We start from the raw sequence: 57671 nt of genomic DNA, 5'->3' as shown, positions 1-57671 counted from the left end.
TTAACCGGTCCATACTCGCCGGTAACCTCAGCCTTGGAAGGGAAGTGCGATGGCGCGCCTCGCCCAGACCGCGGGTCTCACGGACATCCAGGAAGAAATCCTCGCGACCGTGCGCACGTTCGTGGACAAGGAGATCATTCCGCACGCCCAGACGCTGGAGCACGGGGACACGTACCCCGCCGACATCGTCGACGGCATGAAGGAGATGGGCCTCTTCGGCCTGACGATCCCCGAGGAGTACGGCGGCCTCGGCGAGTCCCTGCTGACGTACGCGCTGGTGGTCGAGCAGATCGCGCGCGGCTGGATGAGCGTCTCCGGCGTCATCAACACGCACTTCATCGTGGCGCACATGCTCAAGCAGCACGGCACGCCCGAGCAGAAGGAGAAGTACCTGCCGCGGATGGCCGCGGGCGAGGTGCGCGGGTCCTTCTCCATGTCCGAGCCCGAGCTCGGTTCCGATGTCGCCGCGATCCGCACGCGCGCCGTGAAGGGCGAGTCCGGTTACACCATCAACGGCCAGAAGATGTGGCTGACGAACGGCGGCACGTCGAACCTGACCGCCGTGCTGGTGAAGACCGACGAGGGCGCCGAGAAGCCGCACCAGAACCTCACGACGTTCCTGGTCGAGAAGCCCGAGGGCTACGGCGAGGTCCTGCCGGGCCTCACCATCCCCGGCAAGATCGACAAGATGGGCTACAAGGGCGTCGACACCACCGAGATGGTGTTCGACGGCTTCGAGATCGCGGCGGACCAGGTGCTCGGCGGCGTGACGGGCCAGGGCTTCCGCCACATGATGGACGGCGTCGAGGTGGGCCGCGTGAACGTGGCCGCGCGCGCGTGCGGCATCGCGATCCGCGCCTTCGAGCTCGCGATCGAGTACTCGCAGCAGCGGAAGACGTTCGGCAAGGCCATCGCCGAGCACCAGGCCATCGCCTTCAAGCTCGCCGAGATGGCGACGAAGGTCGAGGCCGCGCACCTGATGATGGTGAACGCGGCGCGCCTGAAGGACTCCGGTCAGCGCAACGACGTCGAGGCCGGCATGGCGAAGCTCATCGCCTCCGAGTACTGCGCCGAGGTCACGCAGGAGTCGTTCCGCATCCACGGCGGCTACGGCTACTCCAAGGAGTACGAGATCGAGCGCCTGATGCGCGAGGCCCCGTTCCTGCTGATCGGCGAGGGCACGTCCGAGATCCAGAAGACGATCATCAGCCGAGGCCTGCTCCGCGACTACCAGTCTCGTGGTTAGACGAAGTTCTCGGTTAACCCGTTAGGGGCCAATCTTTCACGGGACTGGCCTCTAACGGTTTTTGGTTGAGGGTCATAGGGTTCGCTCACTTTGAGCACAGATCTGACGCTTCCGAGACCTGTGTCGCCGCCGCACGTCGTCCGCCTGGAGCTGGACACGTTCTCCGGTGTCGACCGCCCCGCGCTGGCCGGCTGGTTCGGCACGCTGTTCACCGACCTGCTCGCGCCGCTCTGCCCGGCCTCGATCGACGAGCTCGTGGCGGTGGCGCGCGACTACCACCCGTCCGACACAACGCCCTGGGGCCCGCCGGGATACGCCCGGCTGAGGCTCTCCACGGGCGAGTTCACCCGATCGTCGTGGACGGCGGCCCTGGACGACCTGCCGTCGTTCCTGCGCGTGCAGCTCGTCCAACTCGACTCGCAGGGCCTGCCGCTGCCCGACGACGGCTGGTGCGCCGAGATCCTGCTGAAGGACGACCCGGAGTTCCCGCACCAGGTCGTCGTCACGGCCTCGCGCAGGCTGTTCGGCGGCTGGATCTCCCATGCGGTGCAGGGCGAGTGGCTGTCGGCGTTCCGCACCGGCGCGTCCCTGGTCCAGGCCTCGGGCGGCTGGATCACGCTCGACCGGGTGGGCGTGCGGACCGCGCACGAGGTGTCCGTCGGCGTGGGCCTCGACGAGTCGTTGTTCATGGCGGCGGAGCTGGCGCGCGGGCCGCACTGGGCGACGTTGCTGGGACCACGTCAAGTCGCCGCTTTGGGTGGTGTGCAGGAGGTCTGCGCGACGGCGCCCTGCTACTCCGTTGAGCATCTCGGCGGCGGCCGCATACTTTTGCAGCTCACCGAGCACCTGGACGAGGTGCCGTCGGACGTGCTCGGGAAGTTCGCCGAGTTCCTGGCGCCGGTCCTGCACTGAACGGCGCTGCCAGGCGGGATGCGCGTTCGTTTGGGACCCTGTCGTTCGTGAGGCCTTCACCGAAAACCGACGTGCTCATCGCCGTGGACACCGCCCTGCGCCCGACCGGCTTCGTCCGCCGAGGCCACGCCTGGCTCCAGGAACGCGGCGACGGCGTGGCGGGCTGGCTCGGGTTCGGCGTCTCCGGCGCGCTCGACCTCACCCCGCTGGTCGGCGTCTGCTTCCGCCGCTACGACGAGGTGTGCCGCACGCTCGGCGTCGGAATCCCCGTCACACCAATGGTTTCGACGCCGCTCGGCGCGTTGATGGGGGAGAAGCCGGTGTGGCACTGGAACTTCTCGCCCGGCGGCGACCACGGGCCGGTCGCTTCCTCTTTGGTGGCAGCGTTTCTGAAGTTCGGCAAGCCGTACGTGGACAAGTACGCGAAGTGGGAGACGGTGGCGCGCGAGCTCGTCGCGAAGCCGGAGTCGTTGCTCGACTTCGAACGGGCGCGCAAGCTCGCGATCATCCACGTGCTGAACGGCAACGCCGGCGCGGCGGGCGAGGTGCTGAAGAAGGAACGCGAGCGGGTGGCTGACAGCAGGGACGTCTACGCGCGCTCGTATCGTGCGTTCGCGCACCGGTTCGAGCTGGTGTTCACGTCCTAGAACATCGAGCATGCGTTCGATGTAACGCGGATCTGCCGGTGTCAAACGACCTGTTCAGGTGTGGAATGTCCGGACTCACACTTCGCTCACACGTGACCACCGTCACCCATTCGGACTATAGGTATTCGGGCTGCCTTTTGTGACGATTCCGCCCGTTGATGTTTAGTCCGCGTGTTGTCGGGGGACATGCGCGCGACCCTGGGGGATCCACTTGTCCGACCGCCGAGAGGCGGCCAGGCTGTCATGCCTGCGCGCGCCCAGAAGCATTGCCGGGGCGTTGCTGGCGGTGACGATCGCGGCCACCGCCGTCGTCGTCACCGCGAGCGCGCCGAAGGCTCCGACCGTCGCCGCCCCGATCACCGAGGCCCCGGACACCGGCACGGCCCTCGTGGCCGCTCGCGCCCAGGGCACCGAGGTCGAGGCGCTGAACATGCGCACCTCGACGCGTGAGGTGTTCGCGCAGCCCAACGGTCAGCTGAAGGCCCTTCTCTCGACGGTTCCCACGCGCGTGCAGCGCGACGGCGAGTGGACGTCGATCGACACCGCACTCGAGCCCGCCGACGGCAGGGTTCAGCCCAAGGCCACCGAGGTCGGCCTCGCCTTCTCGGACGGCGGCGTGAACGAGCCGCTGGTCAAGCTCAGCAAGGCGGGCAAGACGTTCGAACTGAGCTGGCCCGGCACGTTGCCGAAGCCCTCGCTCGAAGGTTCGTCCGCCCTCTACTCCGAGGTCCTGCCCGGCGTCGACCTGCGGATGGTCGCCCGCAACGACGGCTACCAGCAGCTCCTCGTCGTGAAGAACAGCGACGCCGCCAAGGAGGTCGCGCGCGTCAAGTTCGGCGTGAAGACCGACGGCCTCACCCTCAAGGCCGGGGAGAACGGCGCGTTCGACATGGTCGACACCGCCGGCGCCAAGGTGTTCGAGGTCCCCGCGTCGCTGATGTGGGACTCGAAGAAGCCGGTGCACCCGGACGTCCCGCGCACCGACCAGCAGGTCGTGGGCGTGGAACTCGCGGACGGCTCGCTCACCCTCGTGCCGCCGCTCGCGATGTTCAGCGACCCCGCGACCGTCTACCCGGTGTACGTCGACCCCGCGCCGCACACCGGCACGAACGACGGCTGGACCACGGTCTACGACGACGGCACCGCCGCGATGCGCAACGGCACGCACTGGAACGGCTGGGACACCCAGGCCGAGGACACGAACGCCTGGTGGATCGGCATCAACCCCACCGCGAGGTCCGGCCAGGCCTACGGCTGGAACCTGAAGACCAGGACGTACTTCCAGTACAACACCAGCTTCCTCGCGAACAAGGACATCTCGTCCGCACGCCTCGACGTCGCCGTCGTGCACTCGCCGACGTGCAACGTGACGCACACGCACAGCCTGTTCCAGTCCCAGTGGGACGTCGGCTCCGGCACGAACTGGGCCAACCAGCCCGCCGACTGGGGCGTGATCAGCAACCTCGGCATCCCCGCCGTCTACAGCAACTGCTCCGGCCACAAGTACCTGTCGTTCACCTCGAACAACTTCCCCGCCCAGATCGACAAGGGCGGCAACTCGACGTTCTCGATCCGCGCGGGCAACGAGGGCGACCAGAACTACTGGCGCAAGTTCAACCCCAACGAGTCCAAGCTCGTCATCTACTACAACGGCACCCCGAACACGCCGGACAACCCGTTCACCGAGCCGGACCCGGTCGCCTGCGCCAACTGCGGCGGCATGCCCTGGGTGGGCAGCTCCACGATCACCCTCAAGGCCACCCTGTCCGATCCGGACGGTGACCAGGTCAACGGCGTCTGGGACGTCTACGACGACGTGGTTCCAGGCGACCCGGCGAAGCAGAACAAGCGCGTGCTCTCCTCCGGTCCGCACGGCTCGGGCTCGATCGGAGCGCGGGAGGTCTCGCTCGCGAACGTCGAGAACGACCGCCTGGTCACGTGGTACGTGGCGGCCTCCGACGGCCAGAAGCAGGGCGGTTACCGGCTCGGCAACAAGCAGTTCCGGATCGACCGCGTCGCGCCCGTGAACGCGGCGGACGTCTCGAGCCTCACCTACCCCGAGGACGGGCGCTGGCACGGCGGCACGACGGTGGCGGGCAAGTTCACCTTCACCGCCAAGGACGCTGACATCGACAGGTTCGACTACGGCTGGGACCCGCAGATGACCAAGTCGGTCAACGCGGACCGGCTGGGCGGCACGGCGACCGTCACGCTCACGCCGGAAGGCGACGGACCGCGCGACCTGTTCGTGCGCCCGAGGGACAAGGCGGGCAACCCCGGTCCGGTCCGGACCTACCACATCTACGTGCGCGCGGGCAGCGGCGCGATCGCCCAGTACGCGTTGGACGGCAACGTCAACGACAGCGCCTACCTCGGTGACCGGCACGGCACCACGCACGGCACCGCGACCTACACCTCGGGCCCGGTGGGATCGGCGTTGAGCCTCGACGGCTCGGGCGCGCACGCCACCGCGCCCAACGTGGTGCGCACCGACACGAGTTTCTCGGTGTCCGCCTGGCTGAAGGTGGACCGCGTCGACGGGTCCTGGGGAACTGCCGTCTCCCAGGACGGCACCACCACCTGCGGGTTCTGCCTGCGCTACGAGGGCGGCAGCAAGCGTTGGGTGTTCCTGATGCCACATCAGGACAACGGTCCCGGCACCGGCGTGGTCTTCGTGAGGTCCGTCGAAGAACCCACCGAAGGCGCGTGGACCCACCTGACCGGCGTCTACGACTCCGACAACCGCCAGGTCAAGCTGTACGTCAACGGCGAGCTCCAGGGCACCTCGGCGGCGAGCACCACGCCGTGGAACGCGGCGGGCGTCCTGCGCATCGGTCAGGGCAAGGCCGGCACCGGCAGCGACACCTGGTGGCGCGGCGGCATCGACGAGGTCCGGATGTACGACCGCCCGTTGACCGAGGCCGAGGTGCGGGCCGAGGTCCGGCGCGACAACGTCCAGGCCGCGCACTGGCGGTTCGAGGACGACCCCTCCACCGCGGTCGCCCGCAACTCGACGACCAACGGCGAGTCCGCCACCCTATCCGGCGGTGTCTCGTTCTTCGAGCAGCGCCCGCAGCCGAAGAACCAGGCCGTGCGGTTCGACGGCTCCGGCCAGATCCGCACCACGGGCCCGGTCGTGCGCACGGACAAGAGTTTCACCGTGTCGGCGTCCGTCACGCTCGCCGACACCAACGGCCCGATGACCTTGCTGTCGCAGGACGGCCCGGACTCCAGTGGTTTCGTGCTCCAGCAACGGGACGGGCGCTGGCAGTTCGGCATGACCGAGGGCAACGGCCAGACCGGGTGGAACGTGCTGGCGCAGACCGCGCCCGGTAGTGCCGTCGCAAACACCCCGACGCACCTGACCGCGACGTTCGACTCGGGCACCAAGAAGGCGACCCTGTACGTCAACGGCGGCCCGCCCGCGGTGAGCGCGGCGGCCACCAAGCCGTTCTGGGACTCGGCCGGCCCGTTCGTCATGGGCAACGACCAGCAGGGCAACGCGCTGCGCGGTGACCTCGACGACGTCCGCGTCCACAGCAGGGTGCTCGCCGCCGACGAGGTCGCGGACATCGTGAAGCTCGACGCCGACCCGGTCCGCCAGTGGCGGCTCGACGGCGACGGCGTGGACTCGTCCGGCAACAACGGCGGCCTGACGCTGGGCAACCCCGTCGAGTGGGTGAGCGGGCAGAGCGAGAACTCCGACCCGAAGGACCTCGCCGTCCGCCTGACCGGCGTTCCGGGCGCGTCCCTGAACGCGGGCCACGCGGTCGACACCTCGCGCAACTTCACCATCAGCGCGTGGGCCCGCCTCGACAAGGTCGTCACCGACCGCTACCCGGCCGTGCTGTCGCAGGACGGCAACGCGGTCAGCGCGTTCCAGCTCCAGGCCACGCCGGACGGCCGCTGGGCGTTCGCGATGTTCAGCAAGGACCAGACGAACGGCGGCAGCACCTGGCCGCGCGCCATCGGTTCGGTCGCACAGCTCGGCACGTGGACCCACCTGACGGCCACCTACGACGCCGGCCGCGACCGGATGACGTTGTACGTCAACGGAGTCGAGTCCGCGTCCGCCACGAACCCGGACGCGTGGGACAGGCCGGACGGCCGGTTCCAGATCGGCCGCGCGCAGTGGAACGGCGCCGACGTGGACCGGTTCCCGGGCGCGATCGACGACGTCGAGGTGCACAACCGCGTGCTGTTCGGGGACGAGATCGCCACCAAGGCCGGCCGTGACCTGAACCTCGCGCACAAGTGGCAGTTCGACGAGAGCGCGGGCACCAACGCCGCGGACTCCGTGGGAGGCAAGGCGGGCACGCTGACCAACGCCGCGTTCGGCGTCGGCCGGCTCGGCAACGCCGCGACGTTCAACGGCACCAACGCCGACATCTCGACCGGCGCTGTCGCCCGCACCGACCAGAACTTCACCGTGTCGGCCTGGGTCCGGATGCCGGAGGAGTGCACCGCGAACTGCAAGCGGGTCGCGGTGAGCCAGGACGGCGAGCACAACAGCAAGTTCCGGCTCGGGTTCATCAAGGACCGCGACCACATGGGCAACTGGGTCTTCGAGATGACCGAGGACGACACCGACGCCACCAGGGTCACGGTGGCCGCGGTGTCGGCGCAGGTCGACGACTTCACCGAGTGGGTGCACCTCGTCGGCGTGTACGACCGCGCCTCGAAGCAGGTGCTGCTCTACGTGCAGGGCAACCGCGTCGGCGACGGCGTGGTCAACTCGACCTGGCAGGCGAACGGCGGCCTGCAGATCGGCCGGGCGAAGCTCCGCAGCGCTCCCGCCGAACGCTGGAAGGGCTCGATCGACGACGTCCGCTTCTACACCGGCGCGCTGGACAACGAGGGCGTGTTCGGCCTCTTCCGGTCCTACCCGGAGAAGGACCAGCCGGCAGCGACGCTGCCCGTCGCCGACGCCGGTCACTGGAAGCTGAAGGAGAGGGCGGGCACCACGGCGGCGGACAGCAGCGGCCGGAACAACACGGTCACGTTCAGCCCCGGCTCCGGCTGGGTCGGCGGACCGACGGGTGGTGGCACGTGGCTCAACGGGTCGAACCAGGCGGGCGAGACCACCGGGCCGATCATCGACACCTCGCGCAGCTACAGCGCCTCCGCCTGGGTCTACGCGGAGAGCGGCATCACCGGCAACCGGTCGATCCTGGCGCAGGACGGCACGTTCGACAGCTCGTTCGTCCTGTCCTACAACGGGGACTCGGGCCGATGGGCGGTCGTCGCGCCGCAGAAGGACGAGCAGGGCGGCTCGGCCACCGTGCTCGTCTCGTCCGAGCCCGCGCAGTTCGCCCGCTGGACCCACCTCGCCGTCGTCTACGAGGCCAACCCTCAGAGTTCTGCCCTGAACAGGTTGAGCCTGTACGTCAACGGCGTGCTGTCGGCCGTGCAGATCGGCGTGGTCGGCTGGAACGCCACCGGTCCGTTCACGATCGGCCGCAGCAAGTGGGACGGTGTCAAGGGGAGCTGGTGGTTCCGGGGCGTCGACGACGTCCGGGTGTTCAGCCGTGCGCTGACCGCGGGTGAGGTCGGCAAGGTGCACGACGACATGCCGCCCAACGAGTTCGGCTTCTACGACTTCAACGGCAACAACGCGAACGACGGTTCGTGGCGGGCGAACCACCTGACTCCGTCGAGCGGGACGTCGTACGTGCCGGGTGTCTTCGGCTCGGCGATCAAGTTCGACGGGAACGCCTCCGCTCCGGCCCAGGCGTTCGGCGTGAACTCGCGCGACAGCTTCACCGTGCAGGCGTGGGCCCGACTCGACGACGACAAGCGGACCTACACGGTGCTCAGCCAGGACGGCAACCGCGTGAGCGGCTTCGCCCTGCAGTACCGCGCCGAGTCGAAGCGGTGGTCGTTCGGGACGCACGTCCAGGACGCCGACGCGGCGCCGATGACGAAGGCGCTCTCGGCGTCCGAGGCGGTGCCGGGCCGATGGACCCACCTGGCCGGCGTGTACGACCACGTGGCGGGACAGCTGCGCCTCTACGTCGACGGAAAGCTCGCCGGTACCGAGAAGGCCCAGACGTGGAACTCCGAGGGCCGGCTCGTGGTGGGCAGGGCCAAGGCGCAGGGCGCGGACGCCGACCACTTCGCCGGTCTGATCGACGAGGTGCGCGTGCAGAAGGGCATGGCTCCTGAGGCCCGCATCCTCGCCAACGCCTCACGCCCGTTGCCGGCGGCGGGCCAGCTCGGCCGCTTCCTCAACGACAAGGGCGAGCACTACACCGGTCCGACCGACGTGCCCGCACTGCCCGGCTACCGCTTCGAGACGCCGCGGGGCATGACCGTGCCGCCGACGGACCCGAACACCGTCCGCCTCTACTCCTGCAAGCAGGGCGAGGACCACTTCACCGCGGTCCAGGCGGACTGCGAGGGAGCGACGCTGCTGAGCGAGATCGGCGCGATCTACTCGGTCAAGCCGACCAACATCCCGGTCATCGGCCTCTACCGCTGCTCCAACGGCGTCCAGAGGTTCGACTCGACGGCGGAGAACTGCGAGGGCTCGACCGTCCAGAAGCAGCTGGGCTGGGTCCGCGCCTACACGGTGCTGAGCCGTCACATCAACGGCCAGTGGCCGACCGACCACTGGAGCTCGCCGCACACCACCGCGCCGGGCTACTACCGCGAAGGACCGCTCGGCATCACGTTGCTTGTCGACATCCCCGGCCAGACGGCGAACCTCAACATCTGCCAGGACGGCTCGGACGTCTACACCTCGCTCGACGCCAACTGCGACGGCAAGACCCGCATCTCGGGCGGCGGCCGCGTCTACACCTCACCGCCCGCGGGCCTGGCGTCCAAGCCCCTCGACCGCTGCAAGCAGACGGGCATCCCCAACCTCAACCGCTTCGACTCGGTGACGGGCTGCGGCACCCACGAGCTCCAGCAGCGCCTGGGCTACGTCCTCGAGTCCGCGCCCACCGTCGTTCCGACCTTCTGACCTGGGGGAGAAGCACCACCATGAAACTGAAGCGCGCCCTCATCAGAGGGCTGGCGGTCTGCCTGGCCCTGTCGACGGTCTCCGTGGCCGTCGAACAGCAGGCGATCGCCGCCCCGGGCCCGTCCGTCAACGCCCCGGACGTCTCGTCCGTGGCCACCACCAACGGCTCCCTCGCGTCCCGAGGCCCGGACGAGGCCACCTCCCGGGCGTTGTCGGGAAACCAGCCGGCCGCGAGCAACACCCCGGGCGGCGGCTCCTTCGCCGCCACCCCGTTCTCGGCCTCCTCCTCGTGGGAGGTCTCCAAGCAGAGCGGCGACTTCTCCTGGTCCTACCCGCTCCGCGTCCCCCCGGCCCCTGGCGGCTTCGTGCCGTCGCTGGGCCTGTCCTACCGCTCGTCCGCAGTGGACGGCCTGACCTCGGCCACCAACAACCAGCCGTCCTGGATCGGCGACGGCTGGGACCTGTCCGCCGGGTACGTCGAACGCGCCTACGGCCCGTGTGCCACGGACACCGAGGGCGGCACGACCCCGCCCAAGACCGGTGACCTCTGCTGGCGCAGCGACAACGCCACGGCGTCGTTCGGCAGCAAGGGCGGCATGCTGGTCAAGGACGACCAGACCGGTGCGTGGCGCCTGAAGCAGGACGACAGGTCGCGCATCGAGCGCACCACAACGCCCGGCAACGGCGACCACTTCAACGAGTCGTGGAAGATCACCACCGCCGACGGCACGCAGTACTTCTTCGGGACCCGCGCCGGCTCGAAGTCGACCTGGACCGTCCCGGTGTTCGGGGACGACGCGGGAGAACCCTGCCACGGCACCACGTTCGACGCCTCGTCGTGCGACCGAGCCTGGCGCTGGATGCTCGACAAGGCCGTCGACCCGCGCGGCAACGTGATCCTCTACAACTACGAGACCGAGACCAACAAGTACGGGAAGAACCTCAAGGACGCCTCTGTCCCGTACGTCCGCGCCGGCACGCTGAAGTCAGTCGAGTACGGCTTGCGCGACGACGTGGCCGCCCCGGCCGCCGGTCGCGTCGAGTTCGGCCTGGCCGACCGTTGCGTGAAGGACAGCGAGTGCACCTTCGCGAAGAAGGAGAACTGGCCGGACGCCGCGGTCACCGACAACTGCGACGCCGCCACCTGCAAGGACAAGTACGCACCGTCGTTCTGGTCCACCAAGCGCCTGTCGACGATCACCACCCAGGTCCGCAGCGGCGACGGCTACCAGAACGTCGACCGCTGGACGTTGCAGCACGAGTTCCCCAAGACCGACGACGCCTACCAGGCGGCCCTGTGGCTGAAGAGCATCCAGCACACCGGTCTCGTCGGCGGTGAGATCCCGCTGCCGGAGGTGAGCTTCGAGGGCGCCAAGAGCCCGAACCGCGTCGACACCCCGACCGGCGTCGGCCCGCTGAACCGCTACCGCGTCACCGGTGTCGTCTCCGAGGCGGGCGGCGTCACGGTCGTGAAGTACGCGAACCCCGACTGCGTGCCGGGCCAGTCGATGCCCGCCAACCCCGAGTCCAACACCCTGCGCTGCTACCCGGTGAAGTGGGCGCCGCCGCAGGGCGCGGAACGCGAGGACTACTTCCACAAGTACGTCGTCGAGTCCATCACGACGTCCGACCGCGTGGCGGCGAGCGCCGAGCAGGTCGTCCGGTACGAGTACCTGGACGGCGCGGCCTGGCGTCGCAACCAGTCCGAGTTCACCAAGGACGACAAGCGGACCTACAACGAGTACCGCGGCTACAGCCGCGTCCGCGTGCGCACCGGTCACGACAGCGACCCCTACGGCCCGGTGACCATGACCGAGGACCGCTTCTACCGTGGTATGCACGGCGACAAGCTGCCGAACAACGGCACGCGCACGGCCAAGGTGACCGACTCCGAAGGCGTCGAGCGCGAGGACGCGGACTGGTTGTCCGGCATCGCGTTCGAGTCGCAGGTGCACGACGGCACGAGCGAGACCGTGCTGACCAAGTCGATCGCCGTGCCCGTGGTGGTGGGGCCGACGGCGACCCGCGGCGACTACAGGTCGTACTGGGTTTCACGCGAGTCGACGACCGCCTACACCGCGCTGCGGTCCGGTGGGTGGCGCAAGACGAAGAACTCGGTCAAGTACGACGACCACGGTCAGATCGTCGAGACCAACGATCTCGGTGACCTCGCCACCGACGCCGACGACCAGTGCACCAGGACGTCCTACGTGCAGGACGAGCCGCGGTGGCGGTGGACCTCTGTCGCGGAGTCCGAGACCGTCGCGGTGCGCTGCGACGTCCCGGCGACGTTCCCCGCACAGGCGTTGAACGCGGTCAAGAACACCTATGACGCCGTCGGCAACCTGACCAAGGCCGAACTGCTCGGCCAGCGGCCCGCCGCCGGTCCGGTGTGGACGACGGCGACCACCGCCACCTACGACGTCTACGGGCGCACGCTCACCGCGACCGACGCGCTCGGCAACACGACGAAGACCGAGTACACCCCCGCCACCGGTCCTGTCACCGGCCTGGTGACGACCAACGCGCTCGGTCACGTCGTCACGTCGACACTCGCACCGGCGTGGGGCACGCAGATCAAGATGGTCGACCCCAACGAGAACGTGACGGAGGCGGCGCTCGACGCACTCGGCAGGACGACGAAGGTCTGGCTCGCCAACCGTCCCCGTGAGGACTGGCCGGACGAGCCGACGCAGTCGATGGAGTACAGCGTCAGTCGCGACGCCCCGAGCGCGGTGACGACCAAGCAGCTCGCCCCGAACGGCAACTACCTCGCCAGCACCGTCGTCTACGACGGCCAGTACCGGCTGCGGCAGACCCAGGCACAGACCGATGGGGGCCGCGTCGTCGTCGACACCAGGTACGACACGCAGGGCCGCACGTCCCGCGTCACCCAGCCGTTCTTCAACAACCAGACGGTCGACAAGAGCCTGCTGGTGTTCTCGGAGACCGACGTCCCGGGCCTCAACAGGACCGAGTTCGACGGCGCGGGTCGCAACCAGCACACGATCTTCCAGGCCGGTGGCCAGGAGAAGTGGCGCACCACCAACGCCTACGGCGGTGATCGCGTCGACGTCACGCCCCCGAAGGGCGGCACGCCGACCACCAAGGTCCTCGACGTCCAGGGCCGCACGATCGAGTTGTGGCAGTACAAGGGTCTGACGGCCAGCGGTGACCACGACACGACCCGGTACACCTACTCGGCCGCGGGCAAGCTCGCGTCCGCGACCGACTCGTCGGGCAACACGTGGCGCTGGGAGTACGACCTGCGTGGCCGTGAGGTACGCAGCGAGGACGTCGACCGCGGTGTCACCACGAAGACGTACGACGAGCTCAACCGCCTGAAGACGTCCACCGACGCGTTGCAGAGCACGCTGACGTACGACTACGACGTGCTGGGCCGTGCCACGACTGTGAAGTCCGGCGCGACCACGCTGAAGGAGTACAAGTACGACACCGCGAGCTACGGCCTCGGCCTGCCCGCGTCGTCGACCAGGTACGTCGACGGCAACGCCTACACCAACCGCGTCAACGCCTACTCGTCGTTGAACAAGCCGTTGTCGGTGCAGACCGAGATCCCCGACGTCGAGGGCGTGCTCAAGGGCACCTACAAGACGAGCTTCGTGTACCGGCCGGACGGCAGCACGTCGTCGCAGGGCCTCAGCGCCGTCGCCAACGCCGACATGCCGGCCGAGACCGTGTCGCACAGCTACGACGACTTCGGCCGTCAGACCAAGACGTTCGGCGGTCTGTCCGGCATGGGCACCGATACGCTCGTCAACAACACCAACTACACCCGGCTCGGTGAGCTCTACCGCCTCGAACTCGGAGCGGGCACCAAGCGGGCGTGGCTTTCGTACTACTACGACGACAGCACGCGTCGCATGAACCGCTACATCGTCGATGCTGAGGTTGCACAACCGAAGCAGGCCGACGTCGTCTACGGCCAGGACGACGCGGGCAACATCCAGTCCATTTCGGACTCCACTGTGCTGGGTGTCGACAAGCAGTGCTTCTCGTACGACTACCTGCGGCGCCTCACCCAGGCGTGGACGGTCAGCGGCAACTGCGGTGACCCGTCGGCGGCGGCGCTGTCCGGCGCGACGCAGTACGGGCACTCCTACGAGTACGACAAGACCGGTAACCGCACCAAGGAGATCCAGCGTGCGGCCACCGGCGGCGACACCACCCGCACCTACGAGTACGCGGGCGCCCACAACCTGAAGTCCGTGACCACTCAGGGCCCCGGCGGCAGCCGCCTGGACCAGTTCACGTACGACGCCGCGGGCAACACCAAGACCCGCAACCTCGCGGGCGCCGTCCAGAACCTCGACTGGGACGTCGAGAGCAAGGTCTCCAAACTCACCGAAGGCGCCAAGGAGACCAAGTACCTCTACACGGCGGAGGGCGGCCGCCTGCTGCGCCGCGATCCCGACGGCACCACGCTCTACCTCGGCATGCAGGAACTTCGCCTCACCAAGGGGGCCACCAAGGCCGTAGCCACGCGCTACTACTCGCAGGGCGGCCAGACCGTCGCCATGCGCGAAGGCAAGACCAAGATCACCTGGCTCGCCTCGGACCACCAGGGCACGTCCCAGATCGCGGTCGACAAGGCCACGCTCCAGGTGACGAAGCGCCGCCAGCTCCCGTTCGGCGGCTATCGCGGTTCCGCCGCGTTCCCCGGCGAGCGAGGGTTCGTCGGCGGCACCAACGACCCGTCGACCGGACTCGTGAACATCGGCGCCCGCCAGTACGACCCGGCTATCGGTCGCTTCCTCTCGGTCGACCCGGTCTTCGACCAGAACGACCCGCAGCAGTGGAACCCGTTCGCGTACTCGAACAACAGCCCGATCACATTCTCGGACCCGACGGGCCTGTGGTGCGACGGGTGCGGCGAGAAGTCGTACCAGGGTTGGCCCGACGTGCACGGCTACCTGCCCGCCGCGAAGAACGCCAACGGCGACATCACGGTGGACGCCAACTACCTCCCCGCACCCGCCAAGCCGTACACGCGCAACGGCTGGAGCCGCATGTTCGACGCCGAAGGGCGCCCGAACAGGGGCTTCGAGGGCATGCTCGACCCGGTGCAGGTGGCCAAGCTGGGCGGGCCGCGTGGCTGCTTCGACGAGAACTGCGCGTTCGGCAGGGGCGTCCTCGTCACCGCGGCATGCGACTACCTGTCCAGGGGCAGGATCGCGATCCTCTGCGCGGCGGCGGGTGGTGCGGCCGCGGCGGCCACGTCGGCGTCGCTCAACGGTGAGGATCCGTGGCAGGCGGCGCTGGACGGCGCGATCGAGAGCGGCTGGGCCGCGGCGATGGATCCGGGGATCCCGAGCAAGATCATCCCCAAGAGCGCGGCCAAGGCGGTGAAGTGCCCCAACAGCTTCTCCGGCGACACACTGGTGTTGATGGCGGACGGTACCGCCAAGCGCATCGATGAGATCCAGGTCGGCGACAAGATCGCCAACAACGACCCTGAGAAGGCCGAGAGCGGGCAGACCGAGCTGCACGACGTTGTGGCCGTCATCGTCACCGATGAGGACAAGGAGTACGTCGACGTCGTCGTCTCGACCCCGACCGGGGACAAGATGATCCGGGCCACGGCCCACCACCCGTTCTACAACGCGAGTGCCGGAACGTGGACGAACGCCGGTGAGCTCGAATCCGGCGACCTGCTCCTGTCGCCTGGCAACGGCCGGACCGAGGTAGCGGACACCCGCACCTACGCGGCGTCGATGCGCACGTACAACCTGACGGTCGACAGCGTCCACACCTACTACGTGGTCGCCGACGAGACCGCGGTGCTCGTGCACAACTGCCCGGAAGAGGGCGGCGCCAACGTCAACAAGAGTGATCGCATCCGCGCGGTCACGGACTTCAGCGCGGCTGACGACGTGTGGAAGCGCCTCGGCTATCCGAACCGCCCCGCTTTCGGACGCGACGTCTGGGGAGTGAAGGTGGCGGGCGCGGAGGAGTTCAAGCGCACCATGACGAAGGAGCGACTGGTCGAGATCGGCCTGACGCACGACGACGTGCGACTCTGGCGCGATGGTTATGCGACGGACTTCGCAGCCAATCCGAAAAACGCGACCGCAGGTGCTCGAAGGGATCTCATGCAGCACTACATGGGCTTGTTGGAGAAGTGAGGGTCGATGGCTGAGCTCGTGAACTACCCCGACCACATCAAGTTCCGGTTGTCGGTGGACGAGGACCACGAAGGCCCGTTCACCTTCATCACCGAGTGGAGCGGACTGGAGATCTCGGTCGAGCCCGGCACCTGGGTCGACGTGGAGGTCGACAACGGAGACGGCACGCCGGCTCAGGTGCACGTGCACCCAGGAGGAGACATCGCCGTGTTCGGGCGGCGGGTTGTCGTCACCGGCGAGGACGGCGAGCTGCGCACGTCCTGACCGCTGTGGATCGGGCCGGCCGGAGACCCGGCCGGCCCGATCCCGGCAAAACACCCGTAGGCATCGCAGCACTCGGTAGCGGGCACTGGCAGGATGGAACGATCAGCGCGTCCGACAGAGGTGGTCCCCGTGACGAGTCCGTTCGCCAACCCGAACCGGCCCGGCGTGCCTCCGCGCCTGCCCACCCCGCCGACGGGCTGGCCGATCGGGTCCTACGCCACGTACGAGGAAGCGCAGCGGGCGGTGGACCACCTGGCCGTCGAGGACTTCCCGGTGCAGGACGTGATGATCGTCGGCGTCGACCTGATGCTGGTCGAGCGGATCACCGGCAAGCTGACCTGGAGTCGCGTGCTGATGACCGGTGCGGCGAGTGGTGCGTGGTTCGGTCTGTTCGTGGGGCTGCTGCTCACGCTGTTCAGCCCTGAGCCTGGCGTGACGGTCGGGCCGGTGCTCACCGGTCTGATCACCGGTGTGTTCTTCGGGCTGGTGTTCGCGGCCGTCGGGTACGGGTCGGCGAAGGGCAAGAGGGACTTCCAGTCCGCGTCCCAACTGGTCGCGAACAGGTATGACGTGCTGTGTCACCCCAAGTCGGCCGAGAAGGGCCGTGACCTGCTCGCGAAGCTCGCGATGCGGCCGGTGAACCCCAGCTCTTAAAGGTTTCATAAGTCCATTGGTTCTGAATCGTTGCTTCCCTTGGTTGCGGCCTGTGATCACCCGGCTTAGGTTCATCTGACCGGTCCGCCCGGTGCGGCCGGTGGCACGAAGGGGTGCCGGGCGCTGCGGTCTGGCTCCTCCGTGCAGTCGGGAAGGAGGCAGGGCCGATGGGTGCGACAAGGCGCTATCGACTCGCGGCCGGAGTGGGAGCCGCGGTACTGGCGGCCGGAACTCTGACGGCGTGCGGGTCTGGCGACCAAGGCATCACCGTGAACGTCTACAAGTACCCGCAGGAGAACTTCCAGGCCATCGTCGACAGCTGCAACGCGAAGGCCGGCGGGCGCTACAACATCGTCTACAACAAGCTGCCGCGTGAGGCGGACGGTCAGCGCGAGCAGATGGTGCGCAGACTCGCTGCGGAAGACGACAGCATGGACGTGCTCGGGCTCGACGTCACGTGGACGGCCGAGCTCGCGAAGGCGGGCTGGATCAAGGAGTTCACCGGCTCGGTGAAATCCCAGGTGTCTGAGGACACGCTGCCGGCGCCGTTGGAGACGGCGACTTACGAGGGCAAGCTGTACGGGGCTCCGGACAACACCAACGTCCAGTTGCTCTGGTACCGCTCCGACCTCGTGGCCAAGCCGCCGACGACGTGGGACGAGATGATCTCCATGGCCGAGGCGCTGGTGGCGGAGGGGAAGCCCGGTCAGATCGTCGCGCAGGGCAAGCAGTACGAGGGGCTCGTCGTGCTGTACAACACCCTCGTCAACTCCAACGGTGGCAAGATCCTCGACGAGAACGGCACCAAGGCCATCGTCGACGACAAGGCCGTGGAAGCGTTGGCGGCGTTGAAGAAGCTGGCCACGTCGAAGGCGATCGACCCGTCGTTCTCCAACGCGGCGGAGGACAACGCGCGCCTCGCCATGGAGAACGGCAACGCGGCGTTCCAGCTCAACTGGCCGTACGTCTACGCGGCGGCGCAGAAGAAGCCTGACTTCGCGAAGAACTTCAAGTGGGCGCCGTACCCGACGCTCAGCGGCAGCCAGGCGAAGGTCACGGTCGGCGGGATCAACTACGCCGTCAGCAACTACTCCACGCACCCGAACGAGTCGTTCGACGCCGTGACGTGCCTGCGCAGTGCGGAGAGCCAGAAGCTCGCCGCGCTCAAGGACGGTGTGCCGCCGACCATCCGGTCCGTCTACGACGAGCCCGAGATGGCCGAGGCGTACCCGATGCGTGACGACATCAAGAAGACGCTGGAGAACGCGAGCGCGCGGCCGAGCACGCCCGCCTACCAGAACGTCTCGACGGTCATCTCCACGATTCTGTCGCCGCCCGCGAGCATCGACCCGCAGGCGACGGGAGACAGGCTGCGCAAGGAACTTCAGGACGCTCTCGACTCGAAGGGAGTGTTGCCGTGAGCCACGCTGTAGCAGAGAAACCAGATACAGCAACAGAAAGCGCGCCCAAGAAGAAGGTGGCGCTGAGCGAGGGCAAGAAGGCCGAGCGCAGGCTCGGCTGGCTGCTCTGCGCCCCCGCCGCGCTCACCATGGTCGCGGTGACGGGCTGGCCGATCCTCTACTCGCTGCTGTTGTCGATGCAGCGGTTCGACCTGAAGTTCCCGGACCGCACCGAGTGGATCTGGTTCGACAACTACGTCACCGTGCTCAGCAGCCCGTACTGGTGGAACGCGGTGTGGGTGACAGTCGTCCTGACCGTCGTCACGGTCGCGATCGAACTGGTGCTGGGCATGTCGCTCGCGCTGATCATGCACCGGGCGCTGGTCGGCCGGGGCATCGTCCGCACGACGACGTTGATCCCGTACGGCATCGTCACGGTCGTGGCCGCGTTCTCCTGGCGCTTCGCCTGGACGCCCGGCACCGGCTACCTCGCCGAAGCCCTGGGTGGCGACCCGGTGCTGACCGAGAAGGTGCCCGCGCTGATCGTCGTGAGCATCGCGGAGATCTGGAAGACCACGCCGTTCATGGCCCTGCTGCTGATGGCGGGCCTGGCGCTGGTGCCGGACGACCTGCTCAAGGCCGCCGCGATGGACGGCGCGAGCGGGTGGCAGCGGTTCATCCGGATCACCGTGCCGATCATGAAGCCGGCGATCCTGGTCGCACTGCTGTTCCGCACGCTCGACGCGTTCCGGATCTTCGACAACCTCTTCGTGCTCACCGCGGGCTCGCAGGGCACGTCGTCGGTGTCGATGCTGACCTACAACAACCTCATCAAGGGCTTGAACCTCGGTATCGGGTCGACCATGTCGGTCCTGATATTCATCATGGTCGCGATCATCGCGTTCGTGTTCATCAAGCTCTTCGGCACGGCTGCCCCCGGCAGTGACGACGGAGGGAAGCGCTGATGGCGGGCATCGGAGGAGCGGAGACCCCGGCCAAGAAGTGGGGCTGGGGCGTGCTCAACACGGTCGTCGTGATCTACGCGCTGTTCCCGGTGCTGTGGATCGTGTCGCTGTCGTTCAAGTCCTCGGCGACGTTGTCGGACGGCAACTTCATCCCGCGCGAGTGGAGTCTGGAGAACTACCAGAACATCTTCTCGACGTCGGAGTTCACCCGCGCGTTGATCAACTCCATCGGCATCGCGATCATCGCCACGGCGATCGCGGTGGTGTTCGGCACGATGGCCGCCTACGCCATCGCGCGGCTCGACTTCCCCGGCAAGAACCTGCTGGTGGGCGTCTCGCTGCTGATCGCGATGTTCCCGCAGGTCTCGCTGGTGTCGCCGTTGTTCGAGATCGAGCGCTCGCTCGGCCTGTTCGACACGTGGCCCGGCCTGATCCTGCCGTACATCACGTTCGCGCTGCCGCTCGCGATCTACACCCTGTCGGCGTTCTTCCGCGAGATCCCCTGGGAGCTCGAGAAGGCGGCGAAGATGGACGGTGCGACGCCGGGGCAGGCGTTCCGTCGCGTCATCGCGCCGCTGGCCGCGCCGGGTGTGTTCACGACGGCGATCCTGGTGTTCATCTTCTGCTGGAACGACTTCCTGTTCGCGATCTCGCTCACCTCGACCGAGCAGTCGCGGACCGTGCCGGTGGCGCTGTCGTTCTTCACCGGCAGCTCGCAGTTCGAGGACCCGGCCGGGTCGATCGCGGCGGCGGCCGTGGTCATCACGATCCCGATCATCCTCTTCGTGTTGTTCTTCCAGCGCCGGATCGTCGCCGGCCTGACCTCCGGCGCCGTCAAGGGGTGAGTTGACCAATGGCAGAGATCGTTCTGGACAAGGTGACCAAGCGGTATCCGGACGGTGCGTTGGCCGTCCAGGAGGTCAACCTGGAGATCGCCGACGGCGAGTTCATCATCCTCGTCGGACCGTCCGGCTGCGGGAAGTCCACCACCCTCAACATGATCGCGGGGCTGGAGGACATCACCGACGGCGAGCTGCGCATCGGCGGGCAGCGCGTCAACGAGAAGGCGCCCAAGGACCGCGACATCGCGATGGTGTTCCAGTCCTACGCGCTGTACCCGCACATGACGGTGAAGGAGAACATGGCCTTCCCGTTGCGGCTGGCCAAGGTCGACAACGCGACGGTCGAGCGCAAGGTGAACGAGGCCGCCGAGATCTTGGACCTCACGCAACACCTCGAGCGCAAGCCGTCCAACCTGTCGGGTGGTCAGCGGCAGCGCGTGGCGATGGGCCGCGCGATCGTGCGCAGCCCCAAGGCGTTCCTCATGGACGAACCGCTGTCCAACCTGGACGCCAAGCTCCGCGTGCAGATGCGCACCTCGGTGTCGCGCCTGCAGAAGCAGCTCGGCACCACGACGGTGTACGTGACGCACGACCAGACCGAGGCCATGACGCTCGGCGACCGGGTCGTCGTCATGCGCGGCGGTGTGGTGCAGCAGATCGGCGCGCCGCAGTTCCTCTACGACCAGCCGGCGAACCTGTTCGTCGCGGGCTTCATCGGCTCCCCGTCGATGAACTTCGTGCCGGCCACGCTGGAGAACGGCGCGCTGCGGTCGGTGATCGGCGACGTGACGCTGACGGACCGGGTCCGCCAGCTCGTCGAGGGTGCCGACGCGCCCCGCGAGGTGATCCTCGGCATCCGCCCGGAGCACTTCGAGGACGCGTCGCTGGTCGAGGCCGCGAAGCTGTCGGCGGGCGGCAAGTTCACGTCGCACGTGGACGTGCTGGAGTCCATGGGTTCGGACAAGTACGCCTACTTCAACCTCACGGGCGAGCAGGCGGCCTCGGCCGAGCTCCAGGAGCTCGCGGCGGACGCGGGATCGGACGACGTGCCGGGTGACGGCATCTCGCTCGTGACGCGCCTGTCGTCGGCGTCCGGCGCGGTCGAGGGCCAGGAGTCGGAGATCTGGTTCGACGCCGACAAGGTGCAGCTCTTCGACCCGTCGAGCGGTAAGAACCTGACGTACACGGAACGGTGAATTCTCGTTTTACCGAGCCGCCTTCCCCTCGCGGGAAGGCGGCTCTTTCTATGTCACTCGATCGGATTAGGACGAAAGACTCGGGTGCGCAAGGGCCGATCAGTCGGGGTCATCTGCCCTGCCGAACTCGGTTCGCCATTGGGCGCTCGGCAGCGACATCTCATCGAAACATGTAGTTCGTTGCTTCGGAACGTCCGCACGCTTGTCGAAGGCGAGAACCAAGGAGCAGCAGGGGGCTTCCGGAGACCGCCGCCCAAGCGAAAGAGAGCGTGCAATGGGGATCCTGGACGGTAAAGCGGTCGTCATCACCGGGGCAGGGCGAGGCCTCGGTGAGGCCTACGCCATGCACGCGGCCCTCGCCGGAGCGTCCGTTGTGGTCAACGACAACGACGGTGATCTGGCGGAACGGGTCGCGGAGCACATCCGCGAGTTCGGCGGCCGCGCGGTCGCGTCGAACCACACCGTCGCCGACCCCAGCGAGGCCGCGAAGATCGTGGACCTGTGCCTGGACGAATTCGGGCGCGTCGACGGCCTGGTGAACAACGCGGGCCTGAACTACGAGACGGCGCCGTGGGAAGACGATCCGGAGACGATCCGGCAGGTCGTCGAGGTGAACGTCCTCGGTGTCATCTACACCGGAATCGCGGCCATGCGGGCGATGCGCGCTTCCGGTGGCGGCTCGATCATCAACATTTCCTCCGGCGCCTCCTTCGGTCAGCGCAAACTCGCCACCTATTCGGCCACCAAGGGCGCGGTCGCGTCGTTGAGCTACTCGTGGGCGCTGGACCTCGAAGCCGAAGGCATCCGCGTGAACGCCGTGTGCCCCGTGGCGCACACGCGGATGGTGTGGAAGTCGGAACGCTCCCTGCGCGCCATCCCGGCGGACCGCACGCCGGGCAAGGTGGCGCCGCTCGTGCTGTTCCTGCTCTCCGACCGCGCGGAGGGCATCACCGGCCAGGTGATCCGCTGCAACGGCAGGCAGTTGCACATCGTCGGCCAGCCGTACTTCAAGCAACCGATCCTGGAGAGCGACAACTGGGACACGGCTTCCGTGGAGCGGGCGTTCACGGGCGTGCTGCAGGCGCACCTCGAACCGTACGGGTTGGAGAAGAGGATGCCTCCCCGGCTCCGTGCGCTGGTGGAGCCTTCGCAGACCGCCTAGAGCGGCCCGCGGCGGTGCGGGATGCGTGGGGGAGCGCGTCCCGCACCGCCTTTTGGTCAACCGTCCTTTGGTCAACTGAGGACTGTCGCGCTTGACGCGGTGCTAGCTTCCGCGCGTGGCTTCCCAGTTCCCCTCGTACGTCGACACCGCCTTCCACGACGAAGAGCTCATGAACGCGGGTCTCGCGCTGAAGTACGGCGATCTCGAGCCCGCACTGGCCCTGCTCGCCGCCACGCGCGACCAGCCGTACCGTCGTGAGCTCGCGGTCGACTTCCTCGGGGCCGTCGGCAACATGGTGCTGCCGGTGCTGCTCAACGCCGAGGAAGAACGCCCGGAGGACGTCAACCTCCTGCTGTTGCTGGGAAGCGCGCAGACCACCGCCGGCTGGCAGTCGCGCGGCGCCGCCTACGCGAAGGACACCAGCGACGAGCAGTTCGGCGGCCTGATCAACTTCACCCAGCGGGCCCGCCGGACGCTGCACCGCGCGGCCGAGATGGACCCGGACGACGTGGCGCCGTGGGCCGCGCTGATGCCCGTGGCCCTGGGAGCGCCCACCCACCGCAGCGAGGCCGCCGAGGTCTACGCGGAGGTCGTGAAGCGCGTGCCGGACCTGGTCAACGCGACGCTGCGCCGCCTGCAGTCCACGGCGGCCAAGTGGTACGGCAGCCACGACGAGATGTTCGCGTTCGCGCGGGCCGGTGTCGCGGGGCTGCCGGACGGACATCCGTTGCTCGCGTTGATCCCGATCGCGCACATCGAGCGGTACCTGTCCCTGCTGTCGGCGGACAGCTTCCTGGTGCGGCTGTGGCGGGTGATCACCTCGCGCTACCTCAGGAAGCAGCGCGCCGAGGTGGACGCCGCGTCCGACCGCCTGCTCGCCGGTCCCGACGGGCAGCCGCACTCGTTGTGGGCGCACCAGATCTTCGCGATGTACTACCACGAGACCAAGACGAAGGACCGGCTCCGGTCGCACCTCGGCCGCAGCGGGCCGCGTGCCGCGTCGTGGCCGTGGGGCTACTTCGGCGACCACGACGAGCGGTTCGAGCAGGCGCACAGGATGGCGGCGTTGGACTAGCTCCAAGCCGGGTATTCGGGGGCGATCTCGGCGTAGCGCTCGCTCCAGGCGGGCAGGGTCTCGTCGGCCAGGAAGGCTTCCGCGCGGTCGAGGAACGCGTGCGTGCCCGGCGCGAAGCCCCTGGCGTTGCGGTCGGACAGCCCGGTGTGGGTGAACGTCAGGATCGTGTGGTCGCCGTCTTGGCGGAGCTCGTAGCGGACCTTGCTGTCCTCGACGATCCGTTGGTGCCACTCGTGTTCGAACACCGCGTGGCCGTCTTCTGGTGGCTGCCAGGTGAGGATGCGGCCGGTGACCCGCTTGGCGTCCATGGGCGCGGGCGGGTCTTCCGGCTCGATCATGACCGTTTGTGCTTGCGGGTCAACGGTTCCCTCGCCGAACCACGCCTTGCGCTCGGCGTCGTCGGTGATCGCGGCCCAGACGCGGTCGATCGAGTGGTGGAGTCTGCGCTGGAACGTGAGCGTCGTGCGGTCGCCTTGTGTGGTGATGGTGCCGAGGTTCATCGGTTCTCCAGGTGCTGTTCGAGTGCGGCCAGGTGGTCGCGCCAGAAGCGGCGGTACGGCGTGATCCAGTCGTCGATGCGTTGCAGGCCGTCGGGCTTCAGCGCGTAGATGCGGCGCTGCCCGTCCGGCCTGACCTCGACCAGCCCGGTCTCCCTGAGGACCCTGAGGTGGCGTGACACGGCGGGCTGGGTGAGCGCCGGCAGGCTGTCGACGAGCTCACCCGCGGTGCGCTCGCGTTCGGCCAGCAGGCTGATCAGGTGCCTGCGGTTGGGTTCTGCCACTGCCTCGAAGACGTCCACGGTGAGTTTTATAGCCTTCAGGTTATATAAGCGCAAGGGTATATGGCGTTCCGGTGACGTTTTCGCACGTCACACGGATGGCCCCGGGAATTGTCGGGGGTGGGTGTCATCATCGAGACATGGCTGAGCGCAAACCCAGAGTCACCGACTGGCGGCTCGTCGTGCAGTCCCGGCTCGACCGGGTCCGCGCGGATCTGGCCGCGCTCGGCCCGTCCGACCCCGTCGATCCCGAGGGCGACGTGTGGCGCCGGACGGCCGTCGAGCAGGCAGCGGTGGTCGAGGCGATGCTCGCGGCGCGGGAGTCGTGGTGGAGGGCGTTGCCGTCGTGGTGGTCGGGGTGGCACATCGAACGCGCCTGGCGGGCGTTGCACGAGGCCGAGGTGGCGACGATCTCCGCCGAGCGCGGGTTCTCGGGGCGGTTACCCGGGTTGCAGGCTCGGGTGGCTCAGTACCTGGACGACGACGATCCTCGGCGTCGTGCGTTGGAGGCGTTGCGGCCTGGGGAGTTCACGCCTGCTGTCGAGCGGGCCATCGTGGTGGACGCTCTGCGGGCTGCTTATGACAACTCGGACTTCGCGCATGCCGGGTCGCGGGCGTTGCGCAACAAGCTGATCGCGGCCTCGTTGGTGTTGTTCGTGATCAACACGGTGTTGGGGGTGGTGGGGATCGTTCGGCCGGGGATCATTCCGTTGTGCGTTGATCCCAAGGAGAACGCCTTGCCCACCGTGTGTCCTGGAGGGTCGGCGCGCGCGTCTGGTGTGGACGTTTGGCTGGTGCAGGTGTTGGGGGCTTTTGGGGCTGTCCTGGCGGCTGTGGTGTTGTTGTTGCGGCGTCGGCCGTCTTTGTCGCCTTATGTGATGATCGGGTATCAGGCGTTGATCAAGATCATGCTTGGGGCGGCGTTGGCCGTGGTGGGGATTCTGGCGTTGGGGGCTGGGGTCACCAGTGGGTTGATCGGGATTCCTTCTGCTGCTGCTTTGTTGTTGTGGGCTGTGATTTTCGGGTATGCGCAGCAGATCGGGACTCGGTTGTTGGACAAGTACACGGATGAGGTGCTGGATCAGGCTCGGCCCCTGCCTGATGCTGAGGGGCCTCGGGTGGCGCCTCGGTGAGGTTGCGTTTGGTGGGTGGTTGCGTTGGGGTGCAAAGACGAACTGCGGACGAGCTTTGGTCACGTCATCGCCGCTGCGCGTCGATAGAGATTGGGGCTTGACTTCGGGGCCCTTGCGAGGCGCTCATCGGCCGTTAAAAGCCGGGCTGAAAAGCGCCCGGCCGATCCGCGAGGCTAGCACCTCGCACCCAAAGTCAAGCCCCAATCTCTTTGCAGCGTGGTTGCGTTGGGGCGGGTACGTCACCGTTACCGCTTGACCGGAGCCAAGAGGTTCGTACGCCTCGCCTTCGGCATTGCGCTTGGGTCTTGGCCGGGCGCTCGGCTGCGCCATCGCGATGCTTGCGCTCGTACGGGCTCGCCTTCGGCCTCGCGTGTCCTGGCGGTTCACTTCGTCCCGCGGGACTCCTCGCGGACCGCGTTGATGACGTCGGCGTCCCAGCGGTGCGTTCGGATCAGGCGGTAGCGCTCTGCCGCCACCCACATGTAGGCCTCGGTCTCGGTTCTGTTGCCGATCATGTCTGCCTGTTTGAGCATCGCCACGACCGGTCGGTACTCGTCGGTGTACCAGCGGCGGGCTACTTCCTGGCGGTCCAGGAACTGGCAGGTGTCCTGCATCAGGCGGAAGCCCCAGGCTTCCACGTGTTCGCCAAGCTGGGCGTAGTGCCAGGGGTCGGAGAGGACCACGGCCGCTCTTGACTCGCCGGTCAGCGGGACTCTGTCCAGGAAGAGGCGGCGGTAGTCCTTCACGATCAGGTCGCCTCGGTAGCGGATGCCCGAGGAGTTGAGGCGGGTGATCACCTGGGTCACGTAGGCGTCGATGGTTTGTTGGCCTAGTGCGTGGGCCACGGAGACTCGGTGGTGGCCGTCGATGATGAAGTGGAGTTCGCCTACTCGGTACACCTCGATCGGGGGGACCGGTTCTCCTCTGCGGGCGGCTTGGGCCAGGCGTTGCCAGCGTTCGCGGACTCTGCCCGAGGTGGGGCGGAAGCGGCGGTCGAAGTCTCGGGTTCGGTCCACGCTGCCGACTATCGAGTCCAGGCGGATGGATTGGAGGCCCAGGCGTTTTTCTGACGCCATGCCGAGGGCTTCCACTACCTCGTGGAACGGCAGCATGATGTTGACGTCGTCTGGTTCTCTGCGCAGCCAGGTGGCCAGGCGGGACATCACCTGGCGGCGGCGGGCTCTGAGGAAGTCGCTTTCGGCGTCGGCTGCCGGGAAGCCGGTGTCCCGTTTCATCGGGTCACCTCCAGGACTTTGAGGGGGACCACGTTCACGACTCGCGTTGTGCCCAGGTGGCGGTCTGGGCGCGGGTGGCCGTGGGGGTGGATGTGGCCGTGCAGCAGCAGTGGGGGTTGCAGGCGCGTCACCAGGGTGTGGAGGCAGGCGAAGCCTTGGTGTGGGGCGTCGGGTTCGTCGCCGCAGTCGAGCGGCGGCGAGTGGGTCAGCAGCACGTCCACGCCACGTCCGTCCCGCAGCTTGCGCCACGCGGCCAGCCGGGTCACCCGGCGGGCTCGGCGGGCCTGCTGCCGTTCCGTCCACTGGTTCGGGCCCTTGTTGTAGCGGATCGAACCACCGAGACCGGCTATGCGCAGCCCGGCCACGTCGATCACGCGTTCGTCCGCGTTCACCGCACCGGCTGGACCTGGCCAGCGGACCGGCACGCCCGACTGCGTCCACAGGCCGCGCACGTTGGAGTAGCCGGACAGGTCGGCGTCGTGGTTGCCCGGGACGAACACCAGCGGCCTGTCCAGCGCGTTGGCCAGGTGTTCCAGGTAGTCGAACGGCAGGTCGCCCGCCGCGAGGATCAGGTCCACGCCATCGTGCGCGTGCACCTGGTCCGTCCACAGCGCCTCCACGACCTCGTCGGCGACCACCAGAACGCGCACCATTCAGCCAGGCTAATGGGGTCTTTCACCACATGACGGCGAGCGACGCTGCCGTTAGCGTGAGCGGCGTGCTTGCCGAGCTGTTCGCCGCGGCCGCCCACGGCTGCCGCGACCGCAGTCCGCTGACCCAGCGTCTCCTCACCGACGCCGCCGACGACCTCGCCCGGGGTGGCGTCACGACCAGGATCATGGCGGGGTCCGAACGCGACCGGGAGGGCAGCGTGCCCGGTCTGCGGTTCGCGGGCGCCGTCCACCGGCTCGTGCTCGAAGGCCGCGCGCCGGCGCTGTCGAAGCACTACCCGTCGGTCGGCGGCTCGCCGCACCTGCCGACGCTGTGGGACGACGCGCTGCCCGCGCTCACCGAGCACGCCGACCTGCTGCGGCACCGCGTGCAGGCCACGGTCGTGCAGACCAACGAACCCGGCCGCAGCGCCCCTCTCTACGGCGGTCTGCTGGTCGCCGCGCAGGAGGCCGCGAAGGCCGCCGGACGGCAGGTGCCGTTCTGCGTGCGGCTGCTGGAGGTCGGCGCGAGCGGTGGCCTCAACCTGCGCCCGCACCACGTCGGCTACCAGCTTCCCGACCGGGTCCTCGGCGACCCGGACAGCCTGCTGGTGCTGAACCCGGAGTGGACCGGCACGCCGCCCGCCGACCTGGACCATCGGCTGCGCGTCGTCGGACGGGCCGGCTGCGACCTCACCCCGGTCGACGTGTCCACAGAGGACGGACGGCTGCACCTCAGCTCGTTCGTCTGGGCGGACCAGCTCGACCGGTGGAACCGGCTCGGCAACGCGCTCGACCTCGCCGCCACCGACCCGGTGAAGGTCGACCGGTCGGCGGGGCCCGAGTGGCTCGCGAAGCAGCTCGCCCGCGCCGAACGCGACGTGCTCACCGTCGTGTGGCATTCCGTGGTGTGGCAGTACGTCTCGCCCGCGGACCGCGCGATGGGACGGGCCGTGCTCGCGGACGCCGCCGCGAAGGCGACCCCCACGACACCGTTGGCGTTGCTGGTCTTCGAGCCTCGCCGCGCGGACGACGACTACCGGTTCGAACTGCTGCTGCGGCTCTGGCCGGCCGGGATCTCGCTCAACCTCGGCCACGGGGCGGGCCACGGCACGCCGTTCACCTGGAACGTCACCCCCTGGGAGTGACCACCGGGTTGATCACGTACCGGCCGTCCTGGAACTCCACGGGCAGCCGGAACTCCGCGCGCGTGCCGTCGTGCGTGTACTCGACGACGACGGCGCCGTCGCGGTACGAGCCGCGCTCCACCTGAGCGGACTGGAACTGGTCGGTCGTCGACTGCGCGACGTCCTCGCCGCCGATCGCGAGCAACGGCTGCAACTTGTGGAAGTCGTGTGCCCGCAAGGCGTTCGTCACCTCGGAGGCGAGCTCGTCCGGTGACGCGGCTCCCGGATCGGGCCAGGCCGCGATGGAGACGAACACCATCGCGATCCAGGCGACCGGGAGCGCCAGCAGCCAGAACCTGATGTTCCTCAGCCGCGCGTACACGTCAGGGCGTTCCGCTGATCAGCACGAACACGGTGGTGATCCAGCAGAGCAGGAACGCGAGGATCCAGAAGCGGATGTTGGTGAGAATTCTGGTCATGACACACCTCATCTACGAACAGAGCGAGCGAAACCGGGACTACAGCCAGCGATTTCGGCGCAGTATTCGGTAGAGCGTGAGGCAGGCGATCAGGATGAGGCTGAGGATCAGCGGGTAGCCGAACCTCCACTTGAGCTCCGGCATGAACTCGAAGTTCATGCCGTACACGCCGACGACCATGGTGGGCACGGAGATGATCGCGACCCACGAGGTGATCTTGCGCATGTCGGTGTTCTGCTGGAGCGTGATCTTCGCGAGCGTCGCGTCGACCAGCGTCGTCAGCAGTTCGTCGAACGCGGTGACGCGCTCGGAGACCTCGGTGAGGTGGTCGTCGACGTCGCGGAAGAACGCGCGCACCTGCTCGGGGATGAGCGGCGTGTAGCCCTCGGCCAAGCGGCGCAACGGGTTCGCGAGCGGCATGACCGCCCGGCGCAGCTCCACGACCTCGCGCTTGAACATGTAGATCTGCTCGGCGCTCACCTCGGTGCGCGGCGCGAAGACCCGTTCCTCCATGCGGTCAATGTCGTCCTCGATGTGGTCGGTCACCTCGAGGTAGTTGTCGACGACCTGGTCGGCGATCGCGTGCATCACCGCGGCCGGGCCGATCTCCAGGCGCTCCGGGTCGGCCTCCAGCACGTGCCGCAGCTTGGAGAGCCCGGAGTGGTTGCCGTGCCGCACGGTGATGACGAAGTCCTTGCCCAGGAACACCATGATCTCGCCGGACTCGACGATCTCGTTGGCGGTGTCGGGGTGTTCGTTCGTCACGTAGCGAACGGTCTTGAAGACCATGAAGAGCGTGTTGTCGTAGCGCTCCAGCTTCGGGCGCTGGTGCGCGTGCACCGCGTCCTCGACCGCGAGCTCGTGCAGCCCGAACGTCTCGGCGATGCCCTCGATCTGCTCGGCGTCCGGCTCGTGCAGGCCGATCCACACGAAACCGTCCTTGCGCTTGCGCACCTCTTTGACGGCGTCGGTGTGCGTCCACCGGCCGGGCAAGCGCTTGCCGTCCACGTACACGGCGCAGTCGACCACGTACGCCGACAACGGCACGGGCACGTGCGGGACTTGTCCCGCAGGGCCGCGCTGGTTCCCGCGTCCGCGGATCGAGGGCAGGCTGGGCATGGTGAGTTTCCTCCAGGTACACACGCCGACGTGAAGTGCAGATGCACGACGGGCGCCCAGACCGGGTGGAAAGAACGATCCAGAAGGGATCTAGAAAGCCACCTCGGAGAGGACGCGCCTGGTACTGGCAGGGTGGGGGTCCTTGCTCATTTAGGGGTCCTCACCTCCTCGGGGCGAAGTCACTGGTGGTGGAAATCCTCACACACCGGTTGCCGAGGGTACTCCCTCCGCGTAAAGACTGTCTCCCCACCTGTGGCAGATCTCGATCACACGTAGTTGGAGGCGCGGTGCAGTTCGGTCGGTACTACGAGGAGTTCGAGGTCGGAGCGGTCTACAAGCACTGGCCTGGCAAGACGGTGACGGAGTACGACGACCACCTGTTCTGCCTGCTCACGATGAATCACCACCCGCTCCACATGGACGTGAACTACGCGGAGAACACGACGGACTTCGGCAAGAACGTCGTCGTCGGCAACTACATCTACTCGTTGCTGCTGGGCATGTCCGTGCCCGACGTCTCCGGCAAGGCGATAGCCAACCTCGAGATCGAGTCGCTGCGGCACGTGAAGCCCACGTTCCACGGTGACACGATCTACGGTGAGACCGAGGTGCTCGACAAGACGCCGTCCAAGTCGAAGGACGACAGGGGCGTCGTCTACGTGGAGACTCGCGGCTACAAGCAGGACGGCACGGTCGTGTGCATCTTCAGGCGCAAGGTCATGGTGCCGAAGCAGTCCTACGGCGAGGCCCGCGGTGGCGAGCAGCCGGGGCGCCCTGAACCCAAGGAGTGAAGTGACTTCTCTGGATCTGGCACAGCAGCGCTTGAGAGCGTTCGCCGAGGAGGCTGCGGCCATCTCGCCGCTCTACGAGCACCTGGCGTCGCGTGCTGCCGCCGATCCGGAGGTCGCCGGCCTGCTGACCGCCGCCGGTGAGGAGAACGCCACGGGCGAGCTCCTGCTGGCGGCGGCGCATCGGCTCGTGCAGGCTGAGCCGTTCCACCAGCTCTCGAACTACTACCCGTCGCTCGGCGGCACCTATGGCGCGGACGAGAGCACCTGGCCGTTATTCCGGGACTTCCTGCTGGAACGTGCCGAACGCGTGCGGGCTCTGGTGAGCACCCAGGTCGTGCAGTCGAACGAGGTGAAGCGCGCGGCGTTGCTCTACCCGGCCGTCGCGGCGGCGGCGAAGCAGGCGGGCGGGCCGATCGGGCTCGTGGAGGTCGCGACGACCGCGGGCCTGCTGCTCGGGCTCGACCAGTACTCGTACCGCTACCAGACCGCGGAGGCGGGCCAGGTCGTCGCCGGCCCGGCCAAGGCCGCGCTGGGGCTGCACTGCGCGCTGGAGCTCGCGCCCGGCGCCGTGCTGCCCAAGCTGCCCAAGACGGTGAAGGTGGCCGCGAAGGCGGGCATCGGGGTTGCGCCGGCCGACCTGGCCGACGAGGACGCCTACGCGTGGCTGGAGGCGTGTGTGTGGGCCGACCAGCCAGAGCGGCTGCGCCTGTTCGGGGTAGCGGCCGGGGTGCTGCGCAAGAACCCGCCGCGGCTCGTGGCCGGGGACCCCGTCGCGGATCTCGCCAAGGCGGTCGAGCCGATCGACGCGCCGCTGGTCGTCATCTCGAGCGGCTCGGGGCTCGACCTCACACCCGCTTTGTCCGCATTGGGAAAGGATGTCTGGTGGGCCGCGCACGAGGACGGTGAGCTGCGCCTCATCCGTGTCGGTGAGTCAGGCGTGCAAGTGAGCACTCTGGCGACGACCGAGGCCCACGGGCAACGTCTCGTTTGGTGCTGAACGCTCGCCCCTAACGCGTGAACCCTGATCAGGCCCTGGGCAGGCAGTTCCACTCGGAGAGCGCTTCCACGAGCCCGTCGGTGGTCGGAAGTGTGTCCAAGGTCGCACCGTCGACCCAAGCGACATCCGATGCGTCGTCGCCCGCTCGGAGCACACCCGACGTGACCTGGCATTCGTAGTCGAAGATCGCGTAAACCCCGTTCGGGGCCGGTCGCTCAACGGAGCCGACGAGGCGGCCGACGGTGACGGAGAGTCCCGTCTCCTCGACTAGTTCCCTAGTCACGGCCGCCTCATCCGTCTCATCTGGCTCCACGCGCCCGCCTGGTATCGACCACATGCCCTCACCAGGCGGGTTGGCGCGTCGCACGAGCAGGAGTCGCCCAAAAGAGTCATAAACGATGGCTCCGACGCAACGGATCGTGCGCTTGCTGCTGGCGGTCACGATCACGAAGCGTAGTCACACTGGAATGGCGGTGCTGTCCGCTACCCCGGCTGCGGTACAAATCTCCCAAGGTGCTGAATCGTGCTGTACAACGGTCACGAACGGCGCCAAACGGGTGCGACGCGGACGGGGTGGACACCGTGAACTTGAAGAAGATTCTCACTTTCGCTGGAATCGCCTTGCTGCTGTTCTTCTTGATCGCGGAGCCCCAGCAGGCGGCCCAACTCGTGCAGAACATCCTCAACTCGCTGCGCACCGCGGCCGAGGCTCTGATCACGTTTGTGCGTTCCGTCTTCTAGTCTGGTACCAGCCACCCCTGAGGTGGCCTGGAGCAGGTCTTGGTACCAGGAAGGGCTGGTAGCGCATGTTCGCACCTCGTGATCCGGACGACTACCTGCTGTCGAGCGAGCGTCGGGTCATCCGGGTGCGCAGGCACTGGTCCTACCTGATCTGGGACGTCCTGGAGGCGGCGGCGCTGCTCGCCGGCTTCATGATGATCTCGTACCTGCTCCCGGCGGACGCCGGACTGCTGCAGAACGTGCTCTGGTACGGGGCGCTGCTCGTGTTGCTGCGCCTCTCGTACTTCATCATCGAGTGGTGGGTGGAGCGCATCGTCGTCACCGACAAGCGCTTCATGCTGACCTCGGGCGTCTTCGAGACCAAGGTCGCGATGATGCCCATCAGCAAGGTCACCGACCTCACCTACGAGCGGACGGTGGGCGGGCGCATGCTCGGCTACGGCACGCTCATCGTGGAGTCGGCGGGTCAGATCCAGGCGCTCAACCGCCTGGAGTTCCTGCCGGACCCCGAAGAGGTCTACGACGCCATCTCGGAGCTGACCTTCGGCGACAAGAAGGCCCAGGCCGAGCGCTTCTCGATGATCAAGGCCCAGCGCGCGGCGCGCGGCAAGAAGATGGTCCCGTAACACGGGTCGTTCATCACGTCGTCCACACTGGACGACGTGGTCATCGATCTGCACACCCATTCGTCCGAGTCCGACGGCACCGACAGCCCTGCCGAACTGGTGAAGGCTGCGGCGCAAGCCGGGCTCGACGCGGTGGCGATCACCGACCACGACACGGCGGCAGGCTGGGTCGAGGCGGTCGCCGCACTGCCTCCTGGCCTGCGGCTCGTGCGTGGCGCCGAGCTGTCGTGCTCCTCCGAGGACGGCTACGGCCACACCATCACCGTGCATCTGCTGGCGTACCTGTACGACCCCACGCACGCCATGTTGATGAAGGAGCAGTCACGCCTGCGTGAGGAACGGCGCTCGCGGCTGCAGAAGATGGCCGAGATGATGCAGGCCGACGGCTTCCCGATCGACCCGGTCGACCTGATGGCGCGCCTGCCGTTCGACGCGCCCGCCGGCCGCCCGCACCTCGCCCAGGCACTGATCCGCGCCGGCGTGGTGTCGTCCGTCGACGAGGCCTTCGCGACGTTCCTGACCGGCGGCCAGTACTACGTGGGGCGCACGGACACGCCCGTCGAGCGGGCGATCGAGATGATCACCGAGGCCGGTGGCGTCACCGTGCTGGCGCACCCGTTCGCCCGGTCCCGCGGTCCCGTGGTGGCGCCTTCGGTGGTGTCGTCGTTGGCTTCGTGTGGACTGGCCGGTGTCGAGGTCGATCATCCGGACCACGACGTGGAGACGCGGCGCTCGTTGCGGACGCTGGCCGACCAGCTGGGACTGATCGTCACCGGGTCGAGTGACTACCACGGGACGAACAAGACGGTGCGGCTCGGCGCGGAGACGACGGCGCCGGAGATGCTGGATGCTCTGGCGGAGAGGGCGACCGGAGCCAAGATCCTCGTCGGGTAGGGCGGTGGTGCGGTGTTCAACGTGCGGCTGTTCATCGAGGCCTCGATCACGCTGCTGGTGATCATGGACCCACCGGGCACCGTCCCGGTGTTCCTGGGGCTGGTCGGCCGGAAGTCGCGGGAGGCGCGCAAGCGGGCCGCGCGGCAGGGCGTGCTGGTGTCGTTCCTGGTGATCACGCTGTTCGCGGTCGCCGGCAACTCGATCCTGGCCTACATGCACATCGGCATTCCCGCCCTGCAAGGTGCGGGCGGCCTGCTGCTGTTGCTGATCGCCCTGGACCTGCTGACCGGCAAGGGCGCGACCAACCACCCCGAGGTGGAGGACGTCAACATCGCTCTGGTGCCGCTGGGGACGCCTTTGCTGGCCGGACCTGGTGCGATCGCCGCGACCATCGTGTTCGTGCGTCAAGCGGACGGCGCGTGGGGCTCGTACCTCGCGCTGGCCGCGGCGATCGTGGCCGTCCACCTCGTGCTGCTGGGGACGCTCCGGTCCGCCGGGTTGCTGATCAAGGTGTTCAAGGAGAGCGGCATCCTGCTGATGGCCAAGATCGCCGGTCTCCTGCTGGCCGCGATCGCCGTGCAGCTGGTCGCGTCGTCCGTGCAGGGCTTCATCGTGTCGGGTGTTTAACGCTCGATGCGCGCCTGGTCTCCGTCGATGATGATCGGGCGTTCGATGAGGCTCGGGTTGGCGACCATGTGCTCGATCCACTTCTGGCGGTCGTGTTCGAGGTCTTTGGGGTACGCGGCTTCCTTCGTGCGTGCGATCTCCCAGGGGTGTTTGTCGAGGAGCTTCAGGACGTGGTCCAGCTCTTCCTCGGTGGGCGGGTCGTCCAGGTAGCGCCGTTCGGTGTAGTCGGCGTTGCTGTCGTCCAGCCGTTGCTTGGCCGCTCGGCTCTTCGAGCAGCGCGGGTTGTGCCAGATCTCCATGCCCCTCATTTTCTGTCAGGGGTGGTGAGTAACTTGGTTGGGGTGGAACAACTCGGCTTCGACTTCGGCACCGCCGCACCGCGCCGGCTGGTGCGCGTCACGCCCGCGAAGCTCTCGACGTGGACGGACTGCCCGCGCCGCTACCGGATGACGTACCTGGACCGGCCGTCGCCTCCGCGTGGTGGTGCTTGGGCGCACAACACGCTTGGTGCGGTCGTGCACAACGCGTTGAAGGCGCTGTTCGACCTGCCTGCCGATCGTCGGACGCCTGATCAGGCGGTCGCGTTGGTGACGCGGCAGTGGAAGTCGGACGGGTTCCGGGACGTGGACCAGGCCGCTGTGTACCGGGAGCGGGCTCAGTCCTGGGTGCACGATTACGTGTCTTCGTTGGATGTCGATTTTGAGCCGCTTGGGGTGGAGCGGTGGGTTTCGTCGCCCACCGAGCGGATCGTGGCCGAGGGTCGGGTCGACCGGATCGATTATCGCGATGGTGAGTTGGTCATCGTTGATTACAAGACCGGGCGGCATGTGCTGACTTCTGATGATGCTCGCGGGTCGCAGGCGTTGGCTTTGTACGCGTTGGCTGCTCGGCGGACTTTGCGGAAGCCTTGCCGGCGGGTGGAGTTGCATCATCTGCCGTCCGGGTCGGTGGCTGTGTGGGAGCACACCGAGGAGTCTTTGGGGCGGCATGTTCGGCGGGCTGAGGAGGCTGCCGATGAGATTGATCTGGCTGTGGAGACTTTGAAGGCCGGTGGGGATCCGGAGGTTTTGTTTCCTCCGGTTACTGGGCGGCAGTGTCAGTGGTGCGATTTTCGGCGTAGTTGTGAGGAGGGGCAGGCGGCGGTTCCGCCGTTGTCGCCTTGGGATCTGTTGGCGCCGTGAGGGTCGCCTTGAGTTGGTGGTTGGGTTTGGGTGCAGGGACTTTGACGGGCTTTGGTTACGTCATCGCCGCTGCGCGACGATAGAGATTGGGGCTTGACTTCGGGGCCCTTGCGAGGCGCTCATCGGCCGGAAAAGGCCGGGCTGAAAAGCGCCCGGCCGAGCTCGAGAAGCTAGCACCTCGCACCCAAAGTCAAGCCCCAATCTCTTTGCAGCGTGGGCACGTTGGGTGGGCACGTCACCGATACCGCTTTGACCGGAGCCAAGAGGTAAGGACGCCTCGCCTTCGGCATTGCGCTCGGGTCTTGGCCGGGCGCTCGGCTGCGCCATCGCGATGCTTGCGCTCTTACGGGCTCGCCTTCGGCTTCGCATCCCCTAAAGCCATCCTTGACCCGTCTTGCCTCACCCCGTCTTGCCTGATGCCGTCTTGCCCTGACGCGTTCCCGTGCGCTCGGCTACCTCGCCCCCGCCCTCGCTTGGCCTGCCCCCGGCCCGCTAGCCCTGCCCCGGCCCGCCCCGCCTGGCCTCCCCCCGCCCCCGCCTGCCCCTGCCCTGCCCCACCTGCCGCGCTGCTCTCCGCTTCGCCTCTCGCGTGCCCGCCGCCTCGCCTGGCCCCGGCCCGTCATCTCGGCGGAACCAGACTTGCGGTCGTGCGTCTGCCACTGTGGTGGACTGGTTCGGGGGCTCACTGGCTGGATTCGGGCGGACCCGTAGGGTGGCGGAGGTGGAAGTGGACGTGGCTGAGCGGCCGTCGCGGGTGTTCGGGTTCCTGCGTGCTGTGAGTGGTGTGCTGGCGGTGGGCCTGGTGTTGCTCGCCCTCGGGAACATCGGCGTCCAGTTCTACGCCAACACCCGTGATCTGCCTGGGCCTGGGACGTTGTCCGTGGTGGCGCACGTCGTGGCTGCCGTGTTGGTGGTCGGCGGGCAGATCGTGGCCGACCGGTATGCCGACTGGCGGGCTCCGGTGGCCTCTCTCGGGGTGTTCGTGGTCAGTGGTGTCACGTTGTGGACGTTCTGGTGGGCCTGAGGTCTTAGTCGTCCCTCTTGTGGCGATTTGTGCATTGGTTCTTGATTTCTTCTTCCGTCCTGGTCGTTGGGCACCTACAGTGCAGTCGATCCGCTTGGGGAGGCGGGTTCGGCGAGCCTTGGGGGAACGCGGTGGCCGTGGGGGAAGTTGTTGTCGGCGTGCGCCGGGACTCGTTGCCGGTGCCCAGTTTGCTCGTGGTCGCCGGGTTTGCGGCCGCTGTGGTCGCGCAGGGTGGGTACTACCTGCCTGGGCGGGTGTTGTCCGCTGTGTTGGTCGTGGCTGCTGTTGTGGTGGCTCGGCCCAGGCCGTCGGTGCTGGTCGCGCTGGGGGGCGCGTTCGCCGTTTGGGCTGTTGGGCGTGGGGTGCTTGCTGGCGATCTGCTTAGCGGGGTGCCTGCTGCGGTCGCGTTGGTGGTGTTCGTCGGGGCTGTGGTCGTTGCGGCTCAGGCTGATCTTGAGCAACGTCAGTTGCTCGCCACCGTGGTGGTCGGGGTCGGGGCCCTTGTCGGGTTCAGCGGGTGGGTCGCTGTGGTGTGGCGGGTGCCCGCTTGGACGACTGTGGCCGAGGGGCTGGCTCGGGCCGCGTCCACGTTGACCTATCCCAATGCCGCCGCTGCGGTGATGGCTGTTGCCGCGGTGTTGTCGTTGGTGTTGAAGACGTCGTTGTTGATGAACGTCATGAGGTTCCTGCTTTGTGCGGGGATCGGGGCGACGATGAGTCGCGCCGGGGTCATCGCGTTGCTCGTCGGGCTGGGTGTGCTGGCGGCGTTGCACGGGGTCGGGGAGACCGTGCGGACGGCCGTGCCGCCGTTGCTCGGGGGCGCGGTGGCCGTGGCCGCGTTGTTGCCGACCATGAGGGTGGCCGAGGAGCCGCGCGCGTTGCTGGCGGTCGCGGGGCTGCTCGGAGGCGCGCTGGTCGCGGTCGCTTTGCCGCGGCTCAAGAAGCTCTTGATACCCGTGGCCGGGGTGGCGGTGGCAACGGCGGCGGCGACCGCGTTCTTGTTCGCCGATCGGTTGGCCACGCGGGTCTCGTTCAGTTCGCCTGACCGGAGTCAGGCCGCGGAGGCCGCGTTCGACCTGGTGGCTCAGCAGCCGCTGGTCGGTACCGGGCCTGGGAACGCGATCTTTTTCTTCGTCCGAGGCGACGAAGGGACCCGTGTGATGCGTTATGTGCACAACGAGTACCTGCAGGTGCTCGTCGAGCTCGGTGTGGTGGGGCTGGTGCTGGTGCTGGCGGTCATCGGCGCCGTGCTCGTGCGGATGTGGGGCGGGAAGAGGAGTACGCCGTTGCACGCCGGGGCGTTCGCCGCGGTGGTGGTCGTGCTGGTGCACAGCGGGTTCGACTTCCTGTGGCACCTGCCCGCGGTGCTGATCGTCGCCGGCCTCTGCGCCGGTCTGGGGTTTCCGTCCACAAGGGACGGAGTTGAAGAGGGGACCGCAACACCATGAAGAAGTTGTCCGGGGGCAAGTCGCTGGCCGTCGTGGCGGTCGCGGGTGGCGCGATCCTCGCGTCCATCGCGCCCGTCATGGCGGACGTGAGCGCGCAGTCGCCCTCGCAGTCACTGGTCAGAGTCGAGGGGCCGGCGAACCTGAGGGCCAACGGCGCGACGATCGAGGTCGACGTGACCTACGCCTGCCCGGTGACCTCGACGTCGGCGTACGTCTACGTGAGCGCGACGCAGGCCGTCGGCGGGGGCAACGTGGCGACCGGTGGTGGGTCCAAGGGCGCCACCTGCACGGGCGGGTTCGAGACGGTGAAGGTCACCGTCGCCGCGTCGAACAAGGCGTTCCGCAAGAACAACAAGGCGTACGTGAAGGCCGATCTGCAGGCCTACCCGAACAACGCCTTCCACGAGGCCTACATCAACGTCAAGTAGGTCCGGCGTGTCCGGGGTCTGACTGGCGTCCTACGACGTCAGCCAGGCCCGCCACGTCGGCAGCAGCGTGGCGATGAGCTCCAGCGGCGCCTCGGTGTTCGGCGAGTGCATCACGCCCGGCAGCACGGCGAAGTCCGCGTCGAGGCGTTCGGCCATGTCGCGCTGGGCGGCGGGCGTCCACGCGTCGTCCGCGTCGCCGCACACCACCAGGCACGGCGTGCCGGACGAGCGCAACGTGCGGGCGAGCTTCGCCACCTGGTCCGGTTCGTAGCGCAGGCCGTTGCCCATGCCGAGCAACGCGGCGGCGGGCGAGGCCAGGAAACGGTTGCGGTAGAAGTCCTTCAGCTCCTGCGGCAGCGCCGTGTACGCCGGGTTCTGCTGGGAGCGCAGCTCGTTCAGCTTCTGCGTGCCCGCGACGCCCTGCTCGGCCAGCACGTGCTCGCCGACCTCCAGCACCATGCGGCGTTCGCCGGCGGGCAGCTCGGACGGACCTGACGACATCAGGGTCAGGCCGGAGATCGGTGCACCGGCGAACACGGCCGCCCGCACCACCAGACCACCGTAGGAATGGCCGAGCAGCAGCACTTTCCGGCCGTCCGCGGCGATCTTCCCGATCAGCTCGGCGAGCACCGATCCCAGCGGGCCCGGCCGGTAGAGCGCCTCGTCGTCGGGGCCAGGGGAGTCCTGCTGGCCCGGCAGGTCGATCGCGACGACCTCGAACCCCGCGTCCGCGATCGGGTCGATCATCGGCGCGAAGTCCTCTTTGGAGCCCGTGTAGCCCGGCACGAGCAGCACGGTCGTGCGCATCGCGTCGTCGCCCATGGCGGGCGCGCGCAGCGCCGCGATCGTGCCGTAACGGCCCGGGAAGTCGACGCGTTGCGCCCGGTGGGGGCTGATCTGCGAGTACACGAGCTGAACTATCGCAGTGCGATCAGGGTTTCGCCACGCTGCTCCAGCACAACCGGACCTGCTGTGGCGAGTTGCACAGGACCCGTGTAGCCGGCGCGGTTCACCTTGAACGTGCCCACGACGGCGCCCGTGTCCTGCTCGAACACCCGCAGGCCGTCCTTCACCGGGATGAGCGCGCGGCCCGCGAGCGTGGTGCCCGCGCCCAGCGTGCCCTCGGCGGTCCACAGTGGAGTGAGCGTCTCCAGTGAGAACGAGATCGTGCGCGATCCGGTGAACCAGAAGGCGTTCGTCTTCGTCGTGAAGACCCGCGCCACGTGGTTCGGCGGGTCGGTGAAGTCGGCCTCCGGCACGTCGACCGGGGCCTCGTTGATCTGGTTGCCGGTCTCCGCGTCGTAGATCAGCACACGGCTCGGGTTCGGCACGGCCACCGCGACGTACTTCTCGGTCATGGCCACGATCTGGGCGTTCTTCGAGCCGGTGACCGAGCTGCCGAACACCTTGGGCTCGTCGGACTTGTCGGGGTTCGGCTTGAGGATCGTCACGCGGTCCGACGCGTCGTCCGGGCAGCGCTCGATCATCGCGAACTTGCCGGTCGTCACGGCCACCGAGCCGTACGTGCAGCCGACCCGCGGCTGCTTGTTCGGGTTCACGATCGCGCGCAGGCCGCCGTACTCCAGCGACCGCACCAGGTCGTCCCGCCGGTAGACCTCGACGAACTTCGAGCCGGTCGTGATCAGGTGCGAGCCCTCGTTGAGCAGGGCCGTCCCGGTCTCCGCGTCACCGTTGCGCTGCGCCCGCCGCTCGCCGGTCACGCCGTCGAGCGAGGTGAGCTCCGAGCAGTTCTCGCCCTTGGAGTACAGGGCCATCGCCCGGCCCCACGCCGTGCTGACCGTGCACAGCGGCAGGTCGCGCGAGTACGTCCACCGCGCGTCCCCGGTCAGCGGGTCGCGGCCGTGGACCTCACCACCGGTGCCGGTGACGACGGTCGACGGCTTCTCCTCGCCGGTCTCCTTCGACGGGGTCTGCACGACCACGGGGGAGAAGGTGGCACCGCTCGGCGCCCGCCAGACCTCGGCGAGCGACGGCGGCAGGTTCGCCACGTCGGGCAGCGGCTCGAACGACGACGGCCCGGTGACCGACGTCGTGGCGCGAGCATCGCTGAACGCCCAGGTCAGCACGGACGCGGTGATCGAGACGACGGCGATCAGCGCGACGGCGATGAAGTCGGCGCGCGTGTGCCAGGACCGGGCGGGCGGGCGGTCCCCGACGGGCTCCGCGCTCTCGTGCGCGGGCTCGTCGAGGACGTCCTCGACCTCGGTGACGTCGGAACCGGGGGACGACATGGTGATCAGTCTGCCGAAGGAGCGGCCTGTTCGGCAGAGCTTCGGCGACGCCGGCGCCTGCGGGGCTTGTCGGAGGCGGCCTTCTCGGCCCCTTCGGGCGCGCTGACCTGGGTCTGCTCGCCACCCTCCGGCGTCACGCCCGCACGACTGCGCGTGCGCGAACGGGTGCGCTTCGGCCTGGTCTCCTCGGCCGCCTCGGGCGCCTGGCCCTCACCGGAGCGGGTGGAGCCGGTGCGACGACGGCGCTTGCGCTTGCCGGCGTCGAGCTGCTCCTCCTCTTCGGCGTCGAGACCCGCACGCGTGCGGTGGCTGAGCGGCAGCCTGCCCGTCGAGCCGGACGGGATGTCCAGGTCGTAGAACAGGTGGTCGGAGGTGGAGTACGTCTCCACCGGCAGCGGCGCGCCGAGGCCGAGCAGGTCGTTGACCGACGCCCAGCGGTGCGTCTCGTCCCAGTCGACGAACGTGACCGCGACGCCCGTGCGCCCGGCACGGCCCGTGCGGCCGATGCGGTGGACGTAGGTCTTCTCGTCCTCGGGGCACTGGTAGTTGATGACGTGCGTCACGTCGTCGATGTCGATGCCGCGCGCGGCGACGTCGGTGGCGACCAGCACGTCGACCTTGCCGTTGCGGAACGCCCGCAGCGCCTTCTCGCGCGCGCCCTGGCCCAGGTCACCGTGCACGGCGGCCGCGGCGAACCCGCGTTCGGTCAGGTCGTCGGCGACCTTCTGCGCGGTCCGCTTGGTCCGCGCGAACACCATCGTCAGACCCCGGCCGCGGGCCTGCAGCGCGCGGGCCAGCATCTCCGGCTTGTCCATCGAGTGCGCGCGGTAGACGAACTGCGAGGTGTTCTCGTGCGTCTGACCTGCGTCGTTCTCCTCGGCACGGATGTGCGTCGGCTGGTTCAGGAACGTGCGCGCCAGCGTGATGATCGGGCCCGGCATCGTCGCGCTGAACAGCATGGTCTGCCGCTCGTCCGGAACCATGTTGAGGATGCGCTCGATGTCGGGCAGGAAGCCCAGGTCGAGCATCTCGTCGGCCTCGTCCAGCACCAGCATGCGGACCTTGCCGAGCACCAGGTGGCGCTGTTCCGCGAGGTCGAGCAGGCGGCCGGGCGTGCCGATGACGACGTCCACGCCCTTGCGCAGCTGCGCGATCTGCCGCTCGTAGGGGATGCCGCCGTAGATCGCGGCGACCTTCAGGTCGAGGTGCTTCGACGCGTCCGTCAGGTCGTGCGCGACCTGGAGGCACAGCTCACGGGTGGGCACGACCACGAGGGCCTGCGGGGTGCCGTCGCCCGGCAGCTCGACGCGGTGCAGCAGCGGCACGCCGAACCCGAGCGTCTTGCCCGTGCCGGTGCGCGCCTGGCCGATGACGTCGTCACCGGCGAGCGCGATGGGGAGCGTCAGCTCCTGGATGGCGAACGTGCGTTCGATGCCGGCTTCGCTGAGCGCCTTGACGATCTCGTCGCGCACTCCGAGCTCGGCGAACGTGGGGGACGTGGACTGCACCGGGGCGTCTGCCAGCAACGGGTGCGACGTGTCTTCTTCGATGACTCCGGCCTCGCTGTGTTCCAGGAGAACCGGGTCCAGATGTGCTTCTACTTCAGCGGTCAGGGTGATCAGCCTCTCTCGTACCAAGCGCGTACGAGCCCTGCCGGGCCTCTCGACCGCGCTTCAGGATCAGCTGCGGGAAAGGTGTACGCGCACCATTTCGTGCGCCTCGCGGCGGTTCGTCACACTCGTCACGCCGGGCGACCAAGGCCATTCTACCTGCCAAGACACATTTGACTACTAGAGTTCGGTCTCATGGGTGTTGCGGAGGGTGTTGTTGATCTTCTGGGAGCGGTCGCATACGGCGAGCTCTCAGCCTTCGACCGGATGACGGAGGACTCGCGCTCGGCGCCGACCTTGGCCGGGCGTGCCGCGCTCGCGCAGATGGCCGCGGCCGAGATCGGGCACTTCACGCAGTTGCAGAAGCACCTCGCCACCGAGGGCATCGCCATCGAGGACGCGATGGCGCCGTTCGTGAAGGGCTTCGACGCGTTCCACGAGTCGACGAGCCCCAAGTCGTGGCTCGAGTCGCTCGTGAAGGCGTACGTCGGCGACGGCCTCGCGGCCGACTTCTACCGCGAGGTGGCCACGTGGCTCGACGAGCCGACGCAGGAGCTCGTGCTCCACGTGCTCGCCGACACGGGCCACTCGGCGTTCGCTGAACGCGAAGTCCAGGCCGCCGTCGAGGCCGATCCGCGGGTGCGCGACCGGCTCGCGCTGTGGGGCCGCCGGCTGCTCGGCGAGGCGTTGACGCAGGCCCAGTACGTGGTGGCGGAGCGGGACGGCCTCTCGGAGCTGATCATCAGGGGGTCCGGGGACCTCGCCGGGATCGGTCAGCTGTTCCGCCGCCTTCAGCAGTCGCACGCGCGGCGCATGACGCAGCTGGGTCTCGGCTAGGTAGGCTCGGGATCAGTTTTTTCTCTTGAGCACGGAGGTCAGCGTGGAGGTCAGGATCGGCGTCGCCGACAGCGGGCGGGAACTCGTCGTGACCAGTGAGCTCAACCCGTCCGAGGTCGAGGCCCTGGTCGCGGACGCGGTGTCCGGCAAGTCCAGCGTGCTGTCGCTGGTGGACGCCAAGGGTGCGCGGTTCGTCGTGCCCGCTGGCCGCGTCGCGTACGTGGAGATCGGCCCGCAGGACTCGCGCAAGGTCGGGTTCGGCGCCTGAGTCGGCTAGCAACGAGCAGGGCCCCGGTCATCGCGACCGGGGCCCTTTCGTTTGTGAACGGCGCAGTATCGGTCATGGTCGGAGAACCCGCAGTCCGGTACCGCGTCGAGATCGCCTGAAGCGGTGAATGCGCTGGTAGGGGCATGTGCGTGCACATAGCGTGATCGGGTCGTCACGCTGCTGAGGAGTGCTATGCGCGCCGCCCTGCTGGCCTTGTTGCTCGTGGTTTCGGCAACGACCTTCTCGCTGCCCGCGCAGGCGTACCAGACGCATGCGGCCGGGTCGTGGTCCTCGTCGTCGGCACTGCCCGCCGCAAACGCTTCCGCGCGCTCGACGTTGTCGTCGGGCACGCAGGTCACGGCGTCGGTGTCCGGCGCGAACCTGCGGCTGACCACGTTGAACTCGCCTCCGGGCGACCGGAACGCGGTGCCCGCCAACTTCCGGCCGCAGATCCCCGCCTCCACGGCGCTGATCGGACTGACGGCGGCGGCCACCGGCTGTGCCGCGTTCGTCGACTGCTTCAACCGAGGCACGCTGACGTTCTCGTTCAACCGGCCGGTGCGCGACCCCGTGCTGCACATCGCGGGCAGCGGCGCGACCATCGGCAACACCGGCAGCACCCACGTCGCCCACACCCTGACCTCGGGCGGAGTCACGCTCAGCGGACCGCTCGACGGCGCGGTGAACATGACGATCGGGCAGAACGGCACCCGCATCGAGGCGCCCAACCGCAACCTCAACGTGCAGTGCAACACCAACGGCGCGAGGCAGGCCTCCGCGTCGTGCGGCAGCGTGAAGCTCAACGGCACCATCAGTTCCGTCAGCTTCCAGGTCGACATGCTCACCAACAGCAGCACGCCGACCGACGACTTCTACGTCGCGGGCGTGTCCGTGGACGAGGACTTCGGCGACGCGCCGGCGAGCTACGACACCGGGTCCGCCGCGAGCCACACGGTCAGCGATCTCGTCATGGGCTCGGGCGTGTCGGTCGACAACCCCACGACGATCAACACCGGCACCACCACACCGAGCCCCAAGGCCGTGGCGGCGGGCGCGGACAACAACCTGCCCAACGGCGACGACCTCGACGACGGCGTGGCGACGTTCCCGCGCCTGGCCAGGTCGGACGCGGGCGAGGACTACTCGGTGCAGGTGGCGTTGTCCGGCGCCTCGCAACCAGGCCGGACCTGCGCGTGGATCGACTTCAACGGCAACGGGTCGTTCGAGAGCGGCAACGAACGCGCCTGCACGGACTTCCCGGCCGGTGCCACCTCGGTCACGATCACCTGGAAGATCCCGGGCAGCATCAAGTGCGGCAACACCTACGCGCGCTTCCGGGCGAGCTACAACCTCGACCAGGTGCGCAACGACAAGGGCCTCGCGGACAGCGGCGAGGTCGAGGACTACCGCCTGCCGGTCGAGTGCCTGGACATCAAGAAGTCCACGACGAAGACCACCGCGAACCCCGGCGAGCAGGTGCCGTACACGGTCACCATCACCAACTCCGGCGCCACCGACGTCACCGGCCTGAGCGTGTCCGACGACCTCAGCCAGGTGCTCGACGACGCCACGTTCAACAACGACCAGGCCGCCACCTCGGGCTCGATCTCTTACACCGCACCGAAACTGACGTGGTCCGGTGACATCGGCAAGGGCAAGACCGTCACGCTCACCTACTCCGTCACGGTCAAGAACCCGATCACCGGCGACCACCGGCTGCGCAACGTCGTGGTCAGCAGCGCAGGCAACTGCCTCGTCGGCTCGACCGACCCCGACTGCTCGACCACGGTCGACACCCCCGGCCTGAAGATCGAGAAGTCGGTGGACCGCGCGTCGGCGAGTCCCGGCGACACCGTCACGTACACGGTCAAGGTCACCAACACCGGCAGGACGCAGCTGAACGCGATGTTCGTCGACGACCTGACGAAGGTGCTCGACGACGCCACTTGGGGCTCCGCAACGTCTTCGTCCGGAACCGCGAACTTCGTCTCCCCGAAGCTGACCTGGACCGGAGCGCTCGCCATCGGTGCGTCGGCGACCATCACCTACACGGTCAAGGTCACCGGCAACGGGGACAAGCAGCTCACGAACGTCGTCACGTCCGAGACGCCCGGCAACAACTGCGTGCCGAACTGCACGACCGACACCCCGGTGTCCGGCATCAGCTTCGCGAAGCAGGCCGACCAGCAGTCGGTGAACCCCGGCGACACCGTCACCTACACCGTCACCGTCACGAACACCGGCAGGACTCCTTGGCAGGGCGCCACTTTCACGGACGACCTGGCACGCGTGCTCGACGACGCCGAGTGGGTGTCGGCGGAGGCGTCGTCGGGCACGGCGGAGTTCGCCGCGCCGAAGCTGACCTGGACCGGCAACCTGCCGATCGGCGGCTCCGCGACGGTCAGGTACTCGCTGAAGGTCACCAACCCGGTCAAGGGCGACTTCCAGCTGGACAACGCGATCACGTCCACCACTCCCGGCGGCAACTGCCCGCCGGGATCGACCGATCCGAAGTGCGGCACGACGACACCGGTCGCCGGCCTGAAGATCGAGAAGGCCGTGGACCGGAAGTCCGCTGATCCGGGCGACACCGTCACGTACACGGTCAAGGTCACCAACACCGGCAAGACCCCGTTGAACGCCACGTTCTCCGACGACCTGTCGAAGGTGCTCGACGACGCGGACTGGATCGGCACGAGCGCCGGCACGTTCACCTCGCCCGTGCTGACGTGGAGCGGTGAGCTGGCGGTCGGCGGCTCCGCGACGATCACCTACACCGTCAAGGTCACCGGCAAGGGCGATCACCTGCTGGACAACGTGATCACGTCGACCACGCCCGGCAACAACTGCCCGGCCGGGTCGGCGGACGCGGACTGCCGCACGTCGACGCCGGTCTCCGGGGTGGAGATCAAGAAGGAGGTCGACCGGCAGTCGGCGAACCCCGGCGACACCGTGAAGTACGCGGTCACCGTCCGGAACACCGGCAAGACGCCGCTCAACGCCTCGTTCGCCGACGACCTGACCCAGGTGCTGGACGACGCGACCTGGGGCAGCGCAACGGCTTCCTCGGGAACCGCGACCTTCGTCTCGCCGAAGCTGACGTGGACCGGTGCGCTGGCGGTCGGTGAGTCGGCGACGGTCACCTACACCGTGGTCGTGACCGGCAAGGGCGACAAGCAGCTGACGAACGTCGTCACGTCCGAGACGCCCGGCAACAACTGCGTGCCGAACTGCACGACGACCACCCCGGTGTCCGGTGTCGAGTTCGAGAAGGCCGTGGACCGGCAGTCGGCCAAGCCCGGCGACGTCGTGAAGTACACCGTGACCGTGCGGAACACCGGCAAGACGCCGGTGTCCGGTGCGACCTTCACCGACGACCTGACGCGCGTGCTCGACGACGCCGACTGGGTTTCCGCCGAGGCCTCAACGGGTTCCGCCACGTTCGCCGCTCCTCGCCTGGCGTGGACGGGTGACCTCGCGGTCGGCGGTACCGCGACCGTCACGTACACCGTGAAGGTCGGCGACCCGGCGGACTTCAAGCTGGACAACGTGATCACGTCCACCACGCCCGGCGCCAACTGCCCCGGCGGGGAGAAGTGCTCGACCAGCACACCGATCGCCGGCCTGCGGATCGAGAAGTCCGACGACCGCGACGAGGTCGTGCCGGGCGACACCGTGACGTACACGATCAAGGTCACCAACACCGGCCAGACCGTCCAAACGGGAGCGTCGTTCACCGACGACCTGACGCAGGTGCTGGACGACGCGCGGTACAACGACGACGCGCAGGCCACGGTCGGCGCGGTGACGCTGGTGTCGCCGCGGCTGGAGTGGAAGGGCGACCTGCCGATCGGCGGCACCGCCACGATCACCTACACGGTGACGGTGAAGAACCCGAACCCCGGCGACAAGAGGCTCAACAACAAGATCACCTCGGACACGCCCGGCAACAACTGCCCGCCGGGGTCGAAGGACCCGTCGTGCAGCACCGAGACGCCCGGCCGCGAGCTGACGATCGCCAAGACGTCGGACTCGAAGACGGCGAACCCCGGCGACACCGTGACCTACGCGCTGACGATCACCAACACCGGCCAGGTGCCGTTGACCGGCGAGAAGGTGACGGACGACCTGTCCGGCGTGCTGGACGACGCCACCTGGGTCTCCGGCCAGGCCACGCCGGGCACGGTCTCGCTCACCGCGCCGACGCTGACGTGGACCGGTGACCTGGCTATCGGCGCCACGGCCACGGTGACGTACGTCGTGCGCGTCAACGACCCGATCAAGGGTGATCACAAGCTCGTCAACCGGGTCAGCACCGAGGTGCCCAGCAACTGCCCGCCGGGCTCGACCGACCCGAAGTGCTCGACCACGACCCCGTTGCCCGGCATGGAGATCGTGAAGTCGGTCGACCGGAAGTCGGCGAACCCCGGTGACGTCGTGACGTACACCGTGACCGTGCGCAACACCGGCCAGACCGAGCTGAACGCCTCGTTCCGCGACGACCTGACGAAGGTGCTGGACGACGCGACCTGGGGCGGCACGAGCGCGGGCACGTTCACCTCGCCTGTGCTGAGCTGGAACGGCACGCTGCCGATCGGCGGGTCGGCGACGATCACGTACACGGTCGTCGTGACCGGCAAGGGCGATCACCAGCTGACGAACGTCGTCACGTCGGACACGCCCGGCAACAACTGCGTGCCGAACTGCACGACCGACACCCCGGTGTCCGGCATCGAGATCAAGAAGACCGCCGAGCCCGCGTCGACCAAGCCCGGTGACGTCGTCACGTACACGGTTCTCGTGCGCAACACCGGCAAGACCGCGCTGGACGCGTCGTTCCGCGACGACCTGACCGGGGTGCTGGACGACGCGACGTGGATCGGCACGAGCGCCGGGGTGTTCGCCGCGCCGGTGCTGACCTGGTCCGGGCGGCTGGGCGTGGGGGAGACGGCGACCGTGACGTACACGGTGAAGGTGACCGGTGCGGGGGACAAGCGGCTCAAGAACGTCGTCACGTCCGACACCCCTGGCAACAACTGCGTCGACGGCTGCACGACGGACACGCCGGTGGCCTCGCTGAAGCTGGTGAAGAAGGCCGATCCGGCCACGACCAAGCCCGGCGACACCGTCACGTACACGGTGACGATCAGCAACACCGGCCAGACGGTCCACAGTGGAATCTCGGTGTCGGATGACCTGTCCGGCGTGCTGGACGACGCTTCGTGGAACGGTGATCAGGCGGCATCTGCGGGTTCGGTTGCCTTTGCTGCTCCGAAGTTGACGTGGACCGGTTCGCTCGCTGTCGGTGCTTCGGTGACGGTCACGTACTCGGTGAAGGTGACGGGTGCGGGGGACAAGCGGCTGAAGAACGTCGTGTCGTCGGAGACCCCCGGCACCGACTGCTCGGAGGGCTGCACGACCGACACCCCCGTGGCGGGGCTGGAGATCGTGAAGGCCGTCAGCCCGGAGAAGCCGGTGCCTGGTGATGTGGTGACGTACACCGTGACCGTGCGGAACACAGGTCAGACCGCGCAGGACGCCTCGTTCCGCGACGACCTGACCGGGGTGCTCGACGACGCGACCTGGAACGACGACGCGGCGGCGACCGTCGGCGAGGTGGCCTTCGCGGCGCCGGCGCTGACGTGGAGCGGCGCTCTGCCGATCGGGTCGCGGGCCGTGATCACGTACTCGGTGAAGGTGACCGCGGCCGGCGACCACCGGCTGAACAACGTCGTCACCTCGGACGACCCCGGCGGCAACTGCCCGCCGGGCTCGACGGACCCGAAGTGCTCGACCTCGACCCCGTTGCCGGGCATGGAGGTCAGCAAGGCCGTCGACGTGGAGTCGGCCAAGCCGGGCGACACCGTCACGTACACCGTGACCGTGCGGAACACCGGCCAGACCGTGCTCGTCGGGGCGTCGTTCTCCGACGACCTCTCGAAGGTCCTGGACGACGCGACCTGGGGTGGCGCGAGCGCGGGCACGTTCACCTCGCCCGTGCTGACGTGGACGGGCGACCTGGCGATCGGCGCCGTGGTCGAGGTGAAGTACACGGTCGTCGTGAAGAACCCGGTGACCGGGGACTTCAGCCTCGACAACGTGGTGACGACCGACACGCCGGGCGGCAAGTGCGTCGACTGCACGACGTCCACGCCGATCGCCGGGCTGAAGCTGGTGAAGACTTCTTCGTCTGCTTCCGCCAAACCCGGTGACGACGTCGAGTACACCATCGTGATCACCAACACCGGCAAGACGGTCCACAGTGGAATCTCGGTCTCGGATGACCTTTCAGGCGTGTTGGACGACGCGACCTGGAACGGTGACGAGAAGGCGTCTGCGGGTTCGGTTGCCTTTGCCGCCCCGAAGCTGACGTGGACCGGTTCGCTCGCTTTCGGTGCTTCGGTGACCGTCACGTACTCGGTGAAGGTGACCGGTGCCGGCGACAAGCGGCTGAAGAACGTCGTGACGTCGGACGTGCCGGACACCGACTGCTCGGACGGCTGCACCACGGACACCCCGATCGCCGGCTTCCAGATCGTGAAGAAGGCGGACCGGGCCGAGGCCAAGCCGGGCGAGAAGGTGACGTACACGATCGTCGTCACCAACACCGGCGCGACGATGCTGCGCGACGCGGCGTTCGTGGACGACATGACCCAGGTGCTCGACGACGCCACCTACAACGGTGATGCGGCCTCGACGTCGGGGCTGACCACCTATGCGGCTCCTCGGTTGACCTGGAAGGGCGACCTGGCTCAGGGCGCGTCCGCGACCGTCCGGTACTCGGTGACCGTCACGAGCAAGGGCGACCTGCGGCTGAAGAACGTCGTCACGTCCGACACCCCCGGCTCGACCTGCCTCGACGGCTGCTCGGTCGAGGTGCTGGTGCCGCGGCTGGAGATCGTGAAGAAGGTCGACACGACCTCCGCGAAGCCCGGTGACCTCGTCAGCTACACCGTGACGCTCACGAACACCGGCCAGACCGTCCTGGCGCCGGCCACGTTCGTCGACGACCTGAGCGGCGTGCTGGACGACGCGTCCTTTGTGGACACGAGTGCGGGTGCGCTCTCCGGGTCGAAGCTGACGTGGAGCGGCGAACTGACGATCGGGGCCACGAAGTCGGTGACGTACCGGGTGCGCGTGAACGACCCGCCGACCGGGGACTTCAAGCTGCGCAACGTGGTCACGTCCGACGTTCCGTCGAACTGCCCGGAGCGGTGCGGGACCGAGACGCCGGTGTCCGGGCTGGAGATCGTGAAGAAGGCGGACCGGGCGGAGGCCAAGCCGGGCGACCGGATCACCTACACCGTGACCGTGCGGAACACCGGCCAGACAACGGTTTCCGCGTCGTTCTCCGACTCGTTGGCCGACGTGTTGAAGCACGCGACCTGGGGCGGCACGGACGCGGGCACGTTCGCGGCACCGGTGCTGAGCTGGAGCGGTGAGCTGCCGGTCGGTGCCTCGGCGACGATCACGTACTGGGTGACCGCGTCGAGTGCCGGCGAGCTGCGCAACGTCGTGACCTCGGACGTGCCGGGCTCGAACTGCAAGCCCGGCGGGTCCGATCCGCGGTGCTCGGCGACCGTGAAGGTGCGGGAGGACACGCCGATCGCGTGGACCGGCTTCCCGGCGTTGCCGTTGGCGGCGTTCGGCCTGGTCCTGGTGCTCGCCGGGGTGCTGCTTCGTCGCAGGGCCTAGTGCTCGGCGGGTTCCTCGATCTTGTAGGGCGGAGTGGAGATGCCACCGACCCGGTAACGACCCCACGGGTCCTGGTCGGTGAGCGTCCCCTCCGCCTGGCCGGTGGGGGTGCGCAGCAACGCGGACCGCGCACCTCCTTCGACACGGCTCGTGACGTCGTCGTTCTTCTTCACGCGGCCGTACCAGTGGTAGCGGCCGTCGATCGGCTGGAAGTAGCCCCGCAGCTCGACCTCGACCGCGACTTCTTCGGAACCGAAGACCAGGGTGGCAGCGCCGGTGTAGCCCTCTTCGTCGTGCTCGTGCTCGCTCATCAATCCACTCCAATTCGTGGTTGTGCCTTGAGGAGGTTGAGGACCCGCCGGATCCTGGTCTGCTGTTCGCTGCAAGAATGAGGACTTGTGGGGAGGTCGTCGGCGAAGCGGGCGTTCAAATACCGCTTCTACCCAACGGATGCGCAGGCTGCGGAGCTAGCGCGCACATTCGGGTGTGTGCGTCTGATTTACAACAAGGCCTTGGCGATTCGGGCTGCCGCGTGGAGTGACGAGCAACGCAACATCTCGTACCGCGACACTTCGTCGATGCTGACTTCCTGGAAGAAGTCGGAGGAACTCGCCTTCCTGGGGGAAGTGTCGAGCGTCCCGTTGCAGCAGTCCTTGCGAAACCTGCAAGGCGCGTTCGCAAGCTTCTTCGCCAAGCGCGCCCGGTATCCTCGTTTCAAGTCGAAGAAGAAGTCTCGGGCGGCGGCGGAATACACGCGATCGGCGTTCCGCTGGCATGACGGCCGGTTGATCCTTGCCAAGATGTCCGAGCCGTTGGCGATCGTGTGGTCCCGTCCTCTGCCGGCTGGGACCATGCCCTCGACGGTCAGGGTGAGCAGAGATCGTGCGGGCCGTTGGTTCGTGTCGGTTCTCGTTGACGCCGTCGTGGATCACCACGCCCCTGTCTCGGCTGCTGTGGGCGTGGATGCCGGTGTGACGGCGTTGATGACGCTCTCGACTGGCGAGAAGATCGCCAACCCAAGGCATGAAGCGAGAGAGCGGGTGCGCCTCGCCAGGGTGCAGCGCCTCCTGGCGAGGAAGCAGAAGGGCTCGGCCAACCGAGAAAAGGTGCGGCGCAAGATCGCGCGCGTGCATGCTCGCATCGCCGACAGGCGCAGTGATCACCTGCACAAGCTGACAACTCGGCTCGTTCGTGAGAATCAAACGATCGTGATCGAGGACCTGCACGTCAGAGGCATGCTGCGCAACCGCCGGCTTGCGCGTGCCATCGCCGACGCTTCGTGGTCGCAGATGCGTCGCATGCTGGAGTACAAAGCCGCTTGGTACGGACGCCAGGTGATCGTGATCGACCGGTGGTTTCCTTCGAGCAAGACATGTTCGAAATGTGGACTTCTGGCTGACGCGATCTCGTTGGGCGTAAGAGAGTGGCGCTGCCCCTGCGGGGCCGTTCACGACCGTGACGTGAACGCGGCGAAGAACGTTCTGGCCGCCGGGCTGGCGGTTGCTGCCTGTGGAGACGGTGTGAGACCGACCCGGCGTGAGCTGGCGAGGCATCTGTCGGAACCTCCCTACCGAGGGTGAAGAAGCAGGAATCGTCGGGTGTGAACCCGACACGTCTCCGCCGTCGAGCGGGGGAAGCCAACAGTCCACCAATCGGAGGACGGCGAGTGGCTGTCAATCCACCAATCGGAGAGGGGTGAGTGGCGTTGCGGGATCGATCTCGACCCCTGCCGACCGCAGCAGTCCGTCGAGGGCGTGCCAGATGATCGTGGCGAGGTAGTCGCTCAGGTTCGCGCGGGACATCGTCTGACGGTCGAGCCACCAGTCACCCGCGTTCTGCACCATGCCGACCAGCGCGTGCGCCCACGGCTCGGCGCCGCCGGAGTCCATGTCGAACGCCCTGAGGTAGTCGCCGATGAGGCGGGCCAGGGTCGCCGCGATGAGGTTCTTGTCCTCCGCCACGACGTCCTTCTCGACCGGGCGGTCCGCGAAGGAGCCCTTCACCACGAACCGGTAGAGGTTCGGGTTCTCCTCGATGACCGACAGGTACGCGTCGACGATGTTCGTGATGCGGTCGCGGATCGAGCCCTCCGCGGCGAGCGCGGGCCCCATCCGGTCCATCAGCACCTCGGTGGCCTTCTGGCCGACTGCCAGGTACAGGTCGGACTTGTCGGTGAAGTGCCGGTACAGCACGGGTTTGCTGACGCCGGCCTCCGCGGCCACGTCCTCCATGCCGACGTCGGGGCCCTTCTTGGCCACGGCGGCGATCGTGGCCTCCACGAACTCCGCCCTGCGCTGCTCGCGATGACCCTTCCACCGCTCACGTCGCGCGTCCGGCCCCTTGACAGTGCGTGCCATGTGACGCACGCTACCAGAAGTAACCGTTACCTCAAGTAACACTTACCGGGGAGGGCAATCGATGAGGGTCGCCGATCGGGAGAAGACCGCGGAACGGCTGCTCAAGTCGTCCGCCGAGAAGTTCTACGACCCCGAGGTGGACATCGACTGGTCCGCACCTCTGGTGGACGGCCTCTTCTACATCCCTGAACAGCGCATCTCGCTCTACGGCACGCCGCTCTACGACACGTTGTCCCAGGAGCAGCGCATCGAGCTCTCGAAGCACGAGCTGGCGTCGATCGCGTCCGTCGGCCTGTGGTTCGAGCTGCTGCTCATGCAGATGCTCGTGAAGGTCGTCTACAACACCGACCCGACCTCGCGGCACGCCCAGTACGCGCTGACCGAGGTGGCCGACGAGTGCCGGCACTCGACGATGTTCGCGCGCCTGGTCGAACGCATCGGCTGCCCGCCGTACGGCCCGAGGCAGCACACGCACCGCCTGGGCAAGCTGCTGCCGACCATCGGCTACGGCCCCGCGATGTACGGCTCGATCCTCGTCGCCGAGGAGATCCTCGACCGCCTGCAGCGCGAGGCGATGAACGACGAGACCGTCCAGCCGCTCGTGCGCATGGTGAACCGCATCCACGTGCTCGAGGAGGCCCGCCACGTCCGCTTCGCCCGCGAGGAACTCACCCGCGGCATGGAAGCGTTGCGAGGCTTCGAGAAGCCGTACCAGAAGTGGCTGATCGCGACCGTGTCGATGATGATCACGCGCACGATCATCAACCCGGCCGTCTACGCGTCGGTCGGCCTGGACGTGCGCGAGGCGCACCGTCAGGCGCTGGGCAACCCCCGCTTCCAGGAGACCATTCGCTGGTCCGGTGAGCGGATCATGTCGTTCCTCGGCGACGCCGGGCTGGTCGGGAAGCCGGGGATGAGCGCATGGCGCCGTTCGTTCTTGATCGTCTGAAGGTCGTCACGTCGGGGCCTTCGTCCTCCGACGTGACCGCCGTGCTGCTGCACGGCTGGACGATGGACCTCACCACGTGGGACCGCGTCGCCGCCGCACTGCCTGGCCGGGTGGTGCGGTACGACGTGCGTGGCCACGGCGGGTCGTCGGGGTCCGGGACGATCTCCGAGTTGGCCGGCGACCTGGCAGCGGTGCTGGACGAGTTTGCGCCTACTGGACGAGTCGTGCTGGCCGGGCATTCGCTGGGCGGCATGACGATCATGGCGTTGGCCGAGCAACGGCCCGAGTTGTTCGCGCGGGTCTCCGGGGTGGCGTTGATCGCCACCTCGTGCGGGAACCTGCCGCGGCAGAGCGGGCTGGAGAGGCTGGCCGGGAAGTGGCTGGTCGGGCGGCCCAAGGTCGGGTTCGGGCGGGTGATCACGCCTGGGCTGCGGGTGACGTTCGGGCGGCGGCCTTCGTGGCGGGACGTGCGGGCGGCCGCGGCGATGGCCGGGAACACGTCCGGGGAGGCGTTCGTCGGGATCCGGGAGGAGTTGACGCTGCATCAGCGGCGGGAGGCTTTGGCCGTGCTCTCCGACATTCCGACGGTGGTCATGGCCGGGTCCTGGGACGTGCTCACGCCGATGCGGCATTCGCGGGTGTTGGCGGAGGCGTTGCCGTCCGCCGAGTTCGTGATTTATCCGAAGACCGGGCACATGTTGCCGCTGGAACGTTCGGAGGACGTTGCTCGGCGGATCGCCGCGTTGATGTGAGGGCTGTGCGGGTGCCGGTTTCGTAGGTCGGTTCCTGTTCCAGCGGGGTGGGTTGCGTTCCTGGGTTCGTCTTCCGTTGCGAGGGTGCTTGCGCGGGTCCTGACGAAAGACCTGGGGTGTGCGATTGGGGCTTGACTTCGGGGCCCTTGCGAGGTGCTGGTCGGCCGGAAAAGGCCGGGCTGAAAAGCGCCCGGCCGAGCTCGAGAAGCTAGCACCTCGCACCCAAAGTCAAGCCCCAATCGCCTTGAGCGGTGGAACCGGCTCTGTGGCGGGCATCAGCCCGTTCGGGCTCGCCTTCGGCTTCGCGTGCCGGGTTTCGTAGGTGGTTGGCTTTGCGTTGACGGCTGTCCGGTTGGCACCGCGCGCCTGGCTAAGACGGTGGTCGCCTTGCGTTGGCGACTGCGGTTTGGTGCGTGTGTGGTCGCCTGCGGTTGGGCGCGTGCCTGCCCACCGCTTTCACAACTGAGCCGGGCCTCCCTTCGGGAAGCCCGGCTCAGTCGTGTTCGTGCGGTCAGTGCTGGAGCGGGAACCCGCCGCCGATGCCGCGCCACGCCAGGTTGGAGATCAACGCCACCGCGTCCTCCTTCGGCACGCGGCGGTTGTCCGCCAGCCACGAACGGGCCGTGACCTGCGACAACCCGACCAGCCCGACGGCCAGCAGGCGTGCGCGCTCCTCGTCCAGGCCCGCGTCGGCCGTGATGGTCTCGGTGATCGCGTCGACCGAGTCCGTGGTGGCCCGCTCGACCGCGGACTGCACGGAGGGCTCGGAGCGCAGGTCCGACTCGAAGACCATGCGGAACGCCTGGCCCTCGCCGTCCACGAAGTCGTAGAAGGCGGCCACGGCGGCGCGGACGCGGAGCTTGTTGTCGGACGAGGAGGCGATGGCCGTGCGGACACGGCCCACCAGCTCGTCCACATGGGACTCGAGGAGTGCCATGTAGAGCTCGAGCTTGCCGGGGAAGTGTTGGTACAGCACCGGCTTCGACACGCCTGCCCGCTCGGCGATCTCGTCCATCGCCGCGGCGTGGTAGCCGTTGGCGACGAACACGTCCTGCGCGGCCGCGAGAAGTTGCGCGCGGCGGGCGGTGCGCGGCAGTCGAACGCCCCTGCCTGCGGGGGCGCTCTGCGCCGTCTCCGTCATGGTGCCTCCAGCACGAGTGATGCGCCGTCGGAGAGGGGTTGCCTGACCGAGGCTGAGCGCAACCTTACTCGCTGGTAGCCCACATGCGGGAACCATCTGCGCCCGATTTCCCGCATCCTGGTCTGGTGAGCACCCTGATTCCTGCCCCGTTGTCCACGGTCTCGCTGCCTCCGCTGGACACGTCGCAAACGCCGTGGCCTGGTGAGTTCCACCAGGTGGATGGCCACGAGGTGCACGTCAGGGTCACTCCCGGAGACGGGCCGAAAGCGGTCTACGTGCACGGGCTCGGTGGGTCGGCGACCAACTGGACGGACCTCGCGGCCCAGCTGAAGGACCACGTCAGCGGGTACTCGATCGACCTGCCCGGGTTCGGGCGGTCGCAGCCGATTCCCGGGTACGACTTCAGCCTCGCCACGCACGCCCGGACGGTCATCAAGTACCTGGAGACGTTCCAGGAGCCGGTGCACCTGTTCGGCAACTCCATGGGCGGCGCGATCTCGCTCATCGTGGCCGCGAGCAGGCCCGAGCTGGTGAGAACGCTCACGCTCGTCTCGCCGGCGGTGCCCGACCTCAGGCCGCGCCTCGACCGCATGTCCGACCCCCGGATGGCGCTGGCCGTGCTGCCGATCATCGGGTCGAAGGTCCGGCGCGAGCTCGCCAAGCTCACCGCGCACGAGCGCACCCGGCAGATGCTGACGCTGTGCTTCGCGGACCCGAGCGTGGTGCCGGACAACCGCATCGAGGAGTCGATCAAGGAGAACGAGGAGCGCGCCCGGCAGAAGTGGGCCGGTCAGGCGCTCAACCGCAGCACGTTCGGGCTGATGCAGAGCTGGCTCACGCCCGGCCCGAAGTCGCTGTGGCGGCTGCTGCCGCTGGTCGAGGTGCCGACGCTGGTGCTGTGGGGGGAGAACGACCGGCTCGTCAGCGTGCGCAAGGGGCCGCGGACCGCGCAGCTGCTGCCGAAGGGACGACTGCTGGTGCTTCCCAAGACCGGCCATGTCGCCCAGATGGAGAGGCCCGCCACCGTGGCGAGGGCTGTGCTGGGCATGTGGGAGG

General features: G+C 68.0%; 46 protein-coding genes (1 of these 46 only partly in view). 32 read left to right on the top strand and 14 right to left on the bottom strand.

All coding sequences use genetic code 11. The features are described from left to right. The first annotated feature begins 49 nt into the window (after positions 1 to 49). The 13 genes from ACFWNN_RS13925 (at position 50) to ACFWNN_RS13865 (ending at position 23476) form a co-directional block, all read left to right on the top strand. A complete protein-coding gene (locus tag ACFWNN_RS13925) occupies positions 50 to 1246 on the top strand; it encodes an acyl-CoA dehydrogenase family protein (RefSeq protein WP_382440261.1) in 1197 nt (398 codons plus the stop codon). Between the two features lie 90 nt (positions 1247 to 1336). Continuing rightward, positions 1337 to 2158 (top strand): hypothetical protein, encoded by an 822-nt coding sequence (locus tag ACFWNN_RS13920; protein ID WP_382440260.1) that lies wholly within the window; start codon positions 1337 to 1339, stop codon positions 2156 to 2158. Positions 2159 to 2205: 47 nt separating this feature from the next. Continuing rightward, complete coding sequence (locus ACFWNN_RS13915; RefSeq protein ID WP_382440259.1) at positions 2206 to 2805, top strand: hypothetical protein; 600 nt, start codon at positions 2206 to 2208, stop codon at positions 2803 to 2805. A 211-nt stretch (positions 2806 to 3016) separates the two neighbouring features. Then, the gene (locus ACFWNN_RS13910; protein WP_382440258.1) at positions 3017 to 9772 is read left to right on the top strand and encodes a LamG domain-containing protein; all 6756 of its coding nucleotides are present in this window, start codon (positions 3017 to 3019) and stop codon (positions 9770 to 9772) included. Between the two features lie 20 nt (positions 9773 to 9792). Continuing rightward, on the top strand, positions 9793 to 15918 hold the full coding sequence (locus tag ACFWNN_RS13905) for a polymorphic toxin-type HINT domain-containing protein (RefSeq protein WP_382440257.1): 6126 nt from the start codon (positions 9793 to 9795) through the stop codon (positions 15916 to 15918). 6 nt (positions 15919 to 15924) lie between these two features. Then, positions 15925 to 16182, top strand: coding sequence for a hypothetical protein (locus ACFWNN_RS13900; protein WP_382440256.1), 258 nt, complete (start codon positions 15925 to 15927; stop codon positions 16180 to 16182). A gap of 93 nt (positions 16183 to 16275) precedes the next feature. After that, positions 16276 to 16836: a general stress protein gene (locus ACFWNN_RS13895; RefSeq protein WP_382440255.1), complete on the top strand. Its 561-nt coding sequence runs from the start codon at positions 16276 to 16278 to the stop codon at positions 16834 to 16836. 167 nt (positions 16837 to 17003) lie between these two features. Beyond that, positions 17004 to 18257 carry an ABC transporter substrate-binding protein gene (locus ACFWNN_RS13890; protein WP_382440254.1) on the top strand — a complete coding sequence of 418 codons (1254 nt, stop codon included), beginning with the start codon at positions 17004 to 17006 and terminating at the stop codon, positions 18255 to 18257. Then, positions 18254 to 19201 (top strand): carbohydrate ABC transporter permease, encoded by a 948-nt coding sequence (locus ACFWNN_RS13885; RefSeq protein ID WP_382440253.1) that lies wholly within the window; start codon positions 18254 to 18256, stop codon positions 19199 to 19201. Before ACFWNN_RS13890 ends, ACFWNN_RS13885 begins: the two co-directional genes overlap by 4 nt. Continuing rightward, positions 19201 to 20046, top strand: coding sequence for a carbohydrate ABC transporter permease (locus tag ACFWNN_RS13880; protein WP_382440252.1), 846 nt, complete (start codon positions 19201 to 19203; stop codon positions 20044 to 20046). Before ACFWNN_RS13885 ends, ACFWNN_RS13880 begins: the two co-directional genes overlap by 1 nt. An 8-nt stretch (positions 20047 to 20054) precedes the next feature. Continuing rightward, the gene (locus ACFWNN_RS13875) at positions 20055 to 21239 is read left to right on the top strand and encodes an ABC transporter ATP-binding protein (protein WP_382440251.1); all 1185 of its coding nucleotides are present in this window, start codon (positions 20055 to 20057) and stop codon (positions 21237 to 21239) included. Between the two features lie 274 nt (positions 21240 to 21513). After that, complete coding sequence (locus tag ACFWNN_RS13870) at positions 21514 to 22401, top strand: SDR family NAD(P)-dependent oxidoreductase (protein ID WP_382440250.1); 888 nt, start codon at positions 21514 to 21516, stop codon at positions 22399 to 22401. 115 nt (positions 22402 to 22516) lie between these two features. Beyond that, positions 22517 to 23476, top strand: coding sequence for a hypothetical protein (locus ACFWNN_RS13865; RefSeq protein ID WP_382440249.1), 960 nt, complete (start codon positions 22517 to 22519; stop codon positions 23474 to 23476). Here ACFWNN_RS13865 and ACFWNN_RS13860 read toward each other — a convergent pair. Continuing rightward, a complete protein-coding gene (locus ACFWNN_RS13860) occupies positions 23473 to 23976 on the bottom strand; it encodes an SRPBCC domain-containing protein (RefSeq protein ID WP_382440248.1) in 504 nt (167 codons plus the stop codon). The two genes, ACFWNN_RS13865 and ACFWNN_RS13860, sit on opposite strands and share 4 nt — an antisense overlap. Then, on the bottom strand, positions 23973 to 24275 hold the full coding sequence (locus ACFWNN_RS13855) for an ArsR/SmtB family transcription factor (protein WP_382440247.1): 303 nt from the start codon (positions 24273 to 24275) through the stop codon (positions 23973 to 23975). The genes ACFWNN_RS13860 and ACFWNN_RS13855 overlap by 4 nt, the downstream gene beginning before the upstream one ends. A gap of 119 nt (positions 24276 to 24394) precedes the next feature. On the opposite strand from ACFWNN_RS13855, the gene ACFWNN_RS13850 reads away from it, so the two are divergent. After that, positions 24395 to 25387 carry a hypothetical protein gene (locus ACFWNN_RS13850; RefSeq protein ID WP_382440246.1) on the top strand — a complete coding sequence of 331 codons (993 nt, stop codon included), beginning with the start codon at positions 24395 to 24397 and terminating at the stop codon, positions 25385 to 25387. Positions 25388 to 25770: 383 nt separating this feature from the next. Here the strand turns inward: ACFWNN_RS13850 and ACFWNN_RS13845 are convergent, their stop codons facing one another. After that, on the bottom strand, positions 25771 to 26622 hold the full coding sequence (locus tag ACFWNN_RS13845; RefSeq protein WP_382440245.1) for a chromosome partitioning protein ParB: 852 nt from the start codon (positions 26620 to 26622) through the stop codon (positions 25771 to 25773). Further along, a complete protein-coding gene (locus tag ACFWNN_RS13840; protein WP_382440244.1) occupies positions 26619 to 27275 on the bottom strand; it encodes a metallophosphoesterase in 657 nt (218 codons plus the stop codon). Before ACFWNN_RS13840 ends, ACFWNN_RS13845 begins: the two co-directional genes overlap by 4 nt. A 65-nt stretch (positions 27276 to 27340) precedes the next feature. On the opposite strand from ACFWNN_RS13840, the gene ACFWNN_RS13835 reads away from it, so the two are divergent. Beyond that, entirely contained in the window at positions 27341 to 28420 is a 1080-nt protein-coding gene (locus ACFWNN_RS13835) for a DUF2332 domain-containing protein (RefSeq protein ID WP_382440243.1), read from the top strand. Here ACFWNN_RS13835 and ACFWNN_RS13830 read toward each other — a convergent pair. After that, entirely contained in the window at positions 28404 to 28781 is a 378-nt protein-coding gene (locus ACFWNN_RS13830) for a hypothetical protein (RefSeq protein ID WP_382440242.1), read from the bottom strand. The two genes, ACFWNN_RS13835 and ACFWNN_RS13830, sit on opposite strands and share 17 nt — an antisense overlap. A gap of 136 nt (positions 28782 to 28917) precedes the next feature. After that, complete coding sequence (gene corA / locus ACFWNN_RS13825) at positions 28918 to 29997, bottom strand: magnesium/cobalt transporter CorA (protein WP_382440241.1); 1080 nt, start codon at positions 29995 to 29997, stop codon at positions 28918 to 28920. Positions 29998 to 30284: 287 nt separating this feature from the next. Between corA and ACFWNN_RS13820 the strand changes: the two genes are divergently transcribed. After that, complete coding sequence (locus ACFWNN_RS13820; protein WP_090099673.1) at positions 30285 to 30788, top strand: MaoC family dehydratase; 504 nt, start codon at positions 30285 to 30287, stop codon at positions 30786 to 30788. A 1-nt stretch (position 30789) separates the two neighbouring features. Further along, positions 30790 to 31785 (top strand): DUF2332 domain-containing protein, encoded by a 996-nt coding sequence (locus tag ACFWNN_RS13815; protein WP_382440240.1) that lies wholly within the window; start codon positions 30790 to 30792, stop codon positions 31783 to 31785. A gap of 28 nt (positions 31786 to 31813) precedes the next feature. On the opposite strand, the gene ACFWNN_RS13810 is transcribed toward ACFWNN_RS13815, so the two are convergent. Next, on the bottom strand, positions 31814 to 32227 hold the full coding sequence (locus ACFWNN_RS13810; protein ID WP_382440239.1) for an NUDIX hydrolase: 414 nt from the start codon (positions 32225 to 32227) through the stop codon (positions 31814 to 31816). 140 nt (positions 32228 to 32367) lie between these two features. On the opposite strand from ACFWNN_RS13810, the gene ACFWNN_RS13805 reads away from it, so the two are divergent. The 4 genes from ACFWNN_RS13805 to ACFWNN_RS13790 all read left to right on the top strand — a co-directional run bounded on the left by ACFWNN_RS13805 (position 32368) and on the right by ACFWNN_RS13790 (position 34673). Beyond that, a complete protein-coding gene (locus tag ACFWNN_RS13805; protein ID WP_169746024.1) occupies positions 32368 to 32526 on the top strand; it encodes a hypothetical protein in 159 nt (52 codons plus the stop codon). 65 nt (positions 32527 to 32591) lie between these two features. After that, the gene (locus tag ACFWNN_RS13800; RefSeq protein ID WP_382440238.1) at positions 32592 to 33152 is read left to right on the top strand and encodes a PH domain-containing protein; all 561 of its coding nucleotides are present in this window, start codon (positions 32592 to 32594) and stop codon (positions 33150 to 33152) included. Positions 33153 to 33188: 36 nt separating this feature from the next. Beyond that, entirely contained in the window at positions 33189 to 34046 is an 858-nt protein-coding gene (locus tag ACFWNN_RS13795; RefSeq protein ID WP_382440237.1) for a PHP domain-containing protein, read from the top strand. 12 nt (positions 34047 to 34058) lie between these two features. Continuing rightward, positions 34059 to 34673 carry a MarC family protein gene (locus ACFWNN_RS13790; RefSeq protein WP_382440236.1) on the top strand — a complete coding sequence of 205 codons (615 nt, stop codon included), beginning with the start codon at positions 34059 to 34061 and terminating at the stop codon, positions 34671 to 34673. Here ACFWNN_RS13790 and ACFWNN_RS13785 read toward each other — a convergent pair. Further along, positions 34670 to 34972: an ArsC/Spx/MgsR family protein gene (locus tag ACFWNN_RS13785; RefSeq protein ID WP_382440235.1), complete on the bottom strand. Its 303-nt coding sequence runs from the start codon at positions 34970 to 34972 to the stop codon at positions 34670 to 34672. The two genes, ACFWNN_RS13790 and ACFWNN_RS13785, sit on opposite strands and share 4 nt — an antisense overlap. 42 nt (positions 34973 to 35014) lie before the next feature. Here ACFWNN_RS13785 and ACFWNN_RS13780 point away from each other — a divergent pair, with 42 nt between their 5' ends. The 4 genes from ACFWNN_RS13780 to ACFWNN_RS13765 all read left to right on the top strand — a co-directional run bounded on the left by ACFWNN_RS13780 (position 35015) and on the right by ACFWNN_RS13765 (position 38754). Beyond that, the gene (locus tag ACFWNN_RS13780) at positions 35015 to 35854 is read left to right on the top strand and encodes a RecB family exonuclease (protein ID WP_382440234.1); all 840 of its coding nucleotides are present in this window, start codon (positions 35015 to 35017) and stop codon (positions 35852 to 35854) included. Between the two features lie 721 nt (positions 35855 to 36575). Then, positions 36576 to 36878, top strand: a complete 303-nt coding sequence (locus ACFWNN_RS13775) for a hypothetical protein (RefSeq protein ID WP_382440233.1) — start codon at positions 36576 to 36578, stop codon at positions 36876 to 36878. A gap of 389 nt (positions 36879 to 37267) precedes the next feature. Continuing rightward, complete coding sequence (locus tag ACFWNN_RS13770) at positions 37268 to 38326, top strand: O-antigen ligase family protein (RefSeq protein ID WP_382440232.1); 1059 nt, start codon at positions 37268 to 37270, stop codon at positions 38324 to 38326. Continuing rightward, entirely contained in the window at positions 38323 to 38754 is a 432-nt protein-coding gene (locus ACFWNN_RS13765) for a hypothetical protein (protein ID WP_382440231.1), read from the top strand. The genes ACFWNN_RS13770 and ACFWNN_RS13765 overlap by 4 nt, the downstream gene beginning before the upstream one ends. 30 nt (positions 38755 to 38784) lie before the next feature. On the opposite strand, the gene ACFWNN_RS13760 is transcribed toward ACFWNN_RS13765, so the two are convergent. The 3 genes from ACFWNN_RS13760 to ACFWNN_RS13750 are packed head-to-tail and all read right to left on the bottom strand — an operon-like array spanning position 38785 to position 42628. Continuing rightward, a complete protein-coding gene (locus tag ACFWNN_RS13760; protein WP_382440230.1) occupies positions 38785 to 39663 on the bottom strand; it encodes an alpha/beta fold hydrolase in 879 nt (292 codons plus the stop codon). Between the two features lie 8 nt (positions 39664 to 39671). Further along, complete coding sequence (locus tag ACFWNN_RS13755) at positions 39672 to 41006, bottom strand: hypothetical protein (protein WP_382440229.1); 1335 nt, start codon at positions 41004 to 41006, stop codon at positions 39672 to 39674. A 5-nt stretch (positions 41007 to 41011) separates the two neighbouring features. Continuing rightward, positions 41012 to 42628 (bottom strand): DEAD/DEAH box helicase, encoded by a 1617-nt coding sequence (locus ACFWNN_RS13750; RefSeq protein WP_382440402.1) that lies wholly within the window; start codon positions 42626 to 42628, stop codon positions 41012 to 41014. 183 nt (positions 42629 to 42811) lie between these two features. On the opposite strand from ACFWNN_RS13750, the gene ACFWNN_RS13745 reads away from it, so the two are divergent. From ACFWNN_RS13745 to ACFWNN_RS13735, 3 genes are all read left to right on the top strand, one after another. Beyond that, on the top strand, positions 42812 to 43453 hold the full coding sequence (locus tag ACFWNN_RS13745; protein ID WP_382440228.1) for a ferritin-like fold-containing protein: 642 nt from the start codon (positions 42812 to 42814) through the stop codon (positions 43451 to 43453). 43 nt (positions 43454 to 43496) lie between these two features. Then, entirely contained in the window at positions 43497 to 43721 is a 225-nt protein-coding gene (locus tag ACFWNN_RS13740; RefSeq protein WP_285646894.1) for a DUF3107 domain-containing protein, read from the top strand. A gap of 192 nt (positions 43722 to 43913) precedes the next feature. Beyond that, a complete protein-coding gene (locus tag ACFWNN_RS13735; RefSeq protein WP_382440227.1) occupies positions 43914 to 51416 on the top strand; it encodes a GEVED domain-containing protein in 7503 nt (2500 codons plus the stop codon). Here ACFWNN_RS13735 and ACFWNN_RS13730 read toward each other — a convergent pair. After that, the gene (locus tag ACFWNN_RS13730; RefSeq protein ID WP_285646807.1) at positions 51413 to 51727 is read right to left on the bottom strand and encodes a DUF4873 domain-containing protein; all 315 of its coding nucleotides are present in this window, start codon (positions 51725 to 51727) and stop codon (positions 51413 to 51415) included. The genes ACFWNN_RS13735 and ACFWNN_RS13730 overlap by 4 nt on opposite strands. 87 nt (positions 51728 to 51814) lie before the next feature. On the opposite strand from ACFWNN_RS13730, the gene ACFWNN_RS13725 reads away from it, so the two are divergent. Continuing rightward, the gene (locus ACFWNN_RS13725; protein ID WP_382440226.1) at positions 51815 to 52996 is read left to right on the top strand and encodes an RNA-guided endonuclease InsQ/TnpB family protein; all 1182 of its coding nucleotides are present in this window, start codon (positions 51815 to 51817) and stop codon (positions 52994 to 52996) included. Positions 52997 to 53089: 93 nt separating this feature from the next. Here the strand turns inward: ACFWNN_RS13725 and ACFWNN_RS13720 are convergent, their stop codons facing one another. After that, positions 53090 to 53773: a TetR/AcrR family transcriptional regulator gene (locus ACFWNN_RS13720; protein ID WP_382440225.1), complete on the bottom strand. Its 684-nt coding sequence runs from the start codon at positions 53771 to 53773 to the stop codon at positions 53090 to 53092. Positions 53774 to 53834: 61 nt separating this feature from the next. Here ACFWNN_RS13720 and ACFWNN_RS13715 point away from each other — a divergent pair, with 61 nt between their 5' ends. After that, complete coding sequence (locus tag ACFWNN_RS13715) at positions 53835 to 54722, top strand: diiron oxygenase (protein WP_382440224.1); 888 nt, start codon at positions 53835 to 53837, stop codon at positions 54720 to 54722. After that, a complete protein-coding gene (locus ACFWNN_RS13710) occupies positions 54695 to 55474 on the top strand; it encodes an alpha/beta fold hydrolase (protein ID WP_382440223.1) in 780 nt (259 codons plus the stop codon). The genes ACFWNN_RS13715 and ACFWNN_RS13710 overlap by 28 nt, the downstream gene beginning before the upstream one ends. Before the next feature lie 511 nt (positions 55475 to 55985). Here the strand turns inward: ACFWNN_RS13710 and ACFWNN_RS13705 are convergent. Further along, positions 55986 to 56615, bottom strand: a complete 630-nt coding sequence (locus ACFWNN_RS13705) for a TetR/AcrR family transcriptional regulator (RefSeq protein ID WP_285646816.1) — start codon at positions 56613 to 56615, stop codon at positions 55986 to 55988. A gap of 125 nt (positions 56616 to 56740) precedes the next feature. Between ACFWNN_RS13705 and ACFWNN_RS13700 the strand changes: the two genes are divergently transcribed. Further along, a protein-coding gene (locus tag ACFWNN_RS13700) for an alpha/beta fold hydrolase (protein WP_382440222.1) crosses the window boundary here: on the top strand, positions 56741 to 57671 show its 5' portion. 23 nt of this gene lie beyond the right edge of the window; 931 of the gene's 954 nt are visible here — the first part of the coding sequence; it begins with the start codon at positions 56741 to 56743; its stop codon lies beyond the right edge, outside the window.

The sequence above is a fragment of the Lentzea sp. NPDC058450 genome (genome assembly GCF_042721395.1).
In the GTDB taxonomy this organism is placed as follows: domain Bacteria; phylum Actinomycetota; class Actinomycetes; order Mycobacteriales; family Pseudonocardiaceae; genus Lentzea.
The sequence above is the reverse complement of the archived record's forward strand: the minus strand, read 5'-3'. Positions and strand labels throughout refer to the sequence as shown.

What these genes read in the sequence shown, in the direction of transcription:
- ACFWNN_RS13880 (WP_382440252.1), top strand. Translation starts at nt 19,201, where the DNA reads ATGGCGGGCATCGGAGGAGCGGAGACCCCGGCCAAGAAGTGGGGCTGG.
- ACFWNN_RS13715 (WP_382440224.1), top strand. Translation starts at nt 53,835, where the DNA reads ATGAGGGTCGCCGATCGGGAGAAGACCGCGGAACGGCTGCTCAAGTCG.
- ACFWNN_RS13800 (WP_382440238.1), top strand. Translation starts at nt 32,592, where the DNA reads ATGTTCGCACCTCGTGATCCGGACGACTACCTGCTGTCGAGCGAGCGT.
- ACFWNN_RS13720 (WP_382440225.1), bottom strand. Translation starts at nt 53,773, where the DNA reads ATGGCACGCACTGTCAAGGGGCCGGACGCGCGACGTGAGCGGTGGAAG.
- ACFWNN_RS13745 (WP_382440228.1), top strand. Translation starts at nt 42,812, where the DNA reads ATGGGTGTTGCGGAGGGTGTTGTTGATCTTCTGGGAGCGGTCGCATAC.
- ACFWNN_RS13860 (WP_382440248.1), bottom strand. Translation starts at nt 23,976, where the DNA reads ATGAACCTCGGCACCATCACCACACAAGGCGACCGCACGACGCTCACG.
- ACFWNN_RS13730 (WP_285646807.1), bottom strand. Translation starts at nt 51,727, where the DNA reads ATGAGCGAGCACGAGCACGACGAAGAGGGCTACACCGGCGCTGCCACC.
- ACFWNN_RS13875 (WP_382440251.1), top strand. Translation starts at nt 20,055, where the DNA reads ATGGCAGAGATCGTTCTGGACAAGGTGACCAAGCGGTATCCGGACGGT.
- ACFWNN_RS13895 (WP_382440255.1), top strand. Translation starts at nt 16,276, where the DNA reads ATGGAACGATCAGCGCGTCCGACAGAGGTGGTCCCCGTGACGAGTCCG.
- ACFWNN_RS13925 (WP_382440261.1), top strand. Translation starts at nt 50, where the DNA reads ATGGCGCGCCTCGCCCAGACCGCGGGTCTCACGGACATCCAGGAAGAA.
- ACFWNN_RS13755 (WP_382440229.1), bottom strand. Translation starts at nt 41,006, where the DNA reads ATGTCGTCCCCCGGTTCCGACGTCACCGAGGTCGAGGACGTCCTCGAC.
- corA (WP_382440241.1), bottom strand. Translation starts at nt 29,997, where the DNA reads ATGCCCAGCCTGCCCTCGATCCGCGGACGCGGGAACCAGCGCGGCCCT.
- ACFWNN_RS13905 (WP_382440257.1), top strand. Translation starts at nt 9,793, where the DNA reads ATGAAACTGAAGCGCGCCCTCATCAGAGGGCTGGCGGTCTGCCTGGCC.
- ACFWNN_RS13890 (WP_382440254.1), top strand. Translation starts at nt 17,004, where the DNA reads ATGGGTGCGACAAGGCGCTATCGACTCGCGGCCGGAGTGGGAGCCGCG.
- ACFWNN_RS13870 (WP_382440250.1), top strand. Translation starts at nt 21,514, where the DNA reads ATGGGGATCCTGGACGGTAAAGCGGTCGTCATCACCGGGGCAGGGCGA.
- ACFWNN_RS13900 (WP_382440256.1), top strand. Translation starts at nt 15,925, where the DNA reads ATGGCTGAGCTCGTGAACTACCCCGACCACATCAAGTTCCGGTTGTCG.
- ACFWNN_RS13735 (WP_382440227.1), top strand. Translation starts at nt 43,914, where the DNA reads ATGCGCGCCGCCCTGCTGGCCTTGTTGCTCGTGGTTTCGGCAACGACC.
- ACFWNN_RS13785 (WP_382440235.1), bottom strand. Translation starts at nt 34,972, where the DNA reads ATGGAGATCTGGCACAACCCGCGCTGCTCGAAGAGCCGAGCGGCCAAG.
- ACFWNN_RS13850 (WP_382440246.1), top strand. Translation starts at nt 24,395, where the DNA reads ATGGCTGAGCGCAAACCCAGAGTCACCGACTGGCGGCTCGTCGTGCAG.
- ACFWNN_RS13705 (WP_285646816.1), bottom strand. Translation starts at nt 56,615, where the DNA reads ATGACGGAGACGGCGCAGAGCGCCCCCGCAGGCAGGGGCGTTCGACTG.
- ACFWNN_RS13765 (WP_382440231.1), top strand. Translation starts at nt 38,323, where the DNA reads ATGAAGAAGTTGTCCGGGGGCAAGTCGCTGGCCGTCGTGGCGGTCGCG.
- ACFWNN_RS13840 (WP_382440244.1), bottom strand. Translation starts at nt 27,275, where the DNA reads ATGGTGCGCGTTCTGGTGGTCGCCGACGAGGTCGTGGAGGCGCTGTGG.
- ACFWNN_RS13710 (WP_382440223.1), top strand. Translation starts at nt 54,695, where the DNA reads ATGGCGCCGTTCGTTCTTGATCGTCTGAAGGTCGTCACGTCGGGGCCT.
- ACFWNN_RS13845 (WP_382440245.1), bottom strand. Translation starts at nt 26,622, where the DNA reads ATGAAACGGGACACCGGCTTCCCGGCAGCCGACGCCGAAAGCGACTTC.